51 protein-coding genes and 1 pseudogene (2 of these 52 only partly in view) are annotated in these 56,946 nt (G+C 71.7%); 32 read left to right on the top strand and 20 right to left on the bottom strand.

What is annotated here, in order from left to right:
* The 5 genes and pseudogenes from L3078_RS40050 to L3078_RS40030 form a co-directional block, all read left to right on the top strand.
* A protein-coding gene (locus L3078_RS40050) for an APC family permease (RefSeq protein WP_239759127.1) crosses the window boundary here: on the top strand, positions 1–696 show its 3' portion. Its footprint begins 915 nt before the window's first position; 696 of the gene's 1,611 nt are visible here — the last part of the coding sequence; the start codon falls outside the window, past its left edge; it ends in the stop codon at positions 694–696.
* Positions 693–1,361 (top strand): ThuA domain-containing protein, encoded by a 669-nt coding sequence (locus L3078_RS40045; RefSeq protein ID WP_239759126.1) that lies wholly within the window; start codon positions 693–695, stop codon positions 1,359–1,361. Before L3078_RS40050 ends, L3078_RS40045 begins: the two co-directional genes overlap by 4 nt.
* 36 nt (positions 1,362–1,397) lie before the next feature.
* Positions 1,398–3,185 (top strand): thiamine pyrophosphate-binding protein, encoded by a 1,788-nt coding sequence (locus L3078_RS40040; protein WP_239759125.1) that lies wholly within the window; start codon positions 1,398–1,400, stop codon positions 3,183–3,185.
* Between the two features lie 129 nt (positions 3,186–3,314).
* Positions 3,315–3,592 (top strand): annotated as a pseudogene (locus L3078_RS40035) (DDE-type integrase/transposase/recombinase).
* 302 nt (positions 3,593–3,894) lie between these two features.
* Positions 3,895–4,104: a hypothetical protein gene (locus tag L3078_RS40030; RefSeq protein ID WP_239759124.1), complete on the top strand. Its 210-nt coding sequence runs from the start codon at positions 3,895–3,897 to the stop codon at positions 4,102–4,104.
* 592 nt (positions 4,105–4,696) lie between these two features.
* Here L3078_RS40030 and L3078_RS40025 read toward each other — a convergent pair.
* A complete protein-coding gene (locus L3078_RS40025) occupies positions 4,697–5,662 on the bottom strand; it encodes a pirin family protein (RefSeq protein ID WP_239759123.1) in 966 nt (321 codons plus the stop codon).
* 99 nt (positions 5,663–5,761) lie between these two features.
* On the opposite strand from L3078_RS40025, the gene L3078_RS40020 reads away from it, so the two are divergent.
* Together L3078_RS40020 and L3078_RS40015 are read left to right on the top strand one after the other, a co-directional pair.
* A complete protein-coding gene (locus L3078_RS40020) occupies positions 5,762–6,262 on the top strand; it encodes a MarR family winged helix-turn-helix transcriptional regulator (protein WP_239759122.1) in 501 nt (166 codons plus the stop codon).
* Positions 6,259–6,708 (top strand): MarR family winged helix-turn-helix transcriptional regulator, encoded by a 450-nt coding sequence (locus L3078_RS40015; protein WP_239759121.1) that lies wholly within the window; start codon positions 6,259–6,261, stop codon positions 6,706–6,708. The genes L3078_RS40020 and L3078_RS40015 overlap by 4 nt, the downstream gene beginning before the upstream one ends.
* Positions 6,709–6,858: 150 nt before the next feature.
* Here the strand turns inward: L3078_RS40015 and L3078_RS40010 are convergent, their stop codons facing one another.
* Entirely contained in the window at positions 6,859–8,268 is a 1,410-nt protein-coding gene (locus L3078_RS40010; RefSeq protein ID WP_239759120.1) for a PepSY-associated TM helix domain-containing protein, read from the bottom strand.
* Positions 8,269–8,505: 237 nt separating this feature from the next.
* Here L3078_RS40010 and L3078_RS40005 point away from each other — a divergent pair, with 237 nt between their 5' ends.
* Positions 8,506–9,162, top strand: a complete 657-nt coding sequence (locus L3078_RS40005) for a peptide deformylase (RefSeq protein ID WP_239759119.1) — start codon at positions 8,506–8,508, stop codon at positions 9,160–9,162.
* Positions 9,163–9,196: 34 nt separating this feature from the next.
* Here the strand turns inward: L3078_RS40005 and L3078_RS40000 are convergent, their stop codons facing one another.
* Entirely contained in the window at positions 9,197–10,663 is a 1,467-nt protein-coding gene (locus L3078_RS40000) for a dihydrolipoyl dehydrogenase family protein (protein WP_239759118.1), read from the bottom strand.
* 130 nt (positions 10,664–10,793) lie between these two features.
* Between L3078_RS40000 and trxA the strand changes: the two genes are divergently transcribed.
* On the top strand, positions 10,794–11,180 hold the full coding sequence (gene trxA / locus L3078_RS39995; protein WP_239759117.1) for a thioredoxin: 387 nt from the start codon (positions 10,794–10,796) through the stop codon (positions 11,178–11,180).
* A gap of 275 nt (positions 11,181–11,455) precedes the next feature.
* Here trxA and L3078_RS39990 read toward each other — a convergent pair whose 3' ends face one another.
* Positions 11,456–12,490: a LacI family DNA-binding transcriptional regulator gene (locus L3078_RS39990; protein ID WP_239759116.1), complete on the bottom strand. Its 1,035-nt coding sequence runs from the start codon at positions 12,488–12,490 to the stop codon at positions 11,456–11,458.
* Between the two features lie 535 nt (positions 12,491–13,025).
* On the opposite strand from L3078_RS39990, the gene L3078_RS39985 reads away from it, so the two are divergent.
* From L3078_RS39985 to L3078_RS39960, 6 genes are all read left to right on the top strand, one after another.
* A complete protein-coding gene (locus L3078_RS39985; RefSeq protein ID WP_239759115.1) occupies positions 13,026–14,000 on the top strand; it encodes an alpha/beta hydrolase in 975 nt (324 codons plus the stop codon).
* Positions 14,001–14,251: 251 nt separating this feature from the next.
* Positions 14,252–15,271 (top strand): helix-turn-helix domain-containing protein, encoded by a 1,020-nt coding sequence (locus L3078_RS39980; RefSeq protein WP_239759114.1) that lies wholly within the window; start codon positions 14,252–14,254, stop codon positions 15,269–15,271.
* Between the two features lie 148 nt (positions 15,272–15,419).
* On the top strand, positions 15,420–16,844 hold the full coding sequence (locus L3078_RS39975) for an amidase (RefSeq protein ID WP_239759113.1): 1,425 nt from the start codon (positions 15,420–15,422) through the stop codon (positions 16,842–16,844).
* Between the two features lie 34 nt (positions 16,845–16,878).
* Positions 16,879–17,103, top strand: a complete 225-nt coding sequence (locus L3078_RS39970; protein WP_055513823.1) for a hypothetical protein — start codon at positions 16,879–16,881, stop codon at positions 17,101–17,103.
* Between the two features lie 160 nt (positions 17,104–17,263).
* Positions 17,264–18,682 (top strand): flotillin family protein, encoded by a 1,419-nt coding sequence (locus tag L3078_RS39965; RefSeq protein ID WP_239759112.1) that lies wholly within the window; start codon positions 17,264–17,266, stop codon positions 18,680–18,682.
* A 136-nt stretch (positions 18,683–18,818) separates the two neighbouring features.
* Entirely contained in the window at positions 18,819–19,265 is a 447-nt protein-coding gene (locus L3078_RS39960; RefSeq protein ID WP_239759111.1) for a type II toxin-antitoxin system PemK/MazF family toxin, read from the top strand.
* A 79-nt stretch (positions 19,266–19,344) separates the two neighbouring features.
* Here the strand turns inward: L3078_RS39960 and L3078_RS39955 are convergent, their stop codons facing one another.
* Positions 19,345–20,178, bottom strand: coding sequence for a TIGR02452 family protein (locus L3078_RS39955; RefSeq protein ID WP_239759110.1), 834 nt, complete (start codon positions 20,176–20,178; stop codon positions 19,345–19,347).
* Positions 20,179–20,479: 301 nt separating this feature from the next.
* Here L3078_RS39955 and egtA point away from each other — a divergent pair, with 301 nt between their 5' ends.
* The 4 genes from egtA to egtD are packed head-to-tail and all read left to right on the top strand — an operon-like array spanning position 20,480 to position 24,865.
* Complete coding sequence (gene egtA / locus L3078_RS39950; protein ID WP_239759109.1) at positions 20,480–21,754, top strand: ergothioneine biosynthesis glutamate--cysteine ligase EgtA; 1,275 nt, start codon at positions 20,480–20,482, stop codon at positions 21,752–21,754.
* On the top strand, positions 21,751–23,097 hold the full coding sequence (gene egtB, locus L3078_RS39945; RefSeq protein ID WP_239759108.1) for an ergothioneine biosynthesis protein EgtB: 1,347 nt from the start codon (positions 21,751–21,753) through the stop codon (positions 23,095–23,097). Before egtA ends, egtB begins: the two co-directional genes overlap by 4 nt.
* On the top strand, positions 23,097–23,906 hold the full coding sequence (gene egtC / locus L3078_RS39940) for an ergothioneine biosynthesis protein EgtC (protein WP_239759107.1): 810 nt from the start codon (positions 23,097–23,099) through the stop codon (positions 23,904–23,906). Before egtB ends, egtC begins: the two co-directional genes overlap by 1 nt.
* Complete coding sequence (gene egtD / locus L3078_RS39935; protein ID WP_239759106.1) at positions 23,903–24,865, top strand: L-histidine N(alpha)-methyltransferase; 963 nt, start codon at positions 23,903–23,905, stop codon at positions 24,863–24,865. Before egtC ends, egtD begins: the two co-directional genes overlap by 4 nt.
* Before the next feature lie 180 nt (positions 24,866–25,045).
* On the opposite strand, the gene L3078_RS39930 is transcribed toward egtD, so the two are convergent.
* Entirely contained in the window at positions 25,046–26,296 is a 1,251-nt protein-coding gene (locus tag L3078_RS39930; protein WP_239759105.1) for a multidrug effflux MFS transporter, read from the bottom strand.
* A 35-nt stretch (positions 26,297–26,331) separates the two neighbouring features.
* Here L3078_RS39930 and L3078_RS39925 point away from each other — a divergent pair, with 35 nt between their 5' ends.
* Entirely contained in the window at positions 26,332–26,811 is a 480-nt protein-coding gene (locus tag L3078_RS39925) for a MarR family winged helix-turn-helix transcriptional regulator (RefSeq protein WP_239759104.1), read from the top strand.
* 216 nt (positions 26,812–27,027) lie between these two features.
* On the top strand, positions 27,028–27,243 hold the full coding sequence (locus tag L3078_RS39920) for a dodecin (protein WP_239759103.1): 216 nt from the start codon (positions 27,028–27,030) through the stop codon (positions 27,241–27,243).
* Positions 27,244–27,264: 21 nt separating this feature from the next.
* Here the strand turns inward: L3078_RS39920 and L3078_RS39915 are convergent, their stop codons facing one another.
* Positions 27,265–27,753 carry a phosphatase domain-containing protein gene (locus L3078_RS39915; protein WP_239759102.1) on the bottom strand — a complete coding sequence of 163 codons (489 nt, stop codon included), beginning with the start codon at positions 27,751–27,753 and terminating at the stop codon, positions 27,265–27,267.
* Positions 27,754–27,888: 135 nt separating this feature from the next.
* On the opposite strand from L3078_RS39915, the gene L3078_RS39910 reads away from it, so the two are divergent.
* The gene (locus L3078_RS39910) at positions 27,889–28,986 is read left to right on the top strand and encodes an NAD(P)/FAD-dependent oxidoreductase (RefSeq protein ID WP_239759101.1); all 1,098 of its coding nucleotides are present in this window, start codon (positions 27,889–27,891) and stop codon (positions 28,984–28,986) included.
* Positions 28,987–29,113: 127 nt separating this feature from the next.
* Here L3078_RS39910 and L3078_RS39905 read toward each other — a convergent pair whose 3' ends face one another.
* Positions 29,114–29,632, bottom strand: a complete 519-nt coding sequence (locus L3078_RS39905; protein ID WP_239759100.1) for a MarR family winged helix-turn-helix transcriptional regulator — start codon at positions 29,630–29,632, stop codon at positions 29,114–29,116.
* A gap of 79 nt (positions 29,633–29,711) precedes the next feature.
* On the opposite strand from L3078_RS39905, the gene L3078_RS39900 reads away from it, so the two are divergent.
* Positions 29,712–30,680: an alpha/beta hydrolase gene (locus L3078_RS39900; protein WP_239759099.1), complete on the top strand. Its 969-nt coding sequence runs from the start codon at positions 29,712–29,714 to the stop codon at positions 30,678–30,680.
* Between the two features lie 72 nt (positions 30,681–30,752).
* Here the strand turns inward: L3078_RS39900 and L3078_RS39895 are convergent, their stop codons facing one another.
* A complete protein-coding gene (locus L3078_RS39895; RefSeq protein ID WP_239759098.1) occupies positions 30,753–31,691 on the bottom strand; it encodes an EamA family transporter in 939 nt (312 codons plus the stop codon).
* Between the two features lie 68 nt (positions 31,692–31,759).
* On the opposite strand from L3078_RS39895, the gene L3078_RS39890 reads away from it, so the two are divergent.
* Positions 31,760–32,686, top strand: a complete 927-nt coding sequence (locus L3078_RS39890) for a LysR family transcriptional regulator (RefSeq protein ID WP_239759097.1) — start codon at positions 31,760–31,762, stop codon at positions 32,684–32,686.
* Here the strand turns inward: L3078_RS39890 and L3078_RS39885 are convergent.
* The 7 genes from L3078_RS39885 to L3078_RS39855 form a co-directional block, all read right to left on the bottom strand.
* A complete protein-coding gene (locus L3078_RS39885) occupies positions 32,671–34,332 on the bottom strand; it encodes a hypothetical protein (protein WP_239760672.1) in 1,662 nt (553 codons plus the stop codon). The genes L3078_RS39890 and L3078_RS39885 overlap by 16 nt on opposite strands.
* Before the next feature lie 26 nt (positions 34,333–34,358).
* Positions 34,359–36,191 (bottom strand): flavin-containing monooxygenase, encoded by a 1,833-nt coding sequence (locus tag L3078_RS39880; protein WP_239759096.1) that lies wholly within the window; start codon positions 36,189–36,191, stop codon positions 34,359–34,361.
* Positions 36,192–36,265: 74 nt separating this feature from the next.
* Positions 36,266–37,105: an SDR family oxidoreductase gene (locus L3078_RS39875; RefSeq protein WP_239759095.1), complete on the bottom strand. Its 840-nt coding sequence runs from the start codon at positions 37,103–37,105 to the stop codon at positions 36,266–36,268.
* A complete protein-coding gene (locus L3078_RS39870; protein ID WP_239759094.1) occupies positions 37,074–38,303 on the bottom strand; it encodes an NAD(P)/FAD-dependent oxidoreductase in 1,230 nt (409 codons plus the stop codon). Before L3078_RS39870 ends, L3078_RS39875 begins: the two co-directional genes overlap by 32 nt.
* Positions 38,300–38,497 (bottom strand): ferredoxin, encoded by a 198-nt coding sequence (locus L3078_RS39865; protein ID WP_045561554.1) that lies wholly within the window; start codon positions 38,495–38,497, stop codon positions 38,300–38,302. The genes L3078_RS39870 and L3078_RS39865 overlap by 4 nt, the downstream gene beginning before the upstream one ends.
* A gap of 36 nt (positions 38,498–38,533) precedes the next feature.
* Positions 38,534–39,775: a cytochrome P450 gene (locus L3078_RS39860; RefSeq protein WP_239759093.1), complete on the bottom strand. Its 1,242-nt coding sequence runs from the start codon at positions 39,773–39,775 to the stop codon at positions 38,534–38,536.
* A 418-nt stretch (positions 39,776–40,193) separates the two neighbouring features.
* Positions 40,194–40,925: a response regulator transcription factor gene (locus L3078_RS39855; RefSeq protein ID WP_239759092.1), complete on the bottom strand. Its 732-nt coding sequence runs from the start codon at positions 40,923–40,925 to the stop codon at positions 40,194–40,196.
* 145 nt (positions 40,926–41,070) lie between these two features.
* Between L3078_RS39855 and L3078_RS39850 the strand changes: the two genes are divergently transcribed.
* From L3078_RS39850 to L3078_RS39840, 3 genes are all read left to right on the top strand, one after another.
* Positions 41,071–41,838, top strand: a complete 768-nt coding sequence (locus tag L3078_RS39850; RefSeq protein WP_239759091.1) for an SDR family NAD(P)-dependent oxidoreductase — start codon at positions 41,071–41,073, stop codon at positions 41,836–41,838.
* Between the two features lie 88 nt (positions 41,839–41,926).
* Entirely contained in the window at positions 41,927–42,970 is a 1,044-nt protein-coding gene (locus tag L3078_RS39845) for a zinc-dependent alcohol dehydrogenase (protein ID WP_239759090.1), read from the top strand.
* Between the two features lie 252 nt (positions 42,971–43,222).
* A complete protein-coding gene (locus L3078_RS39840) occupies positions 43,223–44,680 on the top strand; it encodes a DUF1996 domain-containing protein (RefSeq protein WP_239760671.1) in 1,458 nt (485 codons plus the stop codon).
* Positions 44,681–44,725: 45 nt separating this feature from the next.
* On the opposite strand, the gene L3078_RS39835 is transcribed toward L3078_RS39840, so the two are convergent.
* The 4 genes from L3078_RS39835 to L3078_RS39820 form a co-directional block, all read right to left on the bottom strand.
* Entirely contained in the window at positions 44,726–45,370 is a 645-nt protein-coding gene (locus L3078_RS39835; protein WP_239759089.1) for a response regulator transcription factor, read from the bottom strand.
* A 70-nt stretch (positions 45,371–45,440) separates the two neighbouring features.
* Positions 45,441–46,688: a sensor histidine kinase gene (locus L3078_RS39830; RefSeq protein ID WP_239759088.1), complete on the bottom strand. Its 1,248-nt coding sequence runs from the start codon at positions 46,686–46,688 to the stop codon at positions 45,441–45,443.
* Between the two features lie 73 nt (positions 46,689–46,761).
* On the bottom strand, positions 46,762–48,213 hold the full coding sequence (locus L3078_RS39825; RefSeq protein WP_239759087.1) for a sensor histidine kinase: 1,452 nt from the start codon (positions 48,211–48,213) through the stop codon (positions 46,762–46,764).
* The gene (locus L3078_RS39820; protein ID WP_239759086.1) at positions 48,210–48,899 is read right to left on the bottom strand and encodes a response regulator transcription factor; all 690 of its coding nucleotides are present in this window, start codon (positions 48,897–48,899) and stop codon (positions 48,210–48,212) included. Before L3078_RS39820 ends, L3078_RS39825 begins: the two co-directional genes overlap by 4 nt.
* 149 nt (positions 48,900–49,048) lie before the next feature.
* Here L3078_RS39820 and L3078_RS39815 point away from each other — a divergent pair, with 149 nt between their 5' ends.
* From L3078_RS39815 to L3078_RS39795, 5 genes are all read left to right on the top strand, one after another.
* Entirely contained in the window at positions 49,049–50,392 is a 1,344-nt protein-coding gene (locus L3078_RS39815) for a ferredoxin reductase family protein (protein ID WP_239759085.1), read from the top strand.
* Positions 50,393–50,418: 26 nt separating this feature from the next.
* Positions 50,419–51,138, top strand: coding sequence for an FMN-binding protein (locus L3078_RS39810; protein ID WP_239759084.1), 720 nt, complete (start codon positions 50,419–50,421; stop codon positions 51,136–51,138).
* 4 nt (positions 51,139–51,142) lie between these two features.
* A complete protein-coding gene (locus L3078_RS39805) occupies positions 51,143–51,865 on the top strand; it encodes an FAD:protein FMN transferase (RefSeq protein ID WP_239759083.1) in 723 nt (240 codons plus the stop codon).
* A 210-nt stretch (positions 51,866–52,075) separates the two neighbouring features.
* The gene (locus L3078_RS39800; protein ID WP_239759082.1) at positions 52,076–53,035 is read left to right on the top strand and encodes a GNAT family N-acetyltransferase; all 960 of its coding nucleotides are present in this window, start codon (positions 52,076–52,078) and stop codon (positions 53,033–53,035) included.
* Positions 53,036–53,283: 248 nt separating this feature from the next.
* Positions 53,284–56,946 carry the 5' portion of a family 43 glycosylhydrolase gene (locus L3078_RS39795; RefSeq protein WP_239759081.1) on the top strand. The gene runs 1,536 nt beyond the window's last position, so 3,663 of the gene's 5,199 nt are visible here — the first part of the coding sequence; the start codon lies at positions 53,284–53,286; its stop codon lies off the right edge, out of view.

The following is a 56,946-nucleotide window of genomic DNA, read 5'->3' as shown; positions in this document are numbered from 1 at the left end:
TCGATCCTCTCGGGCAAGGACACCAACCCGATCCCCTCGATCCTGCAGAACTCGCTCGGCACGGTGGGCACCAAGGCGGTGCTCACGGTCATCATCACGTCCTTCATCGCCGGTGTGATGAGCCAGCAGGCCGCCGCGAGCCGGATCGTCTTCTCCTTCGCCCGCGACGACATGTTCCCGGGCTCCCGTGTCTTCTCGCAGATCACCCGCAGGCACCGTGTCCCCATGAACGCGCTGCTGGCTGTGAACGTCCTGCCGCTGGTGATCTTCGTCTTCATCTACTACTCGCCCGACTCCCTCACCAAGATCGCGGCGTTCCAGATGCTCGCCGGTTACGCCGCGTTCATGATGGTCGTACTGGCCGCGCTGCGGATGCGCCTGAAGGGCTGGCGTCCCGCCGGAGCCTGGACCCTCGGCCGCTGGGGTCTCGTGGTCAACGTGGCGGCCCTGGCCTACGGAGTGTTCGGGATGGTCCTTCTCGCCTGGCCCACCGGCGACTCCGCAACCCCGCTCCTGGACCGGTGGATCGCGCTCGTCGGCTTCCTCGTCGTCTCGGCCGTGGGTCTGGTGTACCTGCTGGCCGCGAAGCCGGAGCGCAAGTCCACGGCGCCGGAAGGTGACGCGATCGAGGTGGCCGAGCGCCTGCGCAGCCGCGCCGCGGCCCTCGCCGGCACGAGCGGAGGAAGCAGCGCATGACCCGCGTCCTGTATCTGTACGGAGGCTGGCCGGGGCACAAGCCCTACCAGGTGGCCGAGGAATGGGCCCTCCCGATCTTCAAGAACCTCGGGTTCGACGTCGACGAGACCCATGACATCTTCGCGCTCGACGCCGACCTCACCGGCTACGACCTCATCGCCCTCAACTGGAACAACGCCCTGCTGTCCGAGGGGCTGACCGCCGCCCAGGAGTCGAACCTGCTGGGCGCGGTGGAAAGCGGCACCGGGATCGCCGCCTGGCACGGCGCTGCCGCCGCGTTCCGCACCAGCCTCAAGTACCACTGGCTCCTCGGCGGCAGCTTCCTCGAACACCCCGCGGGCGAAGGAGTGAAGTACCCGTACGAGGTCACGATCACGGACACCGACCACACGATCACCGCCGGGGTGCGGGACTTCCGGGTCGCCTCCGAGCAGTACTACATGTCGGTCGATCCCAACAACCACGTCCTCGCCGAGTCCACCTTCACCGGCGAACACCTGCCCTGGCTGGAGGGGAAGACGATCCCCCAGGCATGGACCAGGACCTGGGGCGACGGCCGCGTCTTCTACAGCGCGGTCGGACACGATCTCGACGACCTGCAGAACCCGGACGTCACCCGCCTGTGCACCCAGGGCTTCGCCTGGGCCGCCCGTCAGAACGCCTGATCTCTCCGTCCGACCCAAGCTGATTGGGAGCACACCATGCCTGTCCTCACCGGAGGCCAGATCGTCGCGCGGACCCTGCGCAACTACGGGGTCGACGTCGTCGCCGGCATCCCCGGCCACGGCATCTGGTCACTGACCGACGCCTTCCTCGACGACGAGTCCAGGATCCCCTTCATCCAGACCTTCCACGAGCAGAGCGCCGTCCACCTCGCCGACGGCTACTACCGCGTCACCGGCCGCCCGCAGGCCGCCGTGACCTCCATCGGCGCCGGCGCCAGCAACACCGTCATCGGCATGGGTACCGCGTTCACGGACTCCACCAGTGTTCTCGTCGTCACGGGCGGCCCGCCGACCCACATGCGCGGCCACGGACTGCTGCAGGAACTGGACCGCTACACGGCCAACGACTTCCCCAAGGTGGCCGAGGCCGTCAGCAAGCGGCACTGGGTCGTCACCCGCGTCGAGGAACTCCCCTTCGTCCTGCACCGCTGTTTCAACTCCATGCTGACCGGCCGCCCCGGCCCGGTACACCTCGAAGTCCCCATGGACGTACAGGCCGAGGCGGCGGACGTGCAGCTCCACGACCTGGAGCGGCGCATCCCCGTCGGCCGCCAGCACCCCGACCCGGAAGCCGTGGAGCGCGCGGTCGACGTGCTGCTCGCGGCCACCCGGCCGGTCATCGTGGTCGGCGGCGGTGCGATCACCTCCGAGGCGTCCGACGAGGTCCTCGCCCTCGCCGAACTGTGGCAGATCCCGGTCGTCACCACGTGGAACGGCAAGAGCGCCTTCCCCGAGGACCACGAGCTGTTCGCCGGCAGCGTCGGCCAGACCGGCACGATGACCGGCAACGCGATCGCGAGCTCCGCCGACGTCGTCATCTCCGTCGGCTGCCGCTTCACCGACTGGTCCGCCTCCAGCTACGCCAAGGGCATCAGCTTCTCCATCCCGCCCGCGAAGCTCATCCACATCGACATCGACCCGCACGAGATCGGCAAGAACTACCCCGCCGAGGTGGGCATCGTCGCGGACGCGCAACGCGCCGTGGCCGCCATCGTCGACTCCCTGCCCTCCCAGGGCGTCGACCGCTCCGAGTACCTCGCCGAACTCGCCCGGCTCAAGCAGGACTGGGAGGAGAAGCTCGCCGGCCGCCGCGACAGCGACCGCTTCCCCTTCACCTCCCAGCGCCCGCTCGGGGCCCTGCGCAACGTGCTCCCGCGCGACGCGATCATCGTCGCCGGCTCGGGCAACACCCAAGGGGCGGTCAAGCAGACCTTCCCCGTCTATTCCCCGCGCACCCACCTCACCTCCGGTGGTTTCTCCTCCATGGGCTGGGCCATCCCGGCGGCCGTCGGCGCCAAGCTCGCCCGACCGGACAGCCCGGTCGTGTGCGTCCTCGGCGACGGAGACTTCCTCATGACCTCCCAGGAGATCGCCCTGAGCGTCACCGCCGGCGCGCCGGTGATCTTCGTGATCCAGAACAACGCGGGCTACATGTCGATCCGCGGCGGCCAGCGCAAGCAGACCTCGCGTCACATCGGCACCGAGTTCTCCCACCCCGACGGCTCGCCGTACAGCCCCGACTTCGCGGCCATGGGCCGGGCCTTCGGGATCGAGTCGTGGAAGGTGAACGACGCCGCGTCCCTGGAGCCGACCCTGCGCAAGGCGGTCCAGTCCGGGGCGCCCGCCGTGATCGAGGTCCCCACGGACCGCGACGCCGCGGGCCCCTGGGTCCCCGGCTGGTGGGACTTCCCGATCCCGGCGTACATCAAGGACGAGCGCCAGGACGAGTACGACCGCATCAGGGCCACCGAGCAGCATCTCTGAGACGGCCCCGCGCCACCGTACCGACCACCGCCCGTGCGGCCGAGACCCGGCCGCGCGGGCGGTCCGCGTGCCCGCACTCACCTCTCGCGCACACCCGCTTCCCAGTGGCACCTCGACGAGGTCTTCATCATGATCAACGGCGAGCCGAAGTACCTATGGCGCGCGGTCGACCAAGACGGCAACGTGCTGGACATTCTCGTCCAGAACCGGCGCAACAAAGCCGCGGCCAGGCGTTTCTTCCGTCTGCTCCTCAAAGGAGTCGGGGCCGTGCCGAGGTGATCGTCACGGACAAGCTCCGTTCCTACCGCGCGGCCCACCGCGAGGTGATGCCCTCGGTCGAGCACCGCTCCCGCAAAGGCCTGAACAACCGGGCCGAGAACTCCCACCAGCCAACGAGGCAGCGCTAACGCGCCATGAAAGGCTTCCGCAGCATCGGAAAAGCCCAGAGATTCCTGTCCGCGTTCAGCGGCACTTCACCCCACTTCCGGCCATGCCGCCACCGGATGACCGCCACCCACTACCGCGCCGAGATGACCGTCCGCTTCGCCATCTGGGACCAGATCACCAACGTCGTCTGCCTGCCTGCCGCAGCCTGAGCACGGAGCCGGAACCCGGCCACACCACACCCAACACACCGTCAGGCACTCACACACCCAACAACGTGACAGTGCCGCGAGAGTGCGCTGTCGAACAGGTCTATCCAGGGCCGGTGGCCGACGTAGCGGGGTTCGTAGTCGAAGGCAGGAAGATGATCATCTTCGAGCGTGCGCAGAATGATGAGTCTGCTGCTCGCCTCAACGGCACGGTTCGCTTCCTCAACGCTCTTCGGCCGCCGACATCCGAGGCCAGCTACTGGCCGAACGATGTCTTTGCTACGCCCCCGTCGCAGCTTGACGACCAGCGGCAGGTGCGTCGGTGAACGACGCGTATGGAGAAGGCGGGAGGGGTAGCCGGGGTCACTCGTCCGAGACCAAGATCCGGGCCATCTCCGGGCACGTGCTCACCTGCCTACCGGCATCGCCCCGTCACCGCAGGTCAACTGGGGTACTGCTCGTGTACCACCAGGAGACCAAGAACCTGCTGTTTTTCATCCTGCCCCTGGCACCTCTGACAGACAGGGCAAATGGCGCTTGCCACGACGAACATCCACCCCTTGTCGACTCCCGACAAGACGAGGGGTCGAGCGGCAGACTCTCCTGCCGACGAAGGCCCAACCGTTCGCCAGGCCGTGATTCGTCCGGCGGCCCCTGAGCAGCCAAGCCCTCATCCCGTCCCAAAGTATCGGCGTGAGGGCAGCAACAGAACCTGACGAACCGTCAGGAAAGTTAGCATCGAGTGAGCAAGAGTCCTGCCACAGCTACCCACAGACAGCCAGACTGTGGAGTCACTCGGCAGCGCCCATTGGGCCCCCCACGGGTTGAGCCGCCCTCCTGAGACCCGACGAAACGCTGTCGGAGGCACCCCGAGCTGGGTCGCTCGCCCGTGACCGACGAGTCAGCATTTTTCGCAGGTCAACGGGCCCTTCCTCGTGGCTTCAGGGGCGTCGGTGGCAGCTCCGGGGCCGGCAGCGGATCCCCGTCATACCCCTTCACCTCTCCGAATCTCGACCCTTCCATCCAATCCTGACGCGCCTGTACGATTTCTTCCTGCGACCGTCCGATCCAATTCCAGAACATGATCAGTTCTTCCTCGAAGGGCTCGCCGCCGAGGAGCATCAGGGAAGCGTGTGCGTTGGCGCGCAGGGGGAGTTCGGTGCGGCCGCAGCCGAGGTAGAGCATGGAGCCGGGGAGGACGGGGACGTCGTCGACATGAGCCTCGCCGGACATGGAGAGGACGGCGTACTCGAAGTCGGGTTCGAGGGGCAGGCGCAGGTCGGCGCCCGGTGCGAGCGTGAGGTCGGCGCCGACGAGCGGCGTGAACGTCGTACCGGGCGAGGTCGCGCCGTCCAGGCTGCCGAGGATGAGGGTGGCGCTCAGACCGGCCGCCGTGACGACGGGCAGTTCGGCGTGGTGCTCGAAGCGCGGGTCGGTGTGCCGGTGGCTGTCGGGCAACGCCACCCAGAGCTGGGCGCCGTGCAGGAAGCGGGCGTGCGACTTCGGGCTCTCCTCGGAGTGGCTGATGGCACGGCCCGAGGTCATCAGGCCCAGTTCGCGCGGACGGATGGTCTGCAGGCTGCCCGTGGAGTCGCGGTGCAGCACCTCACCCTCGTGCAGCCAACTGACCGTCTGCAGACCCATGTGCGGATGCGGCGGCACCTGCATCCCGGGCTCGTCGGCGATGTCGTCGGGACCGTAGTGGTCGACGAAGGCCCACGCGCCCACCATGCGGCGGCCCAGGTTGGGCAGCAGTCGCCGCACCTCGGTGGACTCGCCGAGCTTCACCCGGCGAGGACTGAGGAGTTCACGGACGGGCTCGGCCACCACGAAGCCCCGGCCGCCGCACACCGCGGGCACCGCCTCGCGATCGAGATTGCTCATGCCCCACAACTTAGCCCCGCCCGGGGTGACGCGTGGAGTGCGCGGCCCTCCCGAGCAATATAGTAGCCATGGCTATAGTAGCCATGTACGGTATCCGGCATGAGTTCGGTCATCGAGGGCGCGACGCCCGGTTTTCTCGTCTGGCGGCTGTCCATGAAGTGGCGCGTCGCCGTCGACCGCGCGGTCGCTCCGCTGGGGCTGACGCACGCGCAGTACGCGCTGGTCGCGTCGTTGTACGGCATGCGCCGGGACGGGCTGCGGCCCAGTCAGCGGCAACTCGCCGACCACACCGGCCTGGAGGCCCTGTACGTCTCCAAGCTGGCCCGCGCCCTGGAGACGGCCGGACTGCTCGAACGCGCCCGGGACCCCCGCGACCCCCGTGCCGTACAGCTGGCCCTCACCGAGCAGGGGCGCGAGGTCACCCGGCGCGCGATCGAGGTCGTCCAGGGGCTGATGGGGCAGCTGCTGGAGCCGCTCGGGGGCCTCGACGGCGCCCGCGCCCAGGAGTTCGCCCGCGAGGTGACCACGCTGCTCGCCGTACCGCTCGACATACCGCTCGTCCCGTCCACCGAACAGGCACACGAGAAGGAGCAATCATGACCACCACCGCACCCGTGCTGAATTCCCGGGTCCTCGGCCTCGCCCATTACGCCGCCCGCGCGGTGCTGGAGAAGGTTCTGGCCGGGTACGGTCTGACGTTCCAGCAGTCGGTGGCCCTCCGGGTCGTCGCGGTCGCCGACGCCCCCGTCGACCGGGAAGTGGTCGTGGACACGGTCGTCGACTCGCTCAAGGTCGAGAAGGCCGAGATACGGTCCGCGGTCGAGGAGTTGGTCGCCGCGAAGCTGGTGGAGACGGACCCGGCGCGGCCGTCCCGACTCAGAATCACGGACGCCGGGCGGCACGCCCACAGCGGATCCACCGCCGAGGTCGCACCGATCTCCGCTCGGATCTACGCCGGCATCCCGGCCGAGGACCTGGCCGCCGCCGGTCGCGCGCTGACACTCATCACCGAGCGCGCCGACGCCGAGTTGGCCGCGATGAGGTAGGGGGCACGGCCTTGGGCGCCCACCGTTCGCGCGCGCCCCCGGCACCACCGGCACCTCCGACCCGCGCACAGCCCCGCCGCCCACGGCCACTGCCCCTGCGAAGCCTCAGCGCCCACGGCCTACCTACGGCCCCGACGCCCCGCCCGCGTCCTACTTCGCCTCCACCCGCCCGCCGTACGACCGCTTGCCGCGTCGGTGGGCGATCTCGCCCAGGACGATGTCCACCGCGATGAACACGGCGAGTGGGATGCCGAGCAGGGGCACGAAGTAGCCGAGGACGGCGATGACGGCGAGTGCGGGGACCAGGATCTGGGGCGGTACGTGCTGCCACGCGCCGCGCGGGATCGGGCGTCCGAAGGACGAGGCGCGGCCGCGCTGCCACCACATGCGGTAGCCCCAGACGATCAGGACGACGAGGGAGGCGGCGAGGGCGATCAGGACGAGCTGGTTGGCCAGGCCGAACAGGACGCCGGTGTGGGCGTCGATGCCCCAGCGCGACAGCTTGGCGAGGATCGGGAAGTCGGCGAACCGGAGGGTGTCGGTGACCTCGGCGGTCGCCGGGTCCACGGCCACCGCGTCCTGCTTGGTGGGCCAGCTGCGCTGGACCTGCTTGACCACGTACGTGGAGGACGCGTCGGCGGGCGGCACGATCTCCACCGGGTCGCCGAGGCCCTCGGTCCGCGCGGCGGCCAGGATCTTGTCCAGGTCTCCCTCCGCGGCCGTCGTTCCGTCCGTCGAGCCGCCCCCGTGGGCGCCGTGGTCGCCCGCCGCGGACGAGATGGCCGGGGTCGCCTGGTGGAGTTCCGTGCGCAGGACCTCGATGTTGGCGCCCGCGTACGTGGACCACGTCAGACCGGTCGCCGAGAGGAAGAAGAAGCCGAGGGCCGCCCAGACGCCGACCGTGCCGTGCAGGCCCAGGGTGCGGCGCCGGCCGGAGGTGCCGCGCACCTTGCGCCGGCCGCGCCGGCGGGCGAACCAGAGCACCAGGCCGCCGCCCGAGATGACCCACAGCCAGCTGGCGGCGAGTTCGCTGTAGAGCCGGCCGGTCTCGCCGAGCTGGAGGTTGGCGTGGAACTTGTCGATCCAGGTCCGCACCGGCAGCGCGCCCGTGGAGCCGTACTGCTCCAGCGCCCCGCGCACCTCGGCCGTGTACGGGTCGACGAACACCGCGAGGGTGTTGGTCTCGTCGATGCCCTCGACGCCCGTCAGCATCACCCTGGTTGTCGCGTCGTCCTCGGGCGAGGGGCGTACGGCGGAGAGGGTGCCCTCGGGGTGCGCCTTGCGGGCGGCAGCCACCTGTTCGGAGATCGGCAGCTTCTCGTCGCCGGTCTTCGCTACGGTCATCTCGTCCGCGTAGACGATCCTCTCGACCGTGAACGAGGCGGCGTACAGGCCACCGGTCAGGGCGGCGACCAGCAGGAACGGGGCGACGAGGACGCCCGCGTAGAAGTGCAGCCGCAGGACGAGCGGTCGGAGCGAGGCCCAGCCCCTCGTCGAGCCGTCCGGCTTGGCGAGGGGTTTCTGGGGCTCGTCCGTCTCGGTCGAGGGGGCGATGGTCATCGGCGGGTGCTCCGGGATGCGGGGACGTCGTGGCGGTTCAGTAGTCGGGGCGTGCCCCCTCCGAGTTCCCGGCACTTCAAGTGATGTGGGTCACACGCCTGTCGGCGGTGTCGCGTCTCCCCGCGGGCGCCTACACGAGAACCGCCCCGCGCCTCGAGAACGGCCCCCGCCTCGAGAACGGCCCCGCGCCTCGAGAGCCGCCTCGCGTCGCGCGAGCCCGGTTGGCATCCTGGCCCGATGGCTTCCGAACGTGATCGCATCGAGTCCCGCCCCCTGAGCGACCGGGTCGAGGAACTCCTCGCCCACGAGGGACCGCTGCCGATCGTCGCCGCGGGCGATCCGGTCCTGCGCCGCACCGCCGAGCCCTTCGACGGCCAGCTGGAGCCGGGGCTCCTGGCCCGCTTCGTCGCCGCCCTGCGCGCCACCATGCACGCGGCCCCGGGCGTCGGTCTCGCCGCGCCCCAGGTCGGCGTCCCCCTGCGTCTCGCGGTGATCGAGGACCCCGCCCCGGTTCCGGAGGAGATCCGGCTCGCCCGGGGCCGGGTGCCGCAGCCGTTCCGCGTCCTGGTCAATCCGGCGTACGAGGCGGTCGGGCCGTACTGTGACGCGTTCTTCGAGGGCTGTCTCAGCGTGCCGGGCTGGCAGGCCGTGGTGGCCCGGCACGCCAAGGTGCGGCTCCGGGCGCTCGACGAGCACGGGCGGGCGGTGGACGAGGAGTTCGCGGGGTGGCCGGCCCGGATCGTCCAGCACGAGACGGACCATCTGAACGGCACGCTCTACCTGGACCACGCCGAACTCCGGTCCCTCTCCTCGAACCAGGCGATGGCCGACCGCTGGAACGACCCGACGCCGGCCAGGGCCGCGCGGGAACTGGGCTTCCTCCTGCCCGAGTAGCCACGCCGGCCCGGCCGCCCCCCGTTCCGCCAGGTCAGCCCCGGTACGCCTCCAGCAGCCGCAGCCACACCTCGCTGATCGTCGGGTACGACGGCACCGCGTGCCAGAGGCGGCTGATCGGGACCTCTCCGGCGACGGCGACGGTGGCGGAGTGGATCAGCTCGCCGACGGCGGGGCCGACGAAGGTGACGCCGCGCAGGATCTCGCGGTCCAGGTCGACGACCATGCGGGCGCGGCCCCGGTAGCCGTCGGCGTACAGGCCCGCGCCCGCGACGGAGGAGAACTCGACGTCGACCGCGCGGACGCGGTGGCCGGCCTGTTCCGCCTCGGCGAGGGAGAGACCGACGGCGGCGGCCTCGGGGTCGGTGAAGACGACCTGGGGGACGGCGGCGTGGTCGGCGGTGGCCGCGTGGGCGCCCCACGGGTCGCTCTCCAGCAGTGGGACACCGGCCGCGCGGGCGGCGATGGCGGCCCCGGCGATCCGGGCCTGGTACTTGCCCTGGTGGGTGAGGAGCGCCCGGTGGTTGACGTCGCCGACCGCGTACAGCCAGTCGCTGCCCGTCACCCGGAGGCTGTCGTCGACGGGCAGCCAGGAGCCGGGTTCCAGGCCCACGGTGTCGAGGCCGAGGTCGTCGGTGCGCGGGGCGCGTCCGGTGGCGAAGAGGATCTCGTCGGCCTCCAGGCGGTCGCCGGTGTCGGTGAGGGCCACCACGGTCCCGTTCTCGCGGGAGACCGCCGTCACCGAGGTGCCCGTGCGGACGTCCACGCCCGTCTCGGTGAGCGCCTCGGCGACCAGTTCGCCGGCGAAGGGCTCCATCCGGGGCAGCAGGCCCTTGCCGCGGACGAGCACGGTGACCTCCGAGCCGAGGGACCGCCAGGCGGTGGCCATCTCGACGGCGACGACACCGCCGCCGACGACGATCAGCCGGCCGGGGACCTCCTGCGCGCTGGTGGCCTCCCTGCTGGTCCAGGGCCGGACCTCGGCGAGTCCCGGCAGGTCGGGCAGGAGGGCGCGGCTGCCGGTGGAGACGACCACCGCGCGCCGTGCGGTGAGGACCTGCCGCCCGCCGTCGGGGGCGTCCACGACCACGCGGCGCGGCCCGGCCAGGCGCGCGTGCCCCCGGTACAGGGTGGCTCCGATGCTCTCCAGCCAGCCGATCTGGCCGTCGTCCTTCCAGTGGGCGGTCTCGTAGTCGCGGTGGGCGAGCACCTCGGCGGCGTCCAGCGGGCCGTCGACGAGGTGGCGCAGGCCGGGGACGCGGCGGGCGTCGGCGCGGGCGATCGCGGGGCGCAGCAGGGCCTTGCTGGGCATGCACGCCCAGTACGAGCATTCGCCGCCGACCAGTTCGCTCTCCACGATCGCGGTGGACAGTCCGGCGGCGCGGGTGCGGTCGGCGACGTTCTCCCCCACGGGTCCGGCACCGAGCACCACGACGTCGTACTCGATCGCCGTCGCTTCAGCCGTGCTCTCGGTGGTTCCGGTGTTTTCCGTATCCGTCATGGGCCCAGTCTGGTTGGTGGTGTGCGCCGTGGCCACACGGGTACGCGCGCGGAATACGCCACCGTGAGGTCGCGTTGTCGAGAGCGGCTCGCCCGAGCACCTAGACGCACCAGGAAGAGGGATGTACGCCATGAGCAGCACCGTGGAGCTCACCAAGGAGAACTTCGACCAGACGGTCACCGACAACGAGTTCGTCCTGATCGACTTCTGGGCGTCGTGGTGCGGGCCGTGCCGGCAGTTCGCCCCGGTCTACGAGAAGGCGGCGGACGAGAACCCCGATCTGGTGTTCGGCAAGGTCGACACCGAGGCGCAGCCGGAGCTGGCCCAGGCCTTCGGCATCCAGTCCATCCCGACGCTGATGATCGTCCGTGATCAGGTCGCCGTGTTCGCGCAGCCGGGCGCGCTGCCGGAGGCCGCGCTGACCGACGTCATCGGTCAGGCCCGCAGGCTGGACATGGACGAGGTCCGCAAGGCGGTCGCCGCGCAGCAGGAGCAGGTCGAGCAGAACGGTCAGTGAGCCGGGACGGCCGGGCGTGCCGCCCGGTGGCGGGGTGAAGGGCGCGACACGTCGAACATGCCCCGCTCCGGGGCCCGTTGGGCTCGGCTCGTTCGGGTGCGGCTCCTTCGGGTCGCCCCCGCTCGCCTTGTCGGCTCGGCGCATCGGGTCGCCCCGCTCGCCTTGTCCGGCTCGGCGCATCGGGTCGCCCCGCTCGCCCTGTCCGGCTCGGCGCGTTCGGGTCGCCCCGCTTGTCCCGTTCGGCTCGGCTCCTTCGGTCGCGTCGGGTGGGTCGTTCAGCTCGACTCGCGGTGGACGATCCGCGCGGCCAGGACGTCGTGCGTCGTGGGGAGGGTGGCGGGGTCGCGCACCACGCGGTCGACCAGCTCCGCGAGGTCGCGTCCGGACGGCAGTTCCAGGTGGACGGTGCTGAGGCGCGGCCGCAGCAGCCGTCCGATCATCAGGTCGTCGGCCCCGACCACGGCCGTCTCGTCGGGGATGCCGATGCCTTCGTCCTGAAGGGCCCGCATCAACAGCATCGCGTACTCGTCGTTGTACGCGAACACCGCGTCCAGGCCCAGGGAACGCCAGTCACGGGCGAGCCGCGCCGCGGCCGCCTCGTCGTACGTGAGCGGCAGTTCGGTGACCGTCGCCTCCGTGCCCCGCACCGCGCGTCGTACGCCCGCCAGACGGGGCTGGGAGAAGACCCCGAAGCCGGGCTCCTCCGGCACGACGACCCCGATGCGGCGACGGCCACGCTCGACCAGGTGCCGTCCCGCGCTGTGGCCGACGCCCGCGTGGTCCAGGATCAGCGCGTGGGCGCCCTCGACGGGTTCGGGGGTGAGGGTGACGACGGCCTTGGCCCCGGAGCGCTTGAGGACGGCCACGCCCTGCGGACCGATACCGACACCGGGCACGATCACGGCGACCGGGCGCAGTTCGGCCCAGGCGCGGGCGGCGTCGTCGCCGCGCAGACCGATGCCGCCGTGCTGCACGACGGTGTAGTCGAGTCGGCTCAGGGCCCACTGGATCTCGTTGATGAACTGGCTGTAGAGCGGGCCGATGGGCACGTTCGGTGTGGGCATCAGGACCAGGCGGCTGTGGCCGGCGCGCAGGCTGCGGGCCGCCGCGTGGGGGACGTAGCCGAGTTCCTTGGCCGCCTCGTGGACCCGGCGGCGGGTCGGTTCGCTGATACGGACCGCGCTGGTGTTGTTCAGGACGTAGCTGACCGTCGCGCGTGAGACACCCGCGAGTCGTGCCACGTCGGCGCTCGTGGGCACGGATCGCTGCAGGGGCGAGGGCGGGGCGGGCTCTTTCGGTATCTGCACCATGAGGACGGCATCCTTGCAGAAGCTGTGAAGGTCGTTCCGGCCGGGGCATACCGGCCATGCGGGAGCTCGGGTCGGGCCACCGATCTTTGTGGCAGGGCAGTTTGGCGAATGTGTTCGAAATCTGTGCAACCCGGCAGCCATTTCGCGCCATCGCCGCCGAGGCGGGCCGAAGGTCGCCCCGTACGCGCGTACGACCGGTCGAACCACGTGCCCGACGGGCGACCCCGTACCTGGCCACGGCCGTATGACGGGGCTGCGGCAGCGCACTCGGACGCGCCCCTCCCCCGTCCGGTGTCCGGTCACCCGTGTGGGTGTCCTGTGGCGATGACACCCGAAAGCTATGGCGTGAACTGTGTGTTGGATGTGGGCGCGACGCCGCTCCCGGCCTCCCACGGCCACCCGCCGATCGGCGGGCAACCCCCGCCGTACGACGGCGTCCGCGCGCCCCGCCGCGACACTCATAGTCACGGTACGAAACGGCCGCGCCCGTTCGCGGTACGCACCGTGGACGCGGTACCCGCACGAGGAGAAGCCCATGACCATGATCCCGCCCCCCTTCGATCCGGAACTCGCCGCGGCTCTGGAGGCGTTGAAGGACATGGTCCCGCGCGAGCTGAGCATGGACGACATCCCCCTGATGCGCCAGGGGCCGGGCATCGAGCTGCTGGCGCGGCTGGACCTGACCATGGACGGGTTCTTCGAGGTCGAGGACCGGCTGGTGCCGGGGCCCGAGGGCGCGCCGGAGATCTCGTTGCTCATCTGCCGTCCCACCGCCCCCGTGCAACGGGGTCCGCTGCCGGTGATCTATCACGTCCACGGCGGCGGCATGGTCGTCGGCAACAACCGGGTCGGGGTGGACGAGCCGCTGACCTGGGCGCGGGAGCTGGGCGCGGTCGTGGTGTCCGTGGAGTACCGGCTGGCTCCCGAGCATCCGCATCCGGCGCCCGTGGAGGACGTCTACGCGGGACTGCTGTGGACGGCCGAGCACGCGGACGAGTTCGGGGGCGACGCCGAGCGGATCGTGATCGCGGGGGCCAGTGCGGGGGGTGGGCTGACCGCCGCGCTCGCGCTGCTCACGCGGGACCGGAAGGGGCCACGGCCGATCGGGCAGGTGCTGATGTGCCCGATGCTCGACGACCGCAACGACACGCCTTCCGTGCACCAGATGGCGGGGCTGGGGGTGTGGGACCGGACGGCCAACGAGACGGGGTGGACGGCGCTGCTGGGGGCGCGGCGGGGTGGGCCGGAGGTGTCCGCGTACGCGGCGCCGGCGCGGGCGGAGGATCTGACGGGGTTGCCGCCGGCGTTTCTCGATGTGGGGTCGGCGGAGACGTTCCGGGACGAGGTCGTCGCTTATGCGTCTCGGTTGTGGCAGGCGGGTGGGGTGGCGGAGCTGCATGTGTGGGCGGGGGGATTCCATGGGTTCGACGGGTTGGCTCCGCAGGCTGCGGTGTCGCGGGACTGTCGGGAGGCTCATGTGCGGTGGTTGCGGCGGTTGATCGGGGAGTAGTTTTTCTCGCCCCCTCCGCCCCTACCCGTCCCATCCCCAGGGGCTGCGCCCCTTCGACCCCCAGACGTCCGTCCGGTGGGGGCTGGTCGCGCAGTTCCCCGCGCCCCTGAAAGGCCTGCGGCCTTTCGGGCCGAAAAAGCAGGGGCGCAGCCCCGCTTTTTCAGGGGCGCGGGGAACTGCGCGAGAAGCCCCACCGGGCCCGCGGTCGAACGCGCGGCGCTACCGGCGGAGCCATGGCGCACTATGGGCTTATGAAAGAGCTGGCTGGGCGGCTGACCGCGGTGGATCCCGATGCCGGGGCCGCCGTGCGGGTCATCGCCTACTTCGACGCGCTGGCCGAGGCACGGGCCGGGCTGGAGGCGTTGGTGCGCGGGGCGGCCGTGCTGGCCGGGTGCCCCGCGCGGCTGGTCGACGCCGAGCGGCGCGTGCGGGTCCGGGTGGAGCCCGACGGGCGGCGCCGGGACAGTGATCTGCCGCCGGACCCGGCCTGGCCGTCCGCCGCGCTCGCCCCGGGCGGTGTGCCCGCGCTGTGGCTGGAGCGGGCCGGGGGTGCCGAGCCGAGCGTCGTGGACGCGGTCATCCTGGAGCGTGCCGCCGGTGTCCTCCGGCTGGTGCTGGACCGGACCCGGGGCCGTGCGCCGGTCGCCCCCGACGACGACCCGGCGCTCGTCGAGACCGTCCTCGACGCCACCGCCGCCGAGCGGGACCGACTGCACGCCGCCCGGCGCCTCGGCCTCGACCCCGACGATCCCACGACCCTGACCCGCGCCGTCGCCCCGCTCGGGGGCCGCCCCCGCATCCTGCGCGTGAGTGGGGACGAGCAGCCGGCCGGACTTCCCGAGGGGCGGGTCGGGGTCGGGCCCGCGGTGTCCGTGCTCGGGCTGCCCGGGTCGTGGGAGGCCGCGCGGACCGCGTTGCGGTTCACGGCCGAGGGCACCGCGCGGGACCCCGGTGAGCGGGTGGTGTTCGCCGACGACCTCGGCGGCATCGCCCTCCTCGCCGAGCTGACCAGTCCCGGGGCCGAACCCCCGCCCGATGTACGGGACTTGGAGCGGGCGGCGGCGGACTCGCCCTGGATGCTGGCCACGCTCCACGCGGTCGCCTCGACGTCGAGCCTGCGGTCCGCGGCCACCGCCGTCAACGTGCACCACTCCACCCTCCAGGACCGCCTGATCCACGCCGAGGCCCTCCTCGGCTGGCCGGTCCGCACCCCGCAGGGCCGGCTCCGCCTCCAGCTGGCCCTCACCATGCGCCACCTGGCCCGCGGCTGAGCGCCCCCGCGAGGCGCCGGCGACCGCGGCGCTCGTACCTCCTCCCCGCGAATCGCCGCCCCCGTCAGCGAACTCGTCCTCTCCGTACCCCCGTGGCCGCGCGGACGTTACCGTTCGGTAGAAAGTCCTGCTTCCGGAGGTGTTCCGTATGGGTGTGGACCGTGCGCCGGGTCTCGTGGAGTGTGCTCGGGCGCTGGCCGCCGGGGAGGTGACGTCGCGGGCCCTGGTGGAGGCGGCGCTGGCCCGGATCGAGGCGACTCAGGGCACCGTGAACGCGTTCCGGCGGGTGCGGGCCGAGGCCGCGCTCCTGGAGGCGGACGCGGCGGACAAGGAGCTGGCGGAGGGCGGGCGGCGGCCGTTGCTCGGTGTCCCCGTGGCCGTGAAGGACGACATGGACGTGGCGGGTGAACCGACCGCGTTCGGGTGCCGGGGCGAGTTCCCCTCGCTGCCCGAGGACGGCGAGGCCGTACGGCGGCTGCGCGCGGCCGGGGCGATCGTCGTCGGCAAGACCAACACCTGTGAACTGGGCCAGTGGCCGTTCACCGAGGGGCCGGCCTTCGGCGCCACGCGGAACCCCTGGCACCCGGACCACACCCCGGGCGGCTCCTCCGGTGGCTCGGCGGCGGCCGTGGCCGCCGGGCTCGTACCGGCCGCGCTCGGCTCGGACGGCGCCGGGTCGGTCCGCATCCCGGCCTCCTGGACCCATCTCGTCGGCATCAAGCCCCAGCGCGGCCGCATCTCGACCTGGCCACACGCGGAGTCCTTCCAGGGCATCACCGTCAACGGCACCCTCGCCCGCACGGTCGCCGACGCCGCCCTCCTCCTCGACGCGGCGAGCGGCAACCACGAGGGCGATCTGCACCGGCCGGCCGCCATCGACGCCTCCGCGGCCGTCGGGAGGGACCCGGGACGGCTCCGTATCGCCCTGTCCCTGAAGCCGCCGTTCACCGCGCTGCCCGCACGGCTCGACGCTCGCGTGGAGAAGCGGGTGCGGGCGGTGGCGGAGCGGCTCGCCGCGCTCGGGCACGTGGTGGAGGAGGCCGAACCCCGGTACGGGCAGATCGGGCTGACGTTCGTTCCGCGCGCCACCGCCGGGATCGCCGAACGGGTCGGCGCCCTCACCGAGCCGGGCCTCCTCGACCGGCGCACCCTCGACGCCGCCCGCCTCGGCCGGCTGCTCGGCGGGGCGCCCCTGCGGCTGGCCCGCCGCGCGGAGGTCGCACTGCAGGGGCGGATCGGCGCGCTCTTCTCGTCGTACGACGTGCTGCTGGCGCCGACGACCGCCGCTCCCCCGCCCCGTGTCGGGTCCATGCTGAACCTCGGCGGACTCGGCACCGACCGCGCGATGATCGCGGCCTGCCCGTACGCCTGGCCGTGGAACGTGCTGGGCTGGCCCGGGGTGAACGTACCGGCGGGGTTCGTGGACGAACGGCTGCCGGTGGGCGCGCAGTTGCTGGGCCCCGCGAACAGCGAGCCCCTCCTGCTGTCGCTGGCCGCGCAGTTGGAGGCGGACCAGCGCTGGCACGAACGGTGGCCGCCGGAGCACACCACCGCGAACTCGCCCGCCGTGTGAGCGGGTTCGGTGCCCGGGGCCCGACCCGTACGCTGTGACCATGGACGAAGCGTCGATGGTCGGGCTGATGGGACGGGTGACCGGTGCGGTCGGTCCCGGGCTCGTCGGGGAGGTGATCGTCCGGGTACGGGGCGGCGCCGAGCATTTTCTCGCCTACCCCGCCTCCGCGAAGGACCGGATCGAGCCGGGGACCCTCGTGATGGTGATCGAGTACCTGCCGCCGCGCACCGTGTACGTGTCGGCGGCGTACGACAGTTGACGGTGTGTGAGGTGTCCGGGCCGCGCTCTGTCGGCTTTCGGGCACCGGTTGGCATCAGGACTGCAACAACGGTCTCCCGGTACCTGTACCACCGCTGGACGACGCGGGACACTCCCGACGTTCGGTGCCGAAAGGGCACCTGGCCAAGGGGGGTGTGCCGATGTTCGTCGGCATCATCGCGGGGGCGACCGCAGCGGTCGTTCTGGTACTGATCGCTCTGTTCAAACTCATGTGGCGTGTCGCCGAACCGAACGAGGCTCTGATCATCTCCGGCTCCAAGCACAAGATGGAGGGCCTCACGGAAGGCATGAACTTCCGTATCGTCACCGGGCGCGGCACTCTCGTACTGCCCGGGATGCAGGCGGTGCGCAAGCTGTCGCTCGATCTGAACCAGACCGAGTTGGCCGTGGAGTGCGTGACCTTCCAGGGCATTCCGCTGAAGATCCGGGGCGTGGTCATCTTCAAGGTGGGCGACGACTTCGTCTCCATCGCCAACGCGGCCCGCCGCTTCCTCGGCCAGCAGAAGCGGGTCTCGGAACGGGTGCACAACGTGTTCGCCGGTCATCTCCGGTCCATCGTGGGCGGGTTGACGGTCGAGGACATGATCCGTGACCGCGAGAAGCTGACCGGCCAGACGCGGGCCGCGTGCGGTACGGAGATGGAGAAACTGGGTCTGATCGTCGACTCGTTGCAGATCCACGAGATCGAGGACCCGACCGGATACATCAAGAATCTGGCCATGCCGCACGCGGCGGCCGTCCAGCGGGACGCCCGGATCGCGCAGGCCGAGGCCAACCGGCTCGCCACCGAGGCCGAGCAGCAGGCGGCCGCGCGCATGGCGGAGGCCACCCGGGACAGCGAGATCCTCCAGGCCGGGTACCAGGCCGAACGGGACAACGCCTCGGCGCGGGCCAAGCAGGCCGGTCCGCTGGCCGAGGCGGCCGCCCTGCAGGAGGTCGTCGTCCAGGAGACCCGGGTCGCGGAGCTGGCGGCGGCCCGGCGCGAGCAGCAGCTCCAGGCGGACGTCCGCAAGCCGGCCGACGCCAAGGCCTACGAGAAACGAACGCTCGCCGAGGCCGAGCGCGACGCCCGTATCTCCGCCGCGCAGGCCAAGGCCAAGGAGACCGAACTGGCGGCCGCGGCCGAGGCGACCGCGACGCAGGTCACCGGTGAGGCCGAGGCCGCCGCGCGGCAGGCCAAGGGACTCGCGGCCGCCGAGGCCACGCGGGCGAAGGGGCTCGCCGAGGCCGAGGGCATCAAGGCGCGGAGCGCCGCGCTGGCGGAGAACCAGGAAGCGGTGATCGCACAGCAACTGGCCGAGCGGTGGCCGGAGATCGTGCAGGCGGGCGCGTCCGCGTTCGGGAACGTCGACAACATGGTGCTGCTCAACGGGGCCGACGGGATGGCGGACATGTTCGCCAAGGCGCTCACGATGGGCGGGACCGGGTTGGGGCTGGCACGGCAGTTGCTGGCCTCGATGAACCAGAACGGGGTGCCTGCGGGCGGCCCGGCCGGGGTCAATGGGGTGCCTGTCGAGAAGGTTGCCGTGGAGAAGGTGCAGGTCGACAAGGAGTCGTAGTGCGCCGTAGCTCCGGCTGTGAGTGGTCGGCTGCGGGTCGTACATGGCTGGTCGCGCCCACGCGGCGGAGCCGCACATGGACACGGACCCGCGCCCCTGCCGGGGCGCGGGTCGCCGCAGCGGCTAGCGTGAGGACGTGACTTCCTTTGCCGAGCAGGATGTGCCGGGGCGCTACGGGCCCACCGCGACCACCGAGGCCGAGCCGCGTGAGGTGGGGCGGGTGCGGACCGAGTACTCGCCCGCGTACGACGGGGACCCCGATCCCGGGGAGATCGTGTGGACGTGGGTGCCGTTCGAGGAGAACGACGGGCGGGGGAAGGACCGGCCGGTGCTGGTCGTGGCCCGGGAGGCCGGAGGGACCCTGCTCGCCGTGCAGTTGTCGAGCAAGCGGCACGACGGGGACCGGGAGTGGGTGCCGATCGGGAGCGGGCCGTGGGACCGGTCGGGGCGGGACTCCTGGGTGGACGTGGACCGGGTGCTGCGGCTGCACGAGGCAGGGATGCGGCGGGAGGCGTGCGCGCTGGACCGGATGCGGTTCAACTCCGTCGTACACCGGCTGCGGGAGCGGTACGGGTGGCGGTAGGGCCGTGTGTCGGCTGCGGGTCGGTGGGGGCTGGTCGCGCCCACGCGGCGGAGCCGCACATGGACACGGACCCGCGCCCCTAGAGGGGCACGGTTGCCGCGAACTCTCGTTCGAAGGCGCTGCGGACCGCCTTGTCCTTCGTGCGGTCCAGGATTCCGAACACCACGTGCGCGAACGCGCCCTCGAAGCGGCCGCCGTCCGTGAGCAGGGCACGGAAGGCGGTCGCGACCTGCGTCGGGTCGTTGCCGAAGACGCCGCAGCCCCAGGCTCCGAGGACCAGGCGACGGTAGCCGTGAGTCACGGCCGTCTCCAGGACGCGTTCCGCGCGTACGGCCAGGGCGCGCGGGAGTTCCGGTGCGCGCTCCGGTGTCGTACGGCGCACGACCGACGCGTTCGGGGCGGCCGAGGTGAGGAAGCCGGTGGTGTACGGGGTGTCGAGGAGGGTGCCCCGGTCGTCGCGGAAGACGGGGACGGCGGGCGAGTGGATGACCCGGTCCGTGTAGAACGGATCGCGGTGGGCGCGGTGGTGGTCGTAGAAGGCCCGGCCCTCGCGGACGCAGGTGTAGAGGGCTGAGGCCCGGCAGAGGGCTTCCTCCTGGGCCTGGGCGCCGTTGAGGTAGCCGCCGCCGGGGTTGCGGGCGGAGGAGAAGTTGAGGACGGCCACGGGGGTGGTGCCGGTGGTCGTGAGCCGGTGGGCGGCCTCCAGGCTGCTTTCGCCGGTGACCTCGACGGTCGACGGGACCGGGTCGACCGGTGGGGTCGGCACCGGGGCCGGGCCGTACAGGCGGGTGCCGGAGCGTGCGGCCTCGATCTCGGCGGCGAGGGAGACCTCGTGGCCGGCGGGGGCGCGATAGCCGCCCGCCGCGACGATCCGCTCGGTCTCCTGCGCGATGCCGCGCAGGCGGGCGCTCATCGCCCCACCGCCGTGTCTCCCGCGACCGCTGACCGCGCGTGCTCCCCCGTCGTGCTCATGTGCGCATCCTGGGCGATGCTGGTGAGTGACCGCAACGGAGTTTCCTCGTGTGAATGAACCGCTACGGGCACGGGAAGAGGTGCCGGAGTCCCCGGAAACGGAGATCGTCGATCCGCATTGCCACGATGTGCCCCCTTGTGCGAAAGCGGCGCGAGGGTTTTGGGTGGGACGAGCGCCGCCGGTCCCGCCCCACCGGGCGCGGACGGCGGCTTGGCAGATGGCATCTCAGGAGGATCCCGACATGTCAGATTCGACGAGTGGCTGTACGGAGCACCGCTCCCCGGTCACCGAGGCGGAGGTGGAGGCCCTGGTCCGGGGCATCTGCTTCAAGACCGGTCCACCCCGCACCCTCGGTGTCGAGCTGGAATGGCACATCCACGAGCTGCGTGATCCGCGGCTCAAGGCAACACCCGCACGACTCGAAGCGGCCTACGCCGCACTGCGGACCCTGACCCTGAACTCGGCCCTGACCGTCGAACCCGGCGGCCAGCTGGAGCTCAGCTCGGCACCGGCCGCCTCCCTGACGGAGTGCGTCGGGTCCGTCTCGGCCGACCTCGCCGCCGTACGCGCGACACTGCGCGAGGCGGACCTCGGCATCAGCGGCCACGGCCACGAACCCTGGAACCCCCCGACCCGCTACCTCCACGAGCCCCGGTACGACGCGATGGAGATCTATCTCGACCGCTTCGGACCCGAGGGGCGGGCCATGATGTGCTCCTCCGCCTCGGTGCAGGTATGTCTCGACGCCGGGTACGAGGAGCCGGGCCCCCTCGGCCACCGGCGGCGCTGGTGGCTGTCGCACCAGCTCGGCGCCGTGCTGGTGGCGGCGTTCGCGCACTCCCCGCTGGCACGCGGCCGGGTCACCGGCTGGCGTTCGACGCGGCAGGCGCTGTGGGCCGCCATGGACCCCGGGCGGACGGACGCGCCCTCGCTGGACGGCGACCCGCGCGCGGCGTGGGCCCGGCTGGTGCTGGACGCGCCCGTGATGTGCGTCCGGGCCGAGGACGGCCCCTGGGGGGTGCCCGGAGCGATGACGTTCCGGGAGTGGACGCGGTCCGGCACCCCGCCGAGCCGCGCCGACCTCGACTACCACCTGACGACGCTGTTCCCGCCGGTGCGCCCGCGTGGCCATCTGGAGTTCCGCATGATCGACGCCCAGCCCGGCGAGGACGGGTGGATCGTGCCGCTCGCCGTGACGACGGCGCTGTTCGAGGACCCGGAGGCCGCCGAGACCGCGTACCGGGCCGTCAAACCCCTCGCGGAGCGGGCCGGTTCGCAGCCGCCACCGCGCAATCCGCTGTGGGAGTCGGCCATCCGCGACGGGCTGACCGATCCCGAACTGCGGGAGACCGCCGCCGTCTGCTTCGCCGCCGCGGCTGAGGCGCTGCCCAGACTCGGGGCGAGCCCCGAGGTGCGGGACGCGGTCGCGGCGTACACCGACCGCTATGTGGCGCGGGGACGCTGCCCCGCCGACGATCTGCTCGACCTGTTCCACGGGAAGGACATCCCCGCATGACCGCACCCGAGACGCCGGCTCCGACGACCGGCGCCGATCCCGACATACTCCGGGAGCGCGCGCTGGCGGCGCTGACCACGGCCCGGGCCCGCACCGCGCTCCTGACCACCGCCGTCGACGAACCCGATCTCACCGCGCAGCACTCGCCGCTGATGTCGCCCCTGGTGTGGGACCTCGCCCACATCGGCAACCAGGAGGAGCTGTGGCTGCTGCGGAACGTCGCCGGGAGGGAGGCGATGCGGCCCGACATCGACGGGCTGTACGACGCCTTCGAGCATCCGCGCTCCGAGCGGCCCTCGCTGCCGCTGCTGCCGCCCGAGGAGGCCCGCGGGTATCTGGCGGAGGTGCGCGGCCGGGCGCTGGACGTGCTGGAGAGCATCGACTTCCACGGCACCCGGCTCACCGACGCGGGCTTCGCCTTCGGCATGATCGCCCAGCATGAACAGCAGCACGACGAGACGATGCTGATCACCCATCAGTTGCGCAAGGGACCGGCGGTGCTGTCGGCCCCGGACCCGGAGCCGGTCCCGCTGTTCACCGGACCGGTCGAAGTCCTCGTCCCCGGCGGCGAGTTCACGATGGGGACCTCGGACGAGCCGTGGGCGCTGGACAACGAACGGCCCGCGCACCGGCGGACCGTCCCCGCGTTCCACATCGACACCACGCCGGTGACGAACGGCGCGTACCAGGCGTTCATCGAGGACGGCGGGTACGACGACGCGCGCTGGTGGACGGCCGAGGGCTGGGACCACATCCGGGCGCACGGCATCCACGCGCCGCTGTTCTGGCGGCGCGACGGCCGGCAGTGGCTGCGGCGGCGCTTCGGGGTCACCGAGGTGGTACCGGCCGACGAGCCGGTGCTGCACGTGTGCTGGTACGAGGCCGACGCCTACGCCCGCTGGGCGGGGCGGCGGCTGCCCACGGAGGCCGAGTGGGAGAAGGCCGCCCGGCACGACCCGGTCACCGGACGCTCCGCCCGCTACCCGTGGGGTGACGCCGACCCGGAGCCCGAGCACGCCAACCTGGGTCAGCGGCATCTGCGCCCGGCACCGGCCGGCAGCTATCCGGCGGGGGAATCCCCCCTGGGGGTACGGCAGTTAATCGGTGACGTGTGGGAGTGGACGTCGAGTGACTTCCTGCCCTACCCGGGGTTCACGGCGTTCCCGTACAAGGAGTACTCGGAGGTGTTCTTCGGCCCCGAGTACAAGGTGCTGCGCGGTGGCGCGTTCGCCGTGGACCCGGTGGCGTGCCGGGGGACGTTCCGCAACTGGGACTATCCGATCCGGCGGCAGATCTTCAGCGGCTTCCGCACGGCGCGGGACGCCTCCCCGGAGGTCGTCTGATGTGTCGTCATCTCGCTTATCTGGGGCCGGAGTCGGCGCTGGGCCGGATTCTGGTGGATCCGCCGCACAGCCTGTTCCGGCAGTCGTGGGCGCCCCGGCGGCAGCGGCACGGGACCGTGAACGCCGACGGTTTCGGGGTCGGCTGGTACGCCGAGGGCGACCCGGTGCCGGGGCGCTACCGCCGGTCCGGGCCCATCTGGGGGGACCTGTCCTTCACCGACCTGGCCCGGGTGGTCCGTTCCGGGGCGCTGCTGGCCGCCGTGCGGGACGCCACGGTGCCGGGCGCGGACAACGAGGCCGCGGCGGCGCCGTACGCCGCCGGGCCCTGGCTGTTCAGCCACAACGGGGCGGTCGCCGGCTGGCCCCGGTCGCTGGGGCACCTCGCGGACGGTCTGCCCGCCGCGGACCTGCTGTCGATGGAGGCCCGCAACGACTCCGCGCTCGTGTGGGCGCTGGTCCTGAACCGGCTGCGCGCGGGCGACGAGGAGGGCCAGGCGCTGGCCGACACGGTCCTCGACGTCGCCCGGGCGGCGCCCGGTTCGCGGCTCAACCTGCTGCTGACCAACGGGGAGGCGATCGCCGCGACGGCCTGGGGCGACACGCTCTGGTACCTCGCCGAGCCCGGCCGCAGCACGGTCGTGGCGTCCGAGCCGTACGACGACGATCCGCACTGGGTGGAGGTCCCGGACCGCACGCTGCTGGCGGCGAGCCGTACGGACGTCCTGCTCACCCCGCTCAAGGAGCTGGAGGAGCCCAGCCGCCCGCACGACGAGACCGACTCCGCACCGTCGAAGGAGCCTTCCGCGTGAGCCCGTTCCTTCTCACCCGCACCCTGCCCGAGGACGCCACCGACGCGGCCCTGCGCGCCGATGTCCTCCAGGGCCTGACCCGCACGCCGAAGACACTGCCGCCGAAGTGGTTCTACGACGCGCGCGGCAGTGAACTGTTCGAGCAGATCACCGAGTTGCCCGAGTACTACCCGACCCGTGCCGAGCGGGAGATCCTCGTCGGCCGGGCGGGCGAGATCGCCGCGGCGAGCGGTGCGCGCACCCTGGTCGAGCTGGGGTCCGGTTCCTCCGACAAGACCCGGCATCTGCTGGACGCGATGCCGGGCCTGCACACCTATGTGCCGGTCGACGTGAGCGAGAGCGCGCTGCGGCAGGCCGGGGAGGCGCTGGTCGCCGAGCGGCCGGGGCTGAACGTGCACGCGCTGATCGCCGACTTCACCACCGGGCTCGTCCTGCCCGAGACGCCGGGGCCGCGTCTGGTGGCGTTCCTCGGCGGCACGATCGGCAATCTGGTGCCCGAGGAGCGCGCGGCGTTCCTGGCCGCCGTACGGGGCCTGCTGGCGCCCGGTGACACGCTGCTGCTGGGCACGGACCTGGTCAAGGACGAGGGCGTGCTGGTCGCCGCGTACGACGACGCGGCCGGGGTGACGGCCGAGTTCAACAAGAACGTGCTCAGCGTGGTCGACCGGGAACTGGGGGCGGACTTCGACCCCGACGCGTTCGACCATGTCGCCCTCTGGAACGCGGAGTGCGAGTGGATCGAGATGCGGCTGCGGTCCCGTACGACGCAGACCGTGAAGATCCCGGCGCTGGACCTCGCGGTCGATTTCGAGGCCGGGGAGGAACTGCGGACCGAGGTGTCAGCGAAGTTCCGCAGGGAGGGGGTGCGGGCCGAACTTGCTTCTGCGGGGCTGGAGTTGACGCGGTGGTGGACGGATGAGCAGGGCCGGTTCGCGCTGTCGTTGAGCGGGGTGCGGTAGGGGAGGGCGGCGGCGGGGTGTGCGTTGTCGGGTGCGGGGCGGTGGGGCTTCTCGCGCAGTTCCCCGCGCCCCTGCACTCGTCGTTTCAGGGCTGAGTTGAGTCGCCCTGACGACCTGTGGGAAGGGGCGCCCCCGCCGCAGGCCCCGGCGCCTGTATGCCGACCGGGGCCAGGATGCTCTTCACGTACGGCGGGCGTGGAGAACGGCCAGCGCGGCTGCGGCGCAGATGACCATGGTGGTGCCCATGGCGACTGCGGTGACCTGGCCGCCCAGGCTCATGGCGAAGGCGGCGAGGCCGCCGACGAGGAATTGCAGTAGTCCCTGCAGGGAGGAAGCGGCTCCGGCGGCGGAGCCGTGGCCGCTCAGCGCCAGGGATGTGGCGTTGGCCAGCACGATACCGATCATGGACACCACCAGGAAAAGGCAGGCCAGCAGCAGCGGTAGCGGGAGGCCCAGCATGGCGCAGGCCAGGACGCCGGCGGAGCCGAGGGTTGCCACGGTCAGACTGACGCGCAGCAGTGTGTGCTCGTCGGCGGCGCGGCCGACGAGCCGGCCGCCGACCTGCCCGAGCAGCACGATGCCCAGACCGTTGAGGCCGAAGACGAGGCTGAACTGCTGGGCCGTGAGCCCGTAGGCGTCTTGCAGGACGAACGACGATCCGGAGATGTAGGCGAACACGGCAGCGAACATCAGTGCCGCGGAAAGCACGTACCGCAGGTAATGGAGGTCGGTGACCAGCGTCCGGAAGGTCCGCAGCGTCGCGCGCAGGTGGGCCGGCGCCCGCTTGGCGTCCGGCAGCGACTCAGGCAACGCGAAGACGACCGCGAGCAGCAGGACGGCCCCGATGGCGGCGAGCACCAGGAACACCGCACGCCAGGTGGTGAGCGTCAGCAGTTGTCCGCCGATGACGGGCGCCAAGACCGGGGCGACACCGTTGACGACCATGAGGGTGGAGAAGAACCGGGTCATGGCGGTGCCGGAGAACAGGTCCCGCACGATGGCCCGCGCCAGGACCGCGCCCGCGGCCGCACCCAGCGACTGCAGTATCCGGCCGGCGATCAGGTAGCCGACGGTGGGCGCCAGCGCGCACCACAGCGACCCCGCCAGGTACAGCGCCATACCGGCGAGCAGCGGGCGGCGCCGGCCCCATGCGTCCGACAGTGGACCGACGATGACCTGGAAGAGGGCCAGGCCGACGACGAACGCCGTGAGGGTCATCTGAACCAGCGGCGCACTGGTGTGCAACTGGTGGGCCATGCTCGGCATGGCGGGTAGGTACATGTCGATCGTGAGTGCGCCGAAGGCACTCAGCGAGCCGAGCAGCAGGGCCAGCCGCGCCCTGTGCCCCAGGTTCACCGGCTTCGGGACGTCGGTGCTCTCCGCCGTGGCGACCGTCTGCCGATCTTGCGCATCACCATGAGTTATGGACATATAATTATGCTGCCATAACTCGATAGGGTGGTGCCATGCCCCGCGACACGAAAGACGCCGTCGGCGCGGACACCGGTGGCCCGCTCGCCGACCTCGCCGACCTCGCCGACCTGATCCTCAACGTCGGCCGGCTGGTGCGTGCCCGGACTCCGGAAGACCCGCAGGTGGTGACACTGACCGAAACCGAGCGGCAGGTGATGCGGGTCGTCGACCTGCACCCGGGGGCCGCGCCGAGCGAGATCGCCCGCCGCACCCGGCTGCAGCGCACCAACGTCAGCACGGCGCTGCGCAGCCTCGAGGGCAAGGGGATGGTTTCCCGCGCCGCCACCAACGGCCGCGGCATCGCCGTGCGCCCGACCGAACTCGCGGCGGCCAACCTCCGGTTGCTGCGCGCCGCCTGGGCACAGGAGCTCGCCGACATCCTGGGCGACGACCTCGACACGGTCCGGAAATGCACCCACCTGCTCAGCCACCTGGAACAGCGGCTCACCGCCGACGACCAAGGCGGTCCATGACCACACGAGACCTGTTGGGCCGTCGAGCGGGCCTGGCCTCATAGCCCCTGCGTTTCAGGGGCGCGGGGAACTGCGCGGCCGGCCCCCACCGAACCTGCACCCGACGACGCACCCCCACCCACCCCGGCCCCCTCGCGAACCGGCGGAGCCTGAGGCACCGTGGAGTGACGTGTGGCCCGTCGGCCACCGGTGGAGCACGCGACAAGGAGAACCCGCATGACCGACCACGTGTACCGGGTCACCGAGATCGTCGGCAGTTCGGCCGAGAGCGTCGACCACGCCATCCGCAACGGCGTCGCCCGCGCCTCCCAGACCCTGCGCAACCTGGACTGGTTCGAGGTGACGCAGGTCCGGGGCCACATCGAGGACGGCCAGATCGCGCACTACCAGGTCGGCCTCAAGGTCGGCTTCCGGCTCGACGACGCCGGCTGAGGGACCGGGGCCGCCCGCCCCTCAGGTCCGCCCCTCCCGCTCCTGTGCCACCTGCAGCGCGGCGGAGGTCGCGGCCCAGCGCGCCCGTACGACCGTGAAGCCCGCCCGCTCCGCGTCCTCGCAGACCAGTTCGTCGTCGTCCACGAGGACGCGGATCTCGCGGGTCCGGGCGAGGTCGCGGAGGATCTCCAGCTTGGTGCGGCGGGCGGGCCTGCGGTCGTTGTTCCGGCGCATCCAGATCCGTCCCTCCGGCAGCTCCTGCGCGGCCAGCCAGTCGACGGTGTCGCGACGGCAGCGCTCGGGGCGCCCGGTCAGATACACGACCTCGCACTCCTCCGCGCTCTCCCGCGCGAGCGCCACCCCCTCGGGCAGCGGCGGGTCCTGCGGCGCGGCGGCGAAGAACGCGTCCCAGTCGCGCGGGCTGCGCTCCAGGAACCGCTGCCGGTGCGCGGTGTCGGCGAGGGTGTTGTCCAGATCGAATACGGCGAGGGGCCGGTCGTTGTCGGTCACGGCACCAGCCTAGGCAGCCGCTGACTCGTGTCGTCCCTCGTCGCTTCACACAACAACCACGAACCCCGCCAGTAGCTTGAGGTTTCAAACGTTATGGTCGTCATCTCTCCCCCCACCCAGCACAGGAGAATCGGCGTGCCTGACGGCGAAGTGATCGTGATCGGCGGCGGATACGGCGGCATCCGCCTCGCCAAACAGCTGGACGAGATAGCCCGGGTCACCCTCGTGGACCGCAAGGAGGTCTTCTTCCACCGCATCGCCGCACTGCGCGCGGGCGTGCGCGAGGCCTGGACGTTCACCCCCTTCATCCCGTACGACCGACTGCTGCGCCACGGCCGTGTGGTCGTCGGCAAGGCGGTCGACATCGACACCGGCGAGCGGCAGGTGAAGCTCGCCACGGGTGAGCGCCTGCCGTACGACGTGGTGGTGATCGCGACCGGCGCGGACTATCCCGAGCCGGCGCGTTTCCTGGGCACCACCCCCGATGAGGCGGGCAAGACGTTCGCCGCGCACCAGGAGAGCGTGGCCGCCGCCGAGCACGTCCTGATCGTCGGCGGCGGGCCCGGCGGTGTGGAGCTCGCCGCCGAGATCCGGCTGGCCCGGCCGGACGCGCGGGTCACCCTCGCGCACGCGGGATCGGACCTGCTCAGCTCCACCGGCAGCAAGTGGGCCGGGCGGCGTGCCCTGAGCTGGCTGGAGGCGCACGACGTGGACGTGCGGCTCGACTCGTTCGTCTCCCAGGGGCCCGACTTCGGCACGTACCGGGACGGCCGGGGCGGACTCATCGAGGCGGACCTGTCCTTCTGGGCCAACGGCACCACGCCGAACACGCTCTGGCTGCGGCTGGCCGGGCACGGGGCGTGGCTGAACTCGGCCGGGCAGGTGACGGTCGACCGGATGCTGCGGGTCGACGGGCGGCTCGACGTGTTCGCGGTCGGTGACGTGAACGATGTGAGCGAGCTGAAGGTCTCCCCCGTCGCGTTCGCCCAGGCGGACATCGCCGCCCACAACATCCGTGCGTATCTGGAGAGTTCGGGCCGGCACCGCAAGGAACCGCGGGTGTACCGGCCGATCCGGCGGACCCCGCTGATCATCCCTCTCGGTTCGGCCGACGGGATCACGCTGGTGCCGGTGCCGGGTGGTGAGACGGCCGTGCTGGGGGGTCGGACGTCGACACTGGCGAAGGCCAAGACCCTGATGACGCCGTATGTGCGGAGGCAGTTGGGCTACTGAGGGGCGGGGGCGGGGAAGGGTTCGTCGTTCGGGTGCGGGTGCGTGGGGGCTGGTCGCGCAGTTCCCCGCGCCCCTGAAAAGCAGGGGCTGCGCCCCGTGCTTTTCGACAACGCACCCGAGCCGGCCCTCAATCCCCCCGCACACCCCCCGCCGCCTCCTGCTCCACCACTTCGTTCGCGTGTGTCAGGAAGTCGTCGACCATCCGGTGGAACAGCCCCGCGAGCTGGCGCAGCTCCTCCGGGGACCATTCGGCCAGCGCCATCTGCATCCCTCGGACCCCGGCCTCGCGGATACGCCCTATCGCCTCCTGGCCGGCCGCCGTCAGCTCGATGCGCTGGGCGCGGCGGTCGTCCGGGTCCGGTACGCGGGTGACGTAGCCGGTCCGCTGGAGCTGCTGGACCTGGCGGGTGACATGGGAGGCCTCGACGCCGAGCCGGTTGGCCAACTCCCCCGGGCGCAGCGGCTCGGAGTCGGCGATCTGCCGCAGCAGGGCCACGGCGGCGCGGTCCAGCGGCACACCGGCCAGGCTCATCAGGCGCTCGTGCGCCCGCGCCCGGGTACTGAGGTAGGTGATGCGAGTGAGGGCTCGCTCGATCTCGATCACTTCCGCCGAGGCGGGGTCGGAGGGTAGCGGTGATGGGGACATGGGAGCTACTTTACCATCTTGTTGCCTGACTCAAGTAAATTCATCGCCTCGGGTAACCCCCGCGACCGAACGGAGCCCCATGTCCCTTCTCGCCCGTCCGGCGGTGGCCGCCTTCGCGGCCAAGGCGATGCAGCGTATCGCGTCAGTGGCGAGCCGCCGGGCCGGCGGCCCGGGTTCCGCCGCCGCGTGGCGCGCCCGGCTGCCCGAATACGCCTGCGCCACCCGCGAGTTGACCGTCCCCACCGCCTACGGGCCGACCCGCGCCGTCCTGTACCTGCCCGCCGGTGACGGCACCCCTCCCCCGCCGGTCCACGTCAACTTCCACGGCGGCGGGTACGTCCTGCCCCAGATCGAGCTGGACGACGCGCTCTGCCGCTGCATAGCCGTCGAGGCGGGGGTGGCCGTCCTCAACGTGGACTACGTGGTCGCCCCGCAGCACCCGTTCCCGGCGCCGCCCCGGCAGGCGTACGAGATCGTGCGCTGGGTCGCCGGACACGGGGGCGAGCACGGCTGGGACGGCGACCGGCTCTCGGTGGGCGGCCAGAGCGCGGGCGGCGGGCTCGCGGCGGCGGTGGCCCGCCAGGCCCTGGAGGAGGGCGGCCCCTCGATCGCCCTCCAGGTCCTGCACTACCCGCCGCTCGACCTCGCCACCGCCGCCCGCGACAAGCGGGCCGCGATCGCCAGGCCGCTGCTGCGCCCGTGGATGGCGGACGTCTTCGACAGCGCGTACATCCCGGACCCGAAGCGGCGCGCGGACCGGCTGGCCTCGCCGGCGAACCCCTCGGACACGGCCGATCTCCGGGGCATCGCCCCGGCCTTCGTCGTCACCGCCGAGTTCGACCTCCTCAAGTCCGAGGGCGTCGCCTACGCCGACCGGCTCCGCACCGCCGGGTCCCTGGTCGGTCACCACGACGTGGGGGGCGCCGACCACGGCTACGACACCGGCGACGAGGCCCGGGCCCGCGAGGTGTACCCGCTGATCGCCGCACGCGTGCGGCAGGCCTTCGCCGCGGAAGGGTCCGAGGGAGCGGCCGAGGGGGCGGTGTAGAGCGGGCGTGTTCCGGGACGCGCTCGTTCTCACGAGGTTCGCACGGCTACACGGTCCGCACGGCTGGGGCGCTCAGCGGCGTGGCATCAGCATGCTGAGCGCGTTCGCCGAGACGACCGCGCCGATCGCCGCCCACTCGATCCCGCCCAGCTGCTGCCCGAGCATGATCCAGCCCGCGAACGCGGCCAGGACCGGGTTGACGCTCATGAAGAGCCCGAACACCTGGGCGGGCACACGGCGCAGGGTGAACACGTCCGCGAGGTATGGCACCGCCGAGGCCAGGACCCCGGCGGCGATCGCGTACCCGACGGCCCCGGCCGTCGGCGGGTTCCGTACGACCACGACGGCACCGACCGGCAGGAAGGCCAGCGCGGAGAGGCCCGCGGCCGCCGCGGAGCCCTGCGCACCGGGGATACGGCGGCCGACGGTGCGGTTGAGGAGGATGTAGGACGCCCAGCAGACGGCGGCCAGGAGTCCGAGGGCCATACCGAGGTGGTCGGCGGACGGCTGCGGTCGCATCAGGGTGACCACGCCCAGGCCGGCGATCAGCGCACAGCACGCGTCCACCCGGCGGCGCGAGCCGGCCAGCGCGATGGCCAGCGGGCCGAGGAACTCCAGGGTCACCGCCAGCCCGAGGCCGATGCGGTCGATGGCCGTGTAGAGCGACAGGTTCATCGTCCCGAACACCAGCGCCAGCAGCACCACAGGCCACCACTGCCGTGCGGTGAAGGACCTCAGCCGGGGCCGGCCGACGGCCACCAGCACGATCGCGGCGACGTACTGCCGGATCGCGACGACCCCGGCGGGCCCGAGCACCGGGAAGGCCAGCGACCCGAGCGCCGCACCGACCTGGTTGGAGACACCGCAGCCGACCATGGTGAGGACACCGGCCAGCCGCGAGCCGCCCGGCTCGGGAAGCGCGTCGGGAGCAGGGGCCGGTGCGGCGGGCACGGGGAGCGGACCGGAGGGGGCGGGCGCGGAGCCGGCGGCGGAGAGGGCGGCGGTGTCCATGAGCCGATCGTGCGCCCGGCCCTCCCTTGCGCAAAATGCATCCGCTTCGGGATCCATACGCTGGAGTCATGGATGGCAGAGATGACAGGGATGCCAGGGATGACAGGGATGACAGCGGTGATGACTCGGCGTCCGGCGCCGGGAAGGTGGAGCTGCGGCAGCTGCGCTGTCTCGTGGCGATCGTCGACGAGGGCACTTTCACCGACGCGGCGATCGCGCTCGACGTCTCCCAGGCGGCGGTCTCCCGCACCCTGGCCTCACTCGAACGGGCCCTGGGCGTACGGCTGTTGCGGCGGACCTCACGCGAGGTGACGCCCACGCCGACCGGGCTGCGGGTGGTGGCGCACGCGCGGCGGGTGCTCGGCGAGGTGGACGACCTGGTGCGGGAGGCGACCTCGGGGCAGGTGCGGCTGCGCGTCGGGTACGCCTGGTCGGCGCTCGGCCGGCACACGCTGACGTTCCAGCGTCGCTGGCGTGCCGCGCACCCGGAGACGGACCTGCAGTTCGTCCGGGCCAACTCCCCCACGGCCGGGCTGGCGGAGGGTTCGTGCGACCTGGCGGTGGTCCGGCGGGCGGTCGACGACCGCCGGTTCGACTCGGCGATCGTGGGGCTGGAGCGGCGGCTGTGCGCGATGGCGAGCGACGATCCGCTGGCCCGCCGCCGCTCGGTACGGCTCGCCGATCTCAGCGGGTACACCCTGCTCGTCGACCGCCGCACCGGCACGACCACCACCGACCTGTGGCCGCCCGGCTCCCGTCCCGCGACCGAACGCACGCACGACGTCGACGAATGGCTGACCACGATCGCGACGGGCCGCGCCGTCGGGGTGACCGCGGAGTCCACCGCCAACCAGTACCGGCGGCCCGGCGTCGTCTACCGGCCGGTGCGCGACGCCGAGCCGATCGCCGTCCGGCTGGCCTGGTGGCGGGACGACCCGCATCCCGCCACCCCGGCCGCCATCGAACTGCTCACCGCGCTCTACCGCACCGGCTGAGCCGCCGTCCCCTCCCCCGCCCTCGGCGTCAGCCGCAGCACGGTGCCCTCACCGTTGGCGGACAGCAGGAGGGTCCCGTCCGGGGCGGCCGCGAGACCCGCGAAACGCCGGGCCATCCCGGGCATGACGTCCGCGAACGGCGCCGGTTCGGTGCGCGGGACGACACCCGGCGGCGGACCCACCGGCAGGTCCTCCGCGTCGGTCCGCCGCGCCCCGGTGGTGAGGGAGACCGCGCTCAGCCTGCGGGGCCCCGTCTCCACCACGAAGAGGTCGTCGCCGAGGACCGTCAGACCCTGGGGTGCGCCCAGCCCGTCCATGACGACGCCCGTGACGCCGTCCGCCTCGATGCGGAGGACGGTCCCGAGCTTCTCCTCGCTGACGTAGAGACGGCCCTGCGCGTCGAAGGCCACGTCCGTGGGCCGGTCGAGGCCCTCGGCGAGCACGGTCACGGTGCCTTCTCGGTCTTCTCCGTCTTCTCGGTCCTCTCCGTCGCCGAGGGCCACGACCCGGCCCGCGCCCGTCTCGGCGACCACGAGGCCGCCGTCCGGTGCGACCGCGATGCCGATGGGTCGGTTCAGCCCCCGCGCCCGCTCCCGGAGCGCCCCGCTCTTCGGGTCGTAGGTCTGCACCATGCCGAACTGCGAGGTGTAGTGCAGCAGTTCACCGTCGGCGGTGATGCCGTGGGCGAAGGGCAGCAGCAGAGGCGTCGTCACCCCCTCGGGTGCCGGGCTCGCCAACCGGTAGTGGTCGGCGGCGTAGACCGTGCCGCCGAGGTCGATCGTCACGCCGTAGGGGCCGTCGAGACCGCGGCGCACGATCTCGCGGGTGCGGCCGTCGGGGTGCATCTCCGTGACGCCGCCGGTGGCGTAGCTGGAGACGAACATGCGGTTCTCGGCGTCGAACGCCGCGTTGTCCAGGCCCGTCAGCCCGCTGGTGACGAGGGTGCGGGTACCGGAACCGTGCAGGTCGACGCGGGTGACGATGCCCTCGGCGCCCCGGGAGAGGACGTGCAGGACACCGGCCCGGTCGAAGCGGACCGCGACCGGCTCGTGCACGTCCTCGGCGACCACCTCCGGCGTCCCGCCGTCCGGCGGGATCCGCCAGACCTGACCGGTGATCATGTGCGGGTAGTAGAGGTGCCCGTCCGGGCCGAGCTGCATCGCGTTCCCGAGGGCGAGCCCTGCCGTGAGCACGACCGGGTCGCCACCGTCCGGGAACAGCTCCATCAGCCTGCCGTCGGGCTTCATCTCATTGACGAAGAGCCGGTCGCCGACACAGGTGATGCCGTTGGGGTTGGTGACGTCGTCGGAGACGAGGCGGTACTCCCCCGCCGTGCTCCGCCGCCACACCCGGCCCGGCACCAGGTCCGCTATGTACATCGAGCCGTCCGCGCCGAAGGCGAGGTCGTCCGGCGACTGCACGGGACCGTCCATCGGGACGACGACCTCCACGTCCCCGGTCGCCGGGTCGACGGCGCTGATCTGTCCCGCGAGGAACTGCGCGACGTACAGCCGCCCGTCGGGGCCGAACGCGACCCCGTTGGAACCCCACAGCGGATTGGGCGGGTTGAGCCGCCGCGCCTGCCAACGGGCGCTGGTGGTACGGAGATCGCCGGACGCGTCGTACCGGTTGGGTCGTGTGCTGATGTCGTCCACCGTCGTCTCCCCCGGCCTCACTCGGCGCCCACGAGGACGTCGTCCATGCCGCCGTCCGCGCGCCACCGGCGCAGCAGTTCGTGGAAGGCGACCGGTCCGTCGCCGTACGACTCGCTGCGCTCCCTCGGCCGGCCCTCGTTGTTGTAGTAGCCGGGGGTGCACTCCGCCTGGAACGTGTACAGGTCGGCGGCCTTCTCGCGGATGGTGGCGACCCAGGCGTCCTGGGCCTCGGCGCTCGGCTCGACGTAGCGGGCGCGGCGCCTGCGGGCCTCGGCGACGACCTCGCCCACATGGATCGACTGCTGGTCGAGGATGTGGACGTAGTTGACGGCGCTGGCGTTCTGCATCGGGCCGAGCTGGAAGAGGTTGGGGAAGCCGTGGCTGTAGAAGCCGTGGAGGGTCTTCGGGCCGGCCGTCATCCAGGTCTCCAGCAGGCCGACGCCGTCGCGGCCGTACGCCGGGAGGCGGCCGGAGAGCAGGCCCGAGACACCGACCTCGAAGCCGGTGGCGAAGATGACGCAGTCCACCTCGTACTCGACCCCGCCGACCACCACGGCCTTCTCGGTGATCCGCTCGACGCCGTGGGTGTCGGCCGTGTCGACGAGGGTGACGTTGGGCCGGTTGAACGTCTGGAGGTAGTGGTCGCTGAAGGTGGGCCGCTTGCACATGTAGCGGTACCAGGGCTTCAGCTTCTCTGCGGTCTCCGGGTCCTCGACGATCGTCGCCACGCGGTCGCGCAGCTCGTTCATCTTCTGGAAGTCGGCGATCTCGTAGGCGCGTTCACGTTCGTCCGCCGGGACGTCCGCGTACGCCTCGGTCGGGATCAGCTTCTCCTGGAGGCGGGCGCTGCTGGTCCAGGCGTCGTTCACCAGGTCCGTCCCGACCCGGACCCCGGTGACGGTCTTCAGGAAGTTGTCCATCCGCGCGGCCTGCCAGCCGGGGGTGAGCGTCTTCGCCCACTCCGGGTCGGTGGGCCCGTTGCCGCGTACGTCGACCGTCGAGGGGGTGCGCTGGAAGACGTACAGATGGGCCGCGTCGGCCCCGAGGTGGGGGACGATCTGGATGGCGGTGGCGCCGGTGCCGATCACGGCCACGCGCTTGTCGGCGAGGCCGGTGAGGCCGCCGTTCGCGTCGCCGCCGGTGTAGTCGTAGTCCCAGCGGCTGGTGTGGAAGGTGTGGCCCTTGAAGGTCTCGATGCCGGGGATGCCCGGGAGTTTGGGCTGGCTGAGCGTGCCGCTGGAGACGACCACGTACCGGGCGCGCATGCGGTCGCCCCGGTCGGTGGTGACGATCCACTCCAACTCGGTCTCGTCCCAGCGCAGTTCGGTGGCGACCGTCTGGAAGGCGGCGTCCCGGTAGAGGTCGAAGTGACGGCCGATCGCCCGGGTGTGCTGCCGGATCTCCTCGCCGGGCGCGTACTTCCACTTCGGGACGTAGCCCAGCTCTTCGAGGAGCGGCAGATAGATGTACGACTCGATGTCGCAGTGGATGCCGGGGTAACGGTTCCAGTACCAGGTGCCGCCGAAGTCGCTCCCCTTCTCGATCACCCGGATCGACTCGACGCCCGCCTGGCGCAGCCGGGCCCCGGCGAGCAGCCCGCCGAAGCCGCCGCCCACGACGATCGCCTCGACGCGGTCGGTGAGCGGTTCCCGGGTGAACTCCCCGTCGGCGTACGGGTCGTCGTCGTAGTGCTCGAACTCGCCGGCGATCCGCTGGTACTGCCGGCCGCCGTCCGGGCGGATCCGGCGTTCACGCTCGGCGCGGTACCGGGCGCGGAGGGCGTCCGGGTCGAAGCCCAGCTCCTCGGGGTCGAGGGACGGGGGGCCGGACGGAGTGTGGGGGGTGGACATCGGTGTCCTCTCTGCGGTCCTCGGACGTCTGTGGTCGTGCGGTGGTGCGGTGGGGCCCCGGTGGGGCCGGGGGGTCAGGCCGTTCGGTGGTGGCGCATCCAGGCGGCCTGGCCGCCGTCGACGAGCAGGTCCGTGCCGGTGATGTAACGCGCTTCGGGGCCGATGAGGAATGCCACGGCGTCGGCGATCTCGGCCGGGGTGCCGGTGCGGCCCGCGCCGCTCGCCTCCACCATGGCCAGCATGCGCGTGCCGCTCGGGCCGTCGGCCTCGGCCTTCGCCATGGCGGTGGCGACGACCCCCGGGCTGACGCTGTTGATCCGGGCACCGCGTCGGCTCCAGGCGAGCGCCGCGGCCTCGACGCGCAGTTGGTTGGCCCGTTTGGACACGACGTACGCCCGCGCCGCGCTGTCCCCGACGGCTTTCACGGCACCGATGTCGAGGAGTTCCGCGGCCGGGACCGTGGCGAGGGCGGTTTCGTCCTCGCGGCCGAGGGAGGCGACATGACCGGCCATGCTGGAGACGCAGACCATGGCCGTGCCCGGCTCCGCCACGCCCTCGAAGGCGTCGATGACGTGGGCGGTGCCCAGCAGGTTGACCGCGAGGATCGTCTCGGCGGTCGCCTGCACGGCGGAGACTCCGGCGGTGTGCACGACGGCGGCCGGCCGGCCCGCATCGGCGGCCTCCGCCGCGAGCGCGTCGACGGACCCGCGGTCGGACACGTCGGTCAGGACGCCCCGCGCCGTGTATCCCTCATCATTCAACGCACTCACCACACAGTCGAGTTGACCGCGTGAGGCGTCGGCGAGCAAGACCGTGCGTCCGCTGCCGATCCGGCGTGCGACCGCCACGCCCATGCCACCCGCGCCGGTGACGACGACCACCTCACGCGCCGGGCCGGATCGCTGTTGCGCCATGGTCGATCTCCTCTCTTGCCGCCGGCCTCTCCGGCGGGAACGTCTCGTGCCATCCGGCGCCGGACGCGATGGCCTGTCGCCACTGCCGGATCGCCTTGGGCGGCATGCCGACCGCGAGCGCGCCGGTGACCCGGTCGTCGGTGCGGTAGACGGCAACGAAGCGGCGCTCGGCAGGGTCTCCGGCGACGATCGACACCTCGTCGTGGCCGCGCAGCCAGCCGTAGGCCTGCACCTTCATGTCGTACTGGTCGGACCAGAAGTACGGCACCGGGGCGAAGGCCCTGCGGGCGTCCGGATCGGCGGCGAGCAGATTGCGGGCGACCGCCATGCCCTGCTCGGCGGCGTTCGTACGGTGCTCGACCCGCATCGAGGTGCCGAACAGCGGGTTGTACCAGCGGGCCACGTCCCCGGCCGCGTACACGTTCTTCGCGGCCTCGCAGTACGCGTCGCAGAGCACGCCGTCACCGACGCCCAGGCCGCTGTCCGCGAGCCACTCGGTGTTGGGCCGCGAGCCGATGGCGACCAGCACCTCGTCGGCCTCGATCACCTCGCCGTCCGCGAGCCGCACCCCGTCCTCGGTCACCTCCGTGACGGTGACGCCGGTGCGCAGGTCGACCCCGTGGTCGAGATGGGCCCGGGACAGCACCGCGCCGACCTGCCCGCCGACCGCGTGCGCCAGCGGCACCGGCGCCGGTTCGAGGAGGGTGACCTCGACGCCGAGCCGCCGGGCGACGGCGGCGGCCTCCGCGCCGAGGAACCCGGCGCCGACCACGACCAGCCGCGTCCCCGGTGTCAGCCGCTCCCGCAGGCCCAGCGCGTCGTCCAGGGTGCGCAGCACGTGCGCGCCCTCACCGGGCAGCCTGCGCGGCCGTACACCGGTGGCGACGACCAGCGCGTCGTACGGCACGGTGTCGCCGTCGGCGAGCCGTACTCGGCGTTTCCTCAGGTCGAGGCCGGTCGCGGCGGTGCCGAGCCGCAGGTCCAGGTCGAGGCCGTCGAGGTGGTCGGGGGTGCGCAGGGTGAGCCGGTCGGGGTCCCACTCCGCGGAGAGGAGCTGCTTGGACAGCGGGGGCCGGTCGTAGGGGGCGTGGGGTTCGTCGCCGACGAGGGTGAGGGTGCCGTCGTAGCCCTCGCGGCGCAGTGTCTCGGTCGCCGCCAGTCCGGCGGCCGAGGCACCCACGACCACGATCCGCCTCACCGGTCCACCAGTCGGATCGCGGCGGCGGGGCAGATCGCGACGGCCTCCTGCACCCCGTCCATGAGGTCGTCGGCGGGGTGCTCCTCCAGCAGGATCGCGACGCCGTCCTCGTCACGCTGGTCGAACACCTCGGGGGAGGCCATCACGCACTGGCCGGAGGCCACGCACTTGGGTTCGTCGAGTTCCACACGCATGGGGCGCTCCTTGGTTCGCGTACTCGTGGGGGGGTGTCACCAGGCGACCGGCAGGCACTTCACGCCGTAGGTGGTGCCGGTGTGGTTGAAGGCCAGCTGGTCGAGGGGGGCGGCCGGGCGGAGGGTGGGGACGCGGCGGTAGAGCGTGCCGTAGACGACCTGGAGTTCGAGGCGGGCGAGGTTCTGGCCGAGGCACTGGTGGGGGCCGTAGCCGAAGGCGTTGTGCCGGCGGGCGGGGCGGCTCAGGTCCAGGCGCTCGGCCTCCGGGAAGGCGCTGGGGTCCCAGTTGGCCGTCTGGAGGTCGAAGAGGAGGCCGTCGCCCTTGCGGATGAGCTGGCCGCCGATCTCGATGTCGTCCTTGGCGACCCGGCGCAGGCCCGAGTGGACGATGGAGAGGTAGCGCAGCAGTTCGTCGACGGCGCCGGCGACGACCTTCGGGTCCTCGGTGTCGCGCAGCACGGCGAGCTGGTCGGGGTGCTCGAACAGGGCGAGCGTGCCGAGGCTGATCATCGTGGCGGTGGTCTCGTGCCCGGCGATCAGCATGGCGACGCCCATGCTGACGGCCTCCTCGTGGGCCATCTCGCCGCTCTTGACCCGGCCGGCCATCTCCGACAGCACGTCGTCGCCCGGCTCGACGAGCTTCTCCCGGAACAGGGCGTCCAGGTATCCGCCCAGGTTGCGGGCGGCGACGGACGCCTCCTCCGCCGACAGGGCGCTGTCGAGGGCCCGGTTGCTGTTCTCCTGGAAGAACTCGTGGTCCTTGTACGGCACGCCGAGCAGGTCGGCGATGACCAACGAGGGCACCGGCAGCGCCAGCGCGGTGAGCAGGTCGGCCGGGTTGGGTCCGGCCAGCATGTCGTCGATCAGGTCGTCGACGATCTTCTGCACCGCCGGGCGCATGGTCTCGATCCGCTTCACCAGGAACGGCGCGTTGACCGAGCGACGCAGCCGGGTGTGCTCAGGGGCGTCCGTGTTGGTGATCAGTTTCGGGGTGTGCGGGGCGATGTCCGCGCGGTGGGCGTTGACGTGGGGGAAGTCGGGCTCGTGGTCGTCGTTGCTGACGCGCGGGTCGGTGAGCAGGGTGCGCTGGTCGGCGTGGCGGGTGATCAGCCACGGGGTGCTGCCGTTCCAGATCCGCACCTTGGTGATCGGGCGTGCGCCGCGGAGTTCGGCGGCGGCCGGGGGCGGGGCGAGCGGGCAGCCCGCGGCCCGGGGCATCGGATAGTCGGGGCACGGTCCGCTGCTGGCGGACGCGGCGTCGGTCAGGGTGTCGGCCATGGTCTCTCCTCGGTGGTGGGGGTTCCGGTGGGGCGGAGCGCCGGGGGATGTGTCGAGGCCTCGATGAGCACATGCAAACAGAGCGGTCTGACGGCTCCCGGCCAGTTGCCTGACAGGAAGCTGACGTGAGCTGGATCACATTCCAGGGAGGGGCTGCGTCCTGGGCGGAGTGGCCGGGGTGGGCACCGGCGGCGACCATGGGTGGGTTTTCGGCCAATCAACACCCCTTCCCTGTCGGCCTGTTGACGTCGATGGGCATGTTCGACGCGGGATCACCGCGGGCACGAAGAAGGGCGGCGCCGGAGGGGTCCGGTGCCGCCCTTTCGGTGGCGCGGCGGGGTGTCAGGCGCTGCCGCGCGGCCGGGATGTGTTTGCTTCCCTGAGTGTGCTCCGGGGGCCGTACGCCGGGAACGGGCCTTCAGCCGTCCTCGGCGGCGATGCCGAGCCAGTAGCCGAAGCCGCGGCGGGTGTGGATGAGCGGCGGGGCCTCGCGGTCCACCTTGCGGCGGAGCCGGGAGACCAGCTGTTCGATGGCGTTGTCGCCGTGGAAGTCGCCCCAGACGTAGCGGCCGATCTGCTCCTTCGACAGCACCTTGTGCGCGTTGACGAGGAGGTAGCGCAGGAGGCGGTACTCCGCCGGGGTGAGGTTCAACGCCCGGCCCGCGCGCAGGGCCTGGCAGGCGGGGTCGTCCAGGACCAGGTCGCGGTAGGCCAGTTCACTGTCCCGACGGACGGGTTTTCGGCCACGGAGCAGGACTTGGGCGCGCGCCAGGACCTCGGCGATGCGGAAGGGCTTGGTGACGTAGTCCTGTTCCCCGAGGCCCACTTCCGGCAGCAGCTTGCCGAGGGAGTCGTACCGGGTCAGGAACAGGACGGGCGGGCGGTGGGCCAGGGGGCGGCGCTCCCGGCCGAGTCCCTCCAGGTCCGGCAGCCCGAGGTCGAGCACGACCAGGTCGAACCGCTGCTCGGTGAGCCGTGCGACGGCCGCCGTGCCCGACTCCGCCGCGTGGATCCGGTATCCCGCCAACTCCAGCGTGGTGGAGAGGAGTTCGGCGACGTCCGGGTCGTCGACGACGATCAGGACGTGCTGGCCCGCGCCCCTGGGGAGCGACGGTTTCTCGCTGGCACTGCCGTACCTGGTCAAGGCCATTCGCGTCGGCTCTTTCCTCACGGGGCGGGTCGGGCGTCGGTCGACATGGACAGCACCCTACCCCTCTCGTTGCTTGACTCAAGTAAGTCTCGTGTGCTTGCCTCACTCAAGCAAGAAGGTGGAGCAGTCTCAGAAGAGGAGCCTCATGAGCAGCAACGGTCTCGACGGCCGCGGTGTCGTCGTCACGGGAGCCGGTTCCGGCATCGGCCGGGCCGCGGCCCTGAAGTTCGCCGCCGCGGGGGCGCGGGTGCTGGTGGCCGACATCGACGAGAAGGCCGCCGAGGAGACCGTCGAGGCGATCGCGGCGACCGGCGGGACCGCGCTCGCGGTCGTCGGCGATCTCAGCGACCAAGCGGTCGTGGACGAGGTCGTCGCCCGTGCCGTGGAGACCTTCGGCGGGCTGGACGTCCTGGTGAACAACGCCGGGATCATGGACCGGATGTCCGCCCTCGCCGACGTCGACGACAGCGAGTGGGAGCGGGTCATCCGGGTCAACCTGACCGCGCCGTTCCTGCTCACCCGCGCCGCCCTGCCGCACATGCTGGAGGCGAAGCGCGGTGCGATCGTCTTCACCGCGTCCGAGGCGGGGTTGCGCGGCAGCGCCGCCGGTGCCGCGTACACCGCGTCGAAGCACGGCGTGGTCGGCCTGGTGAAGAGCCTGTCGGTGATGTACCGCAAGCAGGGCATCCGGGCCAACGCGATAGCCCCCGGCCCCACGATGACCAACATCAAGGTCGACGCCGACCAGCAGGCGCACGGTCCGGCGGTCATCGGCGGGCTGATCGGCGCCACCATCGGCCGGCTCGGCACCGCCGAGGAGCAGGCCGACGCGATCGTCTTCCTCGCCTCCGACGCGGCCGCCTTCGTCAACGGCGTGGTGCTGCCGGTCGACGACGCCTGGGCCGCCGTCTGACCTCCCGGGGCCGGGCCCGACCGGCGCCGCCTCCCTCCGCACGCCCCTTCGGCGGCACCCCTTCTCCATCCAGAAAGTGAGTCTCCCCATGGCGACTATGAAGTCCGTCCGGACCGCCGGTGTCGGCAAGGTCGAGGTCGTCGACGTCGAGCGTCCCGTGCCCGGCCCCGCCGACGTGCTCGTACGGGTCCGCGCCTGCGGCATCTGCGGCACCGACGTCACCTTCCTGCACATGGGAGGCGTGCCGTCCCGCGCCCACCTGGGCGGCGAGCTGATCCCGGTGGCGCTCGGCCACGAACCGGCCGGCGAGATCGTCGAGGTCGGCGCCGAGGTCACCGGTCTCGCGGTCGGCGACCGGGTGGTGGTCAACCCGCAGGACGCGCCGACCGGCATCATCGGCTGCGGCGGCGCGTACGGCGGGATGAGCGAGTACCTGCTGATCGAGAACGCCGAGGTCGGCAGGAGTGTGGCGGTGTTCCCGGACTCCGTGCCCTTCGACGTGGCCTCCCTCAACGAGCCCATGGCGGTGGCCCGGCACTGCGTCAACCGCTCGGAGGCGGGCCCCGACGACAAGGTCGTGGTCTTCGGCGCCGGACCCATCGGCCTCGGCGCCGCGATCTGGCTGAAACTGCGCGGGGTGAAGCACGTGGTCGTGGCCGACGTCATCCCGTCCCGGCTGGAGAAGGCACTGGCCGTGGGCGCGGACGCCGTCGTCGACTCGGCGCGGGAGGACGTCGCCGCGCGGCTGACCGAGCTGCACGGACAGGCCGCCAACGCGCTCGGGCAGCCCCGGCCCGGCACCGACATCTACATCGACGCGGCCGGGGTGCCGGCCGTGTTCAACACCGTGGTGGGCTCCGCCAAGTGGGGCGCGAAGCTGGTCATGGTCGCCGTGCAGAAGAAGGGGTCGGAGATCGACCTCGGCGGCATGCTGCGCAGCGAGCTGACCCTGATCGCCTCCCAGGGCTACCCCACCGAGATCTTCGAGGTCACCCCCGAGATCGTCGAGCACCACGAGCGTTTCGCCCGGCTCATCAGCCACCGGGTGCCCGCCGACGACGTCGACCGGGCCTTCGAGCTGGCGCTGACGCCGGGGGCGGCGGAGAAGGTGGTCGTGACGTTCGACGAGTAGAACTCGGCGGTCCCGGGTGATCACGGGGGCCTGTCGCCGGTCGTCGCCGGGGGCAGGCCCCCGTTCCTGTCCCCGAGTTGCACGGACGGCGCCAACTGGGTCCGGATTGGGGCCACTTGCACGGTTCGCGCATGGAGGATGCTACGAATCTGAGGATTCGCTGAGCATTCGGTGTACCCCTTACGTAGACGAGGACGCGCTTGACCCGTGCCGGATGTCCCGCCGGTGCCGGAGTTGTCCTTGAGAGGCATGATGAGACGCAACACGCGAAGAAGATCGAACACCGCCCGCCGACTGGTGGGCGCGGCAGCCGCAGTGGCCGTCGGTGCCGGCGGACTGGTCGCGGTCAACATCTACGCCTCGGCCGGCGAGACCGGCGCCTCGAACGGCACCGCGCAGAACCAGGTGCTCGCGGCCGGCACGTCCACCATCGAGTGCCCCGACGTGGGCCAGAAGTTGACGTCGGTGCCGGCCCAGGCCAAGGCTCAGGTCGACAGGGAACTGGCCCTTCTCGACAAGCAGATCTCCGAGGCGTACCAGCGCCTCTCCACCTCGCAGAGGGCGATTCAGCAGGACCCCAACTTCGCGCAGAACGCGATCGTGGGTCCGCTGAAGGACAAGCGGAAGGCGACGATCGACCGGATCGCCACCGCGATCGGCCGGGTGGCGGCCAAGCCGCAGGGCCTCGACGCGCTGGCGGCCTGCACGCTGCGCGCCACCGGCAACCAGCCCGCCCCCGCGCCGAGCGGAGGAGCCAACCAGGGCGGCAACAACACCAATGCCGGAGTGGCCGGCAACGGTCCCGTCGCCGCCGACTTCGTGGACATCACCAAGGTGCGGCCCAACGTGCGCACGCCCGCCAGATCGGCGCAGGCGTCGAAGGGCACCTTCGTCACCAAGTGCGGTGTGAACGCCAACAAGCTGTACAACAGCGACAACGTCATCGTGGCGCCCGGTGTCACCAACGGCGCGCACCACATGCACGACTACGTCGGCAACCAGGACAACGACGCCTTCTCCAGCGACCAGGACCTCGCCAAGGCGGGGACCAGCTGCCGGAACAAGGGTGACAGGTCGTCGTACTTCTGGCCGGTGCTGCGACTCCAGGACGGCACCAAGGAGTTCGACGCCGCGAAGCAGGGCGGCGGCGCCGAGGGCAACACGGGCCGGATCCTGACGGCGAAGCAGGCCACCCTGAACTTCGTGGGCAGCCCCCGCGGCAAGGTGGTGGCGATGCCCAGGCTGCTGCGCATCATCACCGGTGACGCCAAGGCGTTCGTCAACGGCCCCGGCAACGCCAACGCCTCCTGGAGCTGCACCGGCTTCGAGAACAAGGTGCAGTTGAAGGACAAGTACCCGCTCTGCCCCGCCGGCAGCGACGTGGTGCGCACCTTCAAGTTCCAGAGCTGCTGGGACGGCAAGAACATCGACAGCGCCAACCACCGTACGCACGTGGCCTTCGCCGACGCGAACGGTAACTGCGCGGCCGGCTTCAAGGCCATCCCGCAGCTGGTGCAGCGGCTGGTGTACGACGTGGACGCGCCCAGCGTGAAGGACAACGGCAAGACCCGTCCGTTCTACTCGCTGGACAGCTTCCCCGAGCAGCAGCACAAGCCGATCACCGACCACGGCGACTTCATCAACGTCTTCGACCAGAAGCTGATGAACAAGGCGGTGCAGTGCATCAACACCGGACGTAAGTGCAGCTGAGTCCGGTCAGCAGCAGGTGGGGGCGCCGTCGTTCTGACGGCGCCCCTACTTGTTGTTCAGATACGCCAGCAAGGCCAGTACCCTGCGGTGGCCGGTGTCGCTGGTCGGCAGGCCGAGCTTCAGGAAGACGTTGCCGATGTGCTTGCTGACGGCGCGTTCGGTGACGACGAGGGTCCGGGCGATGGTGGCGTTGTCGTGTCCCTCGGCCATCAGCGCCAGCACCTCCCGTTCGCGCGGGGTGAGCGCGTCCAGCGGTGAGTCCCTGCGGCGGGTGAGCAGTTCGGTCACCACCTCCGGGTCGAGCGCGGTGCCGCCGGCCGCGACCCGGTCGAGGGCGTCCAGGAACTCGTCCACCCGGCCGACCCGGTCCTTGAGCAGATAGCCGACCCCGCCCGCTCCCCCGCCGAGCAGTTCGGCCGCGTACGACTCCTCCACGTACTGCGAGAGGACCAGCACCGGAAGGCCGGGGAGCCGCCGGCGGGCCTCCAGGGCCGCGCGCAGTCCCTCGTCGCGGAAGCCGGGCGGCATCCGGACGTCCAGGACGGCGACGTTCGGGCGGTGCTCCAGCAGGGCGGGGAGGATCTCGGGGCCGCTGCCCGCGACCGCGGCCACCTCGTGTCCGGCCGAGGTCAGCAGCAGGACGAGGCCCTCTCGGAGCAGGGCGTTGTCCTCGGCGATCACCACACGCACGGCAGTCCCACCTCAGTCACCGACCGCCGTGTGCGCGATGTCCCCGGATCGGTCGTGGATTCCGTTTCGCTCACCATACGCAGGGCAGCTCCACCGTGATCACGGTGGGCCCGCCGACGGGGCTGGTCACGGTCATGGTCCCGTCCAGCGCGGCGACCCGCCGCCGCATCCCGAGAAGCCCGGATCCGTCTGCCGTGGCGGGCGGGGAGGCCGTGGCAGGCGTGGCGGGCGTGGGCGGCGTGGCAGGCGTGGGCGGCGTGATGAGTGTGGCGGCCGAGCCGGACGTCTCCGCGCCGCCCCGGCCGTCGTCACGCACCCGTACGTCCACGCCCCGGGCCGTACGGGTGAGGTGGACCTCGGCGTGGTCGCATCCGCTGTGCTTGGCGGCGTTGGTGAGGGCTTCGGCGACGACGAAGTACGCGGCGGCCTCCACCGCGGCGGGCGGGCGCGGACCGTCGGCGTCCTCCAACCCGCTCACCTCGACACTCACCTCCAGGCCGCTCGCGGCGGCGAGGGCCCGTACGGCGCCGGCCAGGCCCCGGTCGGTGAGGATCGGGGGGTGGATGCCGCGGACGACGTGGCGGAGTTCGGTCAGCGCGGCCTCGGCCTGCTCCTGGGCGTCGAGCAGCAGCCTGCGCGCGGCCTCCGGGTCACGGTCGTACGCGCGCCGGGCGAGCCCGATCCGCATGGAGAGCGCGACGAGGCGGGCCTGGGCGCCGTCGTGGAGGTCGCGTTCGATACGGCGGAGTTCGGCGCCGTGGGCGGCGATGGCGTCGGCCCGGGTCGCCGTCAGTTCCTCCACGCGTTCGGCGAGGCGGGCCCTGGGTGACGGCCGGAGGAGGGCCTCGGACCAGTCGGCGTCCAGGTCGGCGAGCCGGCCGATCAGCGGCAGGACGACGGCGTCGCGGCGCAGCAGTCCGCACCACACGCCGTCGACGACCAGGCCGAGCAGCCACAACGGCACGGCGAGGAAGAAGAGGGCGCCGTAGACGTAGTACGCGAGCATCCAGCGGGCGTCGGTCAGGGTGCCGGGGTCGCGGACGGCGATCCGCAGGCGTTCGCGCAGGGCGCCCTCGATGGGCTGGTAGGCCTCGGGGATCGGCCGGCCCGTCCAGGCGGCCACCTGGTGACGCTTCGCGCCCGCGATGCGGCGGATCAGGGTCACCGTCTCGGGCAGCATCCAGGCACCGACCACGGCGAGGGTGGCGACGGCGGTGATCAGCAGCACCGTGATGAACAGGTACGTCCCGAACGCCATCGCGGCGGCGACGCCCAGCTGGACCGTCCCTCGCGCGGCCCTGCGCACCGTCGTACCCATGCGGGCCAGATTAGGCGACCTGGTGCGGTGGGCGCGGTGGGTACGGATGTGGTGGGGGGCGGGCTCCGGAGTACTAGGCCCCGGGGCCCGAGCCCGTCAGGGGCAGGTGGACCGTGAAGGTGGTGGTGCCCGGCCTGCTGGTCAGGGTGATGGTGCCGCCGTGGGCGCGGACCAGGGAGTGGGCCACGGCCAGGCCCAGGCCGCTGCCGCCCCGGTCGCGGCTGCGGGCCTTGTCGACGCGGTAGAAGCGGTCGAAGACCCGTTCCTGGTCGTCGGCCGGGATCCCGGGCCCCGAGTCGGTGATCCGCACCTCGGCCGTGCCGGACTCCGCGACGACCTCCAGGGCGACCTTCGTACCGGGCGGGGTGTGCACGGCCGCGTTGGTGAGGAGGTTGTCCAGGACCTGTCGGAGGCGCAGGGGGTCCAGACGCAGCCGGACCGGGCCGGAGCCGGTCGTCACGGTCAGCGGACGGTCGGGATGGCCGGCCCGGAAGCCGTCCGCCGCCTGCCGCGCCAGCTCCACCAGGTCGGCCTCCTCCAGCCGCAGCGGTGCGTCCACGTCCGCCGCGTCGAGGCGGGCCAGCATCAGCAGGTCGTCGAGGAGGACACCCATCCGGGCCGCCTCGGCGCGCAACCGGGCCAGGTGCTTGTCGCGTTCCTCGGGGCTGTGCGCGGCGGCGTACTGGAAGAGGTCGGCGTAGCCGCGCACCGACATCAGCGGGGTGCGCAGTTCGTGGGAGGCGTCGGCGACGAAGCGGCGCAGGCGCTGCTCCGCCTCGGTGCGGACGGCGAGCGCGTCGTCGATGTGCTCCAGCATCGTGTTGAAGGCGGTGCGCAGCTCCTCGACCTCGAACCCTCCGTCGCGGTTGTCGTGGCGCACCGGCAGCCGCGCCGAGTCCGTCAGATCGTGCGAGGTGATGCCGCGGGCGGTGCGCGCCATGTCGCTCAGCGGTTTCAGGCCGCGTCGCAGCATGGCCCGGCCGAAGACGACGAGCGCCATCAGGGCGAGGACGAAGGTGACGACCTGGATCGTGATCAGCTGGCCGACCGTGTCCTCGATGTCGTCCATCGGCGCGGCGCTGACCAGGATCACCCCGGGCTCCACCTCGCAGGCCCGCAGCCGGTACTGGCCCTGTCCCTTGAGGTGCTCGGTGCGGGTGACCTCCGTGCCCTCGACGGTCAGCGCCTTGGCCACGAGGGTGAAGTCGTCGATGTCCTCGGGCAGGTCACCGGGGTCCTCGGGCTTACGCAGGACCGGGGTCCCGGCCGAGGTGTCGTACACCGCGTAGTACCAGCGGTAGTACTTCTTCCCCTTGAGCGTGCCGTAGTCGGCGATGCTCTTGGACTGGGCGATCTGGGCGATCTTGAGCTGTTCGTTGAGCTGCGCGGACAGATAGTCGCGCATGTACATGGTCAGCGCGCTGCCGACGACGGCGAACACGACGAGCGCCAGGGCACCGAGGCCGAGGGCCAGCCGGGTGCCGAGGCGCATACCGCGATAGCTCTGCTTGAGGCGGGCGATCACTCGGTGGCCTGCCGCAGGACGTAGCCGAATCCGCGGACGGTGTGGATGAGCGGTTCACCGGTGTCGTCGAGCTTGCGGCGCAGCCTGCTGACGACCAGTTCGACGACGTTGGAGCGGCCGCCGAAGCCGTACTCCCAGACGTGGTCGAGGATCTGCGCCTTGGTGAGGACGGTCGGGGACTTGCGCATGAGGTAGCGCAGGACCTCGTACTCGGTGGGCGTGAGGGTGAGCAGCTTGTCGCCGCGGCGGACCTCGCGGGTGTCCTCGTCCATCGACAGGTCGGCGACCTGGAGGACGGAGCGCTGGAAGGCGGGCCCGGCGCTGCGGCGCAGCACGGTGCGCAGGCGGGCCATCAGCTCCTCCACGGCGAACGGCTTGACCAGGTAGTCGTCGCCGCCCCGGGTGAGGCCGGCGACCCGGTCGGCGACGCCGTCGCGGGCGGTCAGGAACACCACGGGCACCATCGTGCCGGACCGGCGGAGCCGGTCGAGCACGCCGAAGCCGTCCAGGCCGGGCAGCATCAGGTCCAGCACCACGATGTCGGGGCGGAACTCGGCCGCCTGCCGCAGCGCCTCCTCACCGGAGTGTGCCGTGACGGCGTCCCAGCCCTCGTAGCGGGCGACGGTCGCCACCAGGTCCGCGATCGGCGGGTCGTCGTCCACCACGAGCAGTCGCACTTTTTCCACGTGCTCATACTGCGCCACCGATCGCCGTGCGCCATAGCCGCTCACGGCCCGGGGGCACGATCGATAAATACTTGAAAGTTGTCCGACAGCAAAACGACAGCAGTCACCGGAGAAGCTCGTATCCCCCACCCGATCAAGGAGCCCTCCCCGTGACCACTGTCCAACAACCCCCCGCGGCCGTCAGCCGCTCGGGAGCGCGTCCCAAAGTGGTCGCCCGCACCGGTCTGTACGCGGTGCTGGCGGCGAACGTCGCCGTGGTGACCTTCTTCTTCGTGCAGGCCGGCTTCGCCTCGAACGCCCTCATCGTGCTGGGCCGCCTGACCGGTCTGTACGGCGCGCTGCTGATGGCGTTCCAGCTGGTGCTGGTGGCCCGACTGCCGTGGTTCGACCGGCGCATCGGCATGGACCGGCTGACCTCCTGGCATCGCTGGACCGGCTTCTCGGTGCTGTGGCTGCTGGTCGCGCACGGGGTGTTCATCACCTTCGGCTACGCGCAGTCCTCGGACCTGGACCCGGTCAGCCAGCTGGTGGACCTCGCCGAGACCGTCGAGGGCGTGCTGCGCTCGATCGTCGCGCTCGGCATCATCGTCGTGATCGGTGTGGTCTCGGCCCGCTTCGCCCGCCGCCGACTGGCCTACGAGACCTGGCACTTCATCCACCTGTACACGTACGTCGCGGTGGTGCTGGCCTTCACGCACCAGGTCGCGGCGGGCACGTCGTTCGCCTCGTCGCAGACCGCGACGGCGTACTGGTACGTGCTGTGGGGCGTGGCCCTGGCCTCCGTGTTCATGGGCCGGCTGGTGCTCCCGCTGTGGCGCAACTGGCGTCACCAGCTCCGCGTCACCGCGGTCGTCCCCGAGGCCGACAACGTCGTCTCGATCTACATGACCGGCCGCGACCTGGACCGGATGCCCGCGCGGGCCGGCCAGTTCTTCCTGTGGCGGTTCCTGACCCGGGACCGCTGGTGGCAGGCCAACCCCTTCTCGCTGTCGGCCGCGCCCGACGGCAGTCAGCTGCGGCTGACCGCGAAGGCGGCCGGCGAGGGCTCGGCCGCCCTGCGTCACGTCAAGGTCGGCACCCGGGTCTTCGCCGAGGGCCCGTACGGCGCCTTCACCGCGATGCACCGCACCCGGCCGGAGTCCGTGCTCATCGCCGGTGGCGTCGGGGTCACCCCGATCCGGGCGCTGCTGGAGGAGATCGAGGGGCACGCGGTGGTCATCTACCGGGTCGCCACCAAGCAGGACGCGGTCCTCTACGACGAGCTGCAGCGGCTCGCCTTCGACAAGGGCGCCGAGCTGCACCTGGTCTCCGGCCCCGTCAGCCCCGATCTGCTGGCGCCGCGCGAGCTGCTGCGGATGGTGCCGGACATCGCCGACCGGGACGTGTTCCTGTGCGGGCCGCCGCCGATGATGAACGCGGTCCTGGGCAGCCTGCGCGAGCTGGACGTGCCCAAGCCGCAGATCCACTTCGAACGCTTCAGCCTGGCCGGCTGAGGACACAGGGACACGAGGACAAGACTGTGAAGCGAGCCATACCCGCCCTGGTCCTGAGCGCCGCAGCGCTGGTGCCCGTCTGGCGTTACGCCCCCTCGACCGACACGACGTCCACGACGACGACCGCCGAGCCCGCCCCGTCGGCCTCCGCGTCCACGTCGTCGGGGTCCACGGTGGTCACGGGTCCGACGATCGACACCGAGAAGGGCCCCGTCCAGGTCCAGGCGACCTTCCAGGGCGACAAGATCACCGCCGTGAAGTTCCTCCAGCAGCCGGACCACCCGCAGACCGAGGCGGCGGTGCCGGTACTGATCGAGGAGACCCTGACGGCGCAGAGCGCCGACATCGACACCGTCTCCGGCGCCACCATCACCAGCGACGCGTACCGGGAGTCCCTCCAGGCCGCGATCGACGAGAACGAGAAGGCGGCGGGGTCGTCCGACTCCGGTTCCGACACCGCTTCGGGGGACTCGGCGGCGGAGAACGCGAGCCAGACCGTCGCGGGCCCGACCGTCGGCACCTCCAAGGGGGACGTCCAGGTCCAGGTGACCTTCGAGGGCGACAAGATCACGGCCGTGGAGATGCTGAAGCAGCCGGACCACCCGCAGACCGAGGCCGCCGTCCCGGTGCTGATCAAGGAGACCCTGACGGCGCAGAGCGCCGACATCGACACCGTCTCCGGCGCCACCATCACCAGCGACGGCTACCGGGAGTCCCTCCAGGCCGCGATCGACGCGAAGGCCTGATCCGGTGCGCCGCGTCGAGCACATCATGGGGTTCCCGATCTCACTGCTGATCGAGGACGAGGAGGCCACCGCCGAGGCCGCGGAACCGGCGTTCGCGTGGCTGCGCGAGGTCGACGCGCGGTTCAGCCCGTTCCGCGCGGACAGCGAGGTGTCGCGGCTGGACCGGGGCGAGCTGGCACCGGAGGAGATCAGCCGGGACCTCGCCGAGGTGCTGGCCCTCTGCGAGGAGTACCGGGTGGCCACGGGCGGCGCGTTCGACGTACGGCTGCCGGGGCGTGGGCTCGACCCCTGCGCCATGGTGAAGGGGTGGGCCGTGCAGCGGGCGGCGGAGCTGCTGACGGGGCTGGGCGCGAAGCGGCTGTGCCTCAACGCCGGTGGTGACGTGGCGGCGACCGGTGGGCCGTGGCGGGTGGGGGTGCGGCACCCGGAGCGGGCCGACCGGCTCTGCGCGGTCCTGTCGGTCACGGACGGCGCGGTCGCCACGTCCGCGCGCTACGAGCGCGGCGACCACATCCTCGACGGCCGCACCGGCCGCCCGGCGACGGGTCTGCTCAGCCTCACGGTGGTGGCCCCGTCCCTCACCGAGGCCGACGCGACGGCCACGGCGGCGTTCGCGATGGGGGCGGAGGGTGTGGAGTGGGCCGCGTCGCGGGAGGGGTGCGAGGTGTTCGCGGTCGACGCCCGCGGACGGGTCTTCCGGACGCCGGGGTTGCCGGTGGCGGCGTGAGGGCGCCTCATGGGTCGGGGGTGCGGGTCGTTCGGCGACTGCGGCTCGTACGTGGCTGATCGCGCAGTTCCCCGCGCCCCTGAAGGGGCCTGCGGCCACCTTCAGCACCTGCGCCCACCCCCGCCCGACCAAGGCCACCGGGCGCCCCGCTGCTCCCGGCCCACCGAAATCCCGTTGCGGCCCCCGCCCCCGCCCCCCGACAGTGGCCCCATGACCACGACGCACCCCACCCCCCTCCCGCCCGGCCTCACCGTGCGTCCGGCGACGCTCGACGACGCGGAGGCCGTGTGCGCGCTGCTCAACGAGATCGACCTGCTGGAGATCGGCCGCGCCGAGACCGAACTCGTCGAGGTGCAGGCCGATCTGAAGCATCCGGAGGCGGACCTGGAGCGCGACTCCTGGCTGCTGTTCGACGGGGACCGCCTCGTGGCGTACGGCCTGCAGTGGGACGAGTCCGGCGGCGAACGCATCGACATGGACCACTACGCGCTGCCGGACCAACCGCTCGGCGCGCTGCACCTGTTCGACCTGATGGAGGCCCGCGCGGCGGAGCGCGCGGCGGCCAACGGCGCCGACCGGGCCGTGGTGCACATGCACCTCAACATCACGCCCACGATGGACCTGGACGCGTTGCGCGGACGCGGCTGGCGCACGGTCCGCCGCTACAACGTCATGACCCGCCCCCTGTCCCCCGCCGAGCCCCTGCCGACACTCCCGCCCGGCGTCACCCTGCGCACCTGTGCCGCCGAGGAGGACCGCAGGAAGGCCTACTCCCTGCTGCAGACGGCCTTCGCCGACCACTTCGACTTCCAGCCGCGTACGTACGAGCAGTGGCTGGACGACATCGACGCCGAGAACGTCGACTGGTCGCTGGTCTGGATCGCGCACGTCGACGGCCTCGGTGACGTGGCCGCCCTGCGGTCCCGCAACGACCGTTCCGCCGCGGCCTGGATCTCCAGCGTCGGTGTCCTGCGCGAGGCCCGCGGCCGCGGGCTCGGCAGTCTGCTGCTGCGCCACACCTTCGGTCACTACGCGGCCCTGGGCCGCGACCGCGTCAGCCTCGGCGTCGACACCGACAACAGCACCGGAGCCCTCGCCCTCTACGAACGGCACGGTATGAAGCGGGACTTCGCGGTCGACACGTGGGAATTGATACGCCCCGTCCGGTAGGCACCGGTACCTCAGCCCCCGTTCTCCCTGGAGAACGGGGGCTCTTCGTTCGGCCTGTCGGACATTGTTCGAAACCTCTTGACGCCTCACCACATGCCGATTGACACTCTCGCAACACGACGTCACACGGCCGAAACAGCGGGACCCCGGGGCGAGGGTTCCCGCCCTTTCTCGACCCCGTTCCGCCTTGTCCTCCCCTCACTTCTCGCCTCCCTTCCTCTGTCGTGCTCTCAGCAGGGATATTCCACATGACGTACATCGCACGTCTGCGCGGCCGCGCGAGACGCTGGGCGGGTCCGCTCGCCGGACTGACCGCCGCGTCACTGCTTCTGGGCCTCGCCGGCCCCGCCGCTCCGGCCGCCGCGGACGACGCCGACCTCACCGACGGCCTGGCCCTCTGGTACAAGCTCGACGCCACCTCCGGCACCACCGTCACCGACGCCTCCGGCAACGGCCGCGACGGCACGGTGAACGGCACCGCCGGCTGGACGGGCAACGGACAGGGCCTCGCCTTCAACGGCTCGGACACCTACGTCAAGGTGCCGAACGACGTCATGAAGGGCATGGACTCGATCAGCGTCTCCATGGACGTACTGATGGACGAGTCGCAGACCGGGCCGTACTTCATCTACGGCTTCGGCAACACCACCAACGGCGCGGGCAACGGCTACCTCTTCGCCACCGGCAACTCCCTGCGCACCGCGATCGCGTCGGGCAACTGGTCGACCGAGCAGAACACCCGGCCCTCCGACTCGCACAACCTGACCCGTTCGGTGTGGAAGCAGCTCACCTACACCCAGACCGGCACCACGGGCGTGCTGTACGAGGACGGCGTGGAGGTCGGCCGCAACACCTCGGTCACCACCACCCCGGGGTCCATCGGCTCGGGCACCACGACCGCCAACTACATAGGCAAGTCGGTCTACACCAGCGACAAGCTCTTCAAGGGCAAGATCCGTGACTTCCGGGTCTACAACCGTGCCCTCGCCGGCTCCGAGGTCGAGCAGCTCTCGCTCCCCATCGCCGCGGAGGGCGTCGCCGCCGACAAGGCCGCCCTCACCCTGGGCGACACCAGCGCGGTGACCGCCGACCTGGACCTGCCGAAGACCGGCACGGCCGGCGGCTCGACCATCACCTGGGCGAGCGACAACACGGACGTGGTCTCGAACTCCGGCGCGGTGACCCGCCCCGCCGCCGGCCAGCCCGACGGCCACGCCACGCTGACGGCGACCCTGAAGAAGGGCCCCGCGAGCGCCACCAAGACCTTCGAGGTCACGGTCCTGCCCGCCTTCGACGACACGACCGCCGTCGACCAGGCCACCGAGGCACTGACCGTGCACAACCTCGACGACGCACGGGGCAACCTGACGCTCCCGACGTCCGGCGACTTCGCCACGAAGGTCGCCTGGTCCTCCGCGAACGCGGACGTCGTCTCCGACGACGGTGTGGTGAAGCGTCCCGCGCACGGTGACGGCGCCACCACCGTCGAGCTGACCGCGACCGTCTCCAAGGGCGACGCGAAGAGAACCCGCGTCTTCACCGCGAAGGTGCCGGAGCTGCCGAAGAAGGAAGCCCTCAAGGGCTACATGTTCAGCTACTTCACCGGCGAGGGCACCTCGGACGGCGAGCAGCTCTACGCGGCCCTCAGCAAGGGCAACGACCCGCTGAAGTGGCGGGAGTTGAACGACGGCAAGCCCGTCCTGACGTCCACGCTCGGTGAGAAGGGTCTGCGCGACCCGTTCATCATCCGCTCCCCCGAGGGCGACAAATTCTACCAGATCGCCACGGACCTCAAGATCTACGGCAACGGCGACTGGGACGCCTCGCAGCGCACCGGCAGCAAGTCCATCATGGTCTGGGAGTCGACCGACCTGGTGAACTGGACCAACCAGCGCCTGGTGAAGGTCTCCCCCGACTCGGCCGGCAACACCTGGGCCCCCGAGGCGTACTACGACGACGAGCGCGGCGAGTACGTCGTGTTCTGGGCGTCGAAGCTGTACGACAACGAGGCCCACTCCGGCGACACGTACAACCGCATGATGTACGCGACGACCCGCGACTTCTACACCTTCAGCGAGCCCAAGGTCTGGATCGACCGCGGCTACTCGGTCATCGACTCCACGGTCATCCGGCACGACGGCGAGTACTTCCGCCTCTCCAAGGACGAGCGCAACAACTCCTCCTCCACGCCCAACAGCAAGTTCATCTTCGAGGAGAAGAGCGACACGCTGCGCAACCTCTCCTGGACCGCCGTCGCCGAGGGCATCGGCAAGGGCGAGATGAGCGCGGCCGAGGGCCCGCTGGTGTTCAAGTCGAACACCGAGGAGAAGTGGTACGCGTTCCTCGACGAGTTCGGCGGGCGCGGCTACATCCCCTTCGAGACGACCGACCTGGCCTCCGGCGTGTGGACCCCGTCCACCGGCTACGACCTGCCGTCAAAGCCCCGGCACGGCACGGTGCTCCCGGTCACCCAGGCCGAGTACGACCGGCTGCTGCAGACCTACCAGCCGGACCAGATCATCACCGACGTCGAGGACGTCAAGGTGAAGACCCGCGTCGGTGACGCCCCGGTCCTGCCGGCCACCGTCATCGCCGAGTCTGCGGACGGCGTGAAGCGGCCCGTCGCGGTCACCTGGGAGGCCGTGGACGCCTCGCAGTACGCGCAGGCCGGCACCTTCACGGTGAAGGGCGACATCGCCGGCGACTCGGCGATCGAGGTCACGGCGGAGGTCACGGTCTCCGCCGAGGGCCCGGACGTCCCCGCCGACCTGCTGCTGCACTACGACTTCGACGAGACCGGCGGCAGCATCGCCCGCGACTCCAGCGGCCACGGCTACCACGGCACCTACGTCCGTACGCCCGACTTCGGGACCGGCGTCGACGGCGGCTCGTTCAAGATGTCCGGCGGCAACAGCGGCTCCAGCTCGCCGTACGTCAAGATCCCGAACGGGGTCCTGAAGGGCGCGAGCAGCGTCACCGTCTCCACGTACGTGAAGTGGAAGGGCGGCGACAACTTCCAGTGGCTCTTCGGGCTCGGCCCGGACAGCAACAAGTACCTGTTCGCCACTCCGTCCAACGGCGGCGGCAAGCTGTTCTCCGCGATCACCAAGGCCACCTGGTCCGGTGAGAAGCAGATGCTCGGCGGCTCCCCGCTCACCCCGGGCGAGTGGAAGCACCTCACCGTCACCCTGAACGGCGCGACCGAGACGGCGGTCCTCTACCTGGACGGCGCCGAGGTCGCCCGCGTCGGCGGGGTCACCGTCAAGCCGTCCGATCTGTACGACTCGGCGAAGGACCACTCCGGCTACATCGGCAAGTCGCTCTACTCCCCCGACCCGTACTTCGGCGGCGAGGTCGACGACTTCCGGATCTACAACCGGGCCCTGACGCCCGCCGAGGTCCTGGAGCTGGGCGGCAACACCACCGGGATCGCCGCGGCGACCCACCCGGCGCTCAAGACCGACGCGATCATCACCGACAAGGACAGCAAGGTCGTCCTGCCGCTGGCCCCGGGCAGTGATGTCACCGCCCTGGCACCGGAGTTCACCCTCGCCCACGGCGCGACCATCAGCCCGGCCTCCGGCACCCTGCGCGACTTCAGCAAGCCGGTCACGTACGAGGTCACGGGCTCGGACGGGAAGAAGCGCACCTGGACCGTCTCGGCGGTGGTCATGAAGAGCCCGGTCCTGCCGGGTCTCAACGCCGACCCGAACGTAGTCCGGTTCGGTGACACCTTCTACATCTACCCGACCACCGACGGCTTCGAGGGCTGGAGCGGTACGCAGTTCAAGGCGTACTCCTCCAAGGACCTGGTCAACTGGACCGACCACGGCGTCATCCTGGACCTCGGTCCGGACGTCTCCTGGGCGGACAGCAGGGCCTGGGCGCCGGCGATGGAGGAGCGGAACGGC

Source organism: Streptomyces deccanensis, assembly GCF_022385335.1.
GTDB classification, from domain to species: domain Bacteria; phylum Actinomycetota; class Actinomycetes; order Streptomycetales; family Streptomycetaceae; genus Streptomyces; species Streptomyces deccanensis.
The sequence above is the reverse complement of the archived record's forward strand: the minus strand, read 5'-3'. Positions and strand labels throughout refer to the sequence as shown.

What these genes read in the sequence shown, in the direction of transcription:
- L3078_RS40045 (WP_239759126.1), top strand. Translation starts at nt 693, where the DNA reads ATGACCCGCGTCCTGTATCTGTACGGAGGCTGGCCGGGGCACAAGCCC.
- L3078_RS40040 (WP_239759125.1), top strand. Translation starts at nt 1,398, where the DNA reads ATGCCTGTCCTCACCGGAGGCCAGATCGTCGCGCGGACCCTGCGCAAC.
- L3078_RS40025 (WP_239759123.1), bottom strand. Translation starts at nt 5,662, where the DNA reads ATGAGCAATCTCGATCGCGAGGCGGTGCCCGCGGTGTGCGGCGGCCGG.
- L3078_RS40020 (WP_239759122.1), top strand. Translation starts at nt 5,762, where the DNA reads ATGAGTTCGGTCATCGAGGGCGCGACGCCCGGTTTTCTCGTCTGGCGG.
- L3078_RS40015 (WP_239759121.1), top strand. Translation starts at nt 6,259, where the DNA reads ATGACCACCACCGCACCCGTGCTGAATTCCCGGGTCCTCGGCCTCGCC.
- L3078_RS40010 (WP_239759120.1), bottom strand. Translation starts at nt 8,268, where the DNA reads ATGACCATCGCCCCCTCGACCGAGACGGACGAGCCCCAGAAACCCCTC.
- L3078_RS40005 (WP_239759119.1), top strand. Translation starts at nt 8,506, where the DNA reads ATGGCTTCCGAACGTGATCGCATCGAGTCCCGCCCCCTGAGCGACCGG.
- L3078_RS40000 (WP_239759118.1), bottom strand. Translation starts at nt 10,663, where the DNA reads ATGACGGATACGGAAAACACCGGAACCACCGAGAGCACGGCTGAAGCG.
- trxA (WP_239759117.1), top strand. Translation starts at nt 10,794, where the DNA reads ATGAGCAGCACCGTGGAGCTCACCAAGGAGAACTTCGACCAGACGGTC.
- L3078_RS39990 (WP_239759116.1), bottom strand. Translation starts at nt 12,490, where the DNA reads ATGGTGCAGATACCGAAAGAGCCCGCCCCGCCCTCGCCCCTGCAGCGA.
- L3078_RS39985 (WP_239759115.1), top strand. Translation starts at nt 13,026, where the DNA reads ATGACCATGATCCCGCCCCCCTTCGATCCGGAACTCGCCGCGGCTCTG.
- L3078_RS39980 (WP_239759114.1), top strand. Translation starts at nt 14,252, where the DNA reads ATGAAAGAGCTGGCTGGGCGGCTGACCGCGGTGGATCCCGATGCCGGG.
- L3078_RS39975 (WP_239759113.1), top strand. Translation starts at nt 15,420, where the DNA reads ATGGGTGTGGACCGTGCGCCGGGTCTCGTGGAGTGTGCTCGGGCGCTG.
- L3078_RS39965 (WP_239759112.1), top strand. Translation starts at nt 17,264, where the DNA reads ATGTTCGTCGGCATCATCGCGGGGGCGACCGCAGCGGTCGTTCTGGTA.
- L3078_RS39955 (WP_239759110.1), bottom strand. Translation starts at nt 20,178, where the DNA reads ATGAGCGCCCGCCTGCGCGGCATCGCGCAGGAGACCGAGCGGATCGTC.
- egtA (WP_239759109.1), top strand. Translation starts at nt 20,480, where the DNA reads ATGTCAGATTCGACGAGTGGCTGTACGGAGCACCGCTCCCCGGTCACC.
- egtB (WP_239759108.1), top strand. Translation starts at nt 21,751, where the DNA reads ATGACCGCACCCGAGACGCCGGCTCCGACGACCGGCGCCGATCCCGAC.
- egtC (WP_239759107.1), top strand. Translation starts at nt 23,097, where the DNA reads ATGTGTCGTCATCTCGCTTATCTGGGGCCGGAGTCGGCGCTGGGCCGG.
- L3078_RS39930 (WP_239759105.1), bottom strand. Translation starts at nt 26,296, where the DNA reads ATGTCCATAACTCATGGTGATGCGCAAGATCGGCAGACGGTCGCCACG.
- L3078_RS39925 (WP_239759104.1), top strand. Translation starts at nt 26,332, where the DNA reads ATGCCCCGCGACACGAAAGACGCCGTCGGCGCGGACACCGGTGGCCCG.
- L3078_RS39920 (WP_239759103.1), top strand. Translation starts at nt 27,028, where the DNA reads ATGACCGACCACGTGTACCGGGTCACCGAGATCGTCGGCAGTTCGGCC.
- L3078_RS39905 (WP_239759100.1), bottom strand. Translation starts at nt 29,632, where the DNA reads ATGTCCCCATCACCGCTACCCTCCGACCCCGCCTCGGCGGAAGTGATC.
- L3078_RS39900 (WP_239759099.1), top strand. Translation starts at nt 29,712, where the DNA reads ATGTCCCTTCTCGCCCGTCCGGCGGTGGCCGCCTTCGCGGCCAAGGCG.
- L3078_RS39895 (WP_239759098.1), bottom strand. Translation starts at nt 31,691, where the DNA reads ATGGACACCGCCGCCCTCTCCGCCGCCGGCTCCGCGCCCGCCCCCTCC.
- L3078_RS39890 (WP_239759097.1), top strand. Translation starts at nt 31,760, where the DNA reads ATGGATGGCAGAGATGACAGGGATGCCAGGGATGACAGGGATGACAGC.
- L3078_RS39880 (WP_239759096.1), bottom strand. Translation starts at nt 36,191, where the DNA reads ATGTCCACCCCCCACACTCCGTCCGGCCCCCCGTCCCTCGACCCCGAG.
- L3078_RS39875 (WP_239759095.1), bottom strand. Translation starts at nt 37,105, where the DNA reads ATGGCGCAACAGCGATCCGGCCCGGCGCGTGAGGTGGTCGTCGTCACC.
- L3078_RS39865 (WP_045561554.1), bottom strand. Translation starts at nt 38,497, where the DNA reads ATGCGTGTGGAACTCGACGAACCCAAGTGCGTGGCCTCCGGCCAGTGC.
- L3078_RS39860 (WP_239759093.1), bottom strand. Translation starts at nt 39,775, where the DNA reads ATGGCCGACACCCTGACCGACGCCGCGTCCGCCAGCAGCGGACCGTGC.
- L3078_RS39855 (WP_239759092.1), bottom strand. Translation starts at nt 40,925, where the DNA reads ATGGCCTTGACCAGGTACGGCAGTGCCAGCGAGAAACCGTCGCTCCCC.
- L3078_RS39850 (WP_239759091.1), top strand. Translation starts at nt 41,071, where the DNA reads ATGAGCAGCAACGGTCTCGACGGCCGCGGTGTCGTCGTCACGGGAGCC.
- L3078_RS39845 (WP_239759090.1), top strand. Translation starts at nt 41,927, where the DNA reads ATGGCGACTATGAAGTCCGTCCGGACCGCCGGTGTCGGCAAGGTCGAG.
- L3078_RS39840 (WP_239760671.1), top strand. Translation starts at nt 43,223, where the DNA reads ATGAGACGCAACACGCGAAGAAGATCGAACACCGCCCGCCGACTGGTG.
- L3078_RS39830 (WP_239759088.1), bottom strand. Translation starts at nt 46,688, where the DNA reads ATGGGTACGACGGTGCGCAGGGCCGCGCGAGGGACGGTCCAGCTGGGC.
- L3078_RS39800 (WP_239759082.1), top strand. Translation starts at nt 52,076, where the DNA reads ATGACCACGACGCACCCCACCCCCCTCCCGCCCGGCCTCACCGTGCGT.